Consider the following 54,165-nt stretch of genomic DNA (forward strand, 5'->3'; position numbering starts at 1 on the left):
GATTTCGACACCACAGATTTCGACGCCATCAAGATCTCCCTCGCCTCCGCCGACGACATTCGCAGCTGGTCGCACGGTGAGGTGAAGAAGCCGGAGACGATTAACTACCGCACGCTCAAGCCGGAGAAGGACGGCCTGTTCTGCGAGAAGATCTTCGGTCCGGTCAAGGACTGGGAGTGCTCCTGCGGCAAGTACAAGGGCATCCGCTTCAAGGGCATCGTCTGCGAGCGCTGCGGCGTTGAGGTCACGAGCGCCAAGGTGCGTCGTGGGCGCATGGGCCACATCGAGCTCGCCGCTCCCGTCTCGCACATCTGGTACTTCAAGAGCCCGACGAGCTTCCCGCTCTCGCGCCTCCTTGACATGAAGTCCAAGGACCTGGAGAAGGTCCTGTACTTCGCCAGCTACGTCATCACGAGCGTCGACACCGAAGCCCGCGAGGCCGACGCCGCCGACCTCAAGGAGGAGCTGGCCGCCGACATCGAGCAGCTCGACGCCGAGCGCGACGAGCAGATCGAGCGTATGCGTCAGGACCAGGCCGACGGCGTCGTCGACGAGTTCGACGGCACCGAGGTCCTCTCCGACGACGAGCTCGCCGCTGCCATCGTGGACCTGCGCGAGGAGTACGAGGAGGAGAAGCAGCTCCGCACCGAGGCGTATGAGAAGTTTATGCAGCTTCAGGAGCGCGAGCTCATCTCCGACGAGAGCCTCTTCCGTGAGATGAAGCGCTACTACTCCATCTACTTCAAGGGTGGCATGGGCGCCGAGGCCGTTCGCGAGCTTCTGCGTGCCATCGACCTCGAGAAGACCGCCGTGGAGCTCCGCGCGATCATCGCCGACGACAAGGGCCAAAAGCAGCGCCGCGAGAAGGCCGTCAAGCGCCTTGAGGTCGTCGACGCCTTCCTCGAGGGCCACAACGACCCGGCGAACATGATCCTTGACGTCATTCCCGTCATCCCGCCCGATCTGCGCCCGATGGTGCAGCTCGACGGTGGCCGCTTCGCCGCGTCCGACCTCAACGACCTCTATCGTCGCGTGGTCAACCGCAACAACCGACTCAAGCGCCTGCTTGACCTTGACGCGCCCGCGATCATCGTCAACAACGAGAAGCGCATGCTGCAGGAGTCCGTCGACGCCCTGTTTGACAACGGTCGTCGTGGGCGTCCGGTCACCGGTCGTGGCGGTCGTCCGCTGAAGTCCCTCGCCGAGGCTCTCAAGGGCAAGCAGGGCCGCTTCCGTCAGAACCTGCTTGGTAAGCGCGTCGACTACTCCGGCCGTTCCGTCATCGTCACGGACCCGCAGCTCAAGCTCCACCAGTGCGGCCTGCCCAAGGCCATGGCGCTCGAGCTCTTCAAGCCGTTCGTCATGCGTCGTTTCGTCGAGCTTGGCGGCAAGAACGAGAACATCAAGAGCGCCAAGCGCGCCATCGAGCGTTCCGAGCCGAAGGTCTGGGACGTGCTGGAGGAGGTCATTAAGGACCGCCTCGTCCTGCTGAACCGCGCCCCGACGCTGCACCGTCTGTCGATTCAGGCCTTTGAGCCGGTCCTCGTCGAAGGCAAGGCCATCCACCTGCACCCGCTCGTGTGCGCCCCCTTCAACGCAGACTTCGATGGCGACCAGATGTCCGTCCATGTGCCGCTGTCCACCAAGGCCCAGACCGAGGCCCGCGTGCTCATGCTCTCGAGCAACAACCTGCGCTCGCCGGCTTCCGGCAAGGTGCTCACGGTGCCGTCCCAGGACATGGTCTTTGGCGTCTACTTCCTCACGACGTCCAAGGACAACGCCGAGGGCGATGGTCGCGTGTTCGCGAGCTTCGAGGACGTGCTGACTGCCTACGACAACCGCATCAAGCTCGATATACAGGCCAAGATTCAGGTCCGCGTCAGCGTCAAGGATGCCAACGTCGAGGTTGAAGGCCGCAAGATCTTCCGCGTCCGCAACGCCGGCGGCGAGACGGTGGACTACGACGTCACCGACAAGCCCGCACGATTCGAGACCACGGCCGGTCGCATCATCTTCAACCGTCAGTGCCTGCCCGCCGACTATCCCTTCATCAACTACAAGATGGTGAAGAGCGACATGGGCAAGCTCGTGAACGACTGCACGGACCGATACCCGCTCGCGCAGGTGGAGCCGATCCTGGACGCCATCAAGTACGCCGGCTTCCACTTCGCCACCCGCGCCGGCCTGACGGTCTCCGTGTGGGACGCCGTGATCCCCGACTGCAAGAAGCACATGCTTGTCGAGGCTCAGGCCAACGTCAACGAGATCAACGAGTACTACGAGGACGGCTTCCTCTCCGAGGCGGAGCGTCACGCCGAGGTCATTAACGCCTGGACCGAGTGCACCGAGGCGCTCGGTAAGGCGATGCTCGAGGGCTTCGACGACGACAACCCCATTTACATGATGGCCGACTCGGGCGCCCGTGGTTCCAAGACGCAGCTGCGTCAGCTCGCTGGTATGCGAGGCCTCATGGCCGACATGTCCGGTGACACCATCGACCTCCCGATTAAGGCGAACTTCCGCGAGGGCCTGCTGCCGCTCGAGTACTTCATCTCCACGTACGGCGCCCGTAAGGGCCTCGTCGACACGGCCTCGCACACGTCCGACTCCGGTTACCTCACCCGTCGTCTCGTCGACGTCGCGCAGGACGTCATCGTCCGCGAGGAGGACTGCGGCACCACCGAGGGCGTTGCCTACAACCTGGTCAAGCCGGGCACCGATGACCTGAACGTCGACCTCATCGGCCGTTGTGTCCTCGATGACCTCATCGCCCCCGAGACGGGCGAGGTCCTTATCCCGAAGGACGGCTACATCGAGTCTGCCGCCGACATCCAGCGCCTCGTCGACTCCGGCCTCAAGAAGGTCGAGCTTCGCGCCCTGCTGACCTGCCGTTCCAAGAACGGCGTCTGCCAGAAGTGCTACGGCTGGGATCTCTCCACGCGTCGTCCGGTCAACGTGGGCACCGCGGTGGGCATCATTGCCGCCCAGTCCATCGGCGAGCCGGGCACGCAGCTGACGATGCGTACGATTCACTCCGGCGGCGTCGCTGGCGTCGACGACATTACGCAGGGCCTGCCGACTGTCGGCCGCATGTTCGACGTCGTCGGCAACGTCAACGAGAAGATCCTTGGCCGCGAGGCTGACCTGGCCCCGCTCTCGGGCAAGCTCTCCATCCAGCCCGAGCAGACCGAGTACCTCGTGCGCATCCTCGATTCCGAGGATCCGAGCCGCATTCTCGACGAGAAGCGCATCCCGGCGTCCGCCCGCTTCATGCCGGGCATCGAGGACGGCTGCGACGTTCGCGCCGGCGACCAGATCACCAAGGGCTTCGTTAACTTCCGCAACCTGCGCAGGCTCACGGACATCGAGAGCACGATGCACACGTTCGTCGAGAGCGTCAAGGACGTCTACACGTCCCAGGGCGTTGAGCTGAACGACAAGCACATCGAGGTCATCGCGCGCCAGATGCTGCGCCGCGTCCAGATCACCAACCCCGGTGACTCCAAGTACCTCATGGGCCAGTACATCGACCGCTACGAGTTTGCCGATACGGTTAACGAGATCACCCTCGCCGGTGGCACGCCGCCTGAGGCCGAGCCCTCGATCCTCGGTACGCTCAAGGTGGCCAGCTCCATCGACTCCTGGCTCTCCAGCGCGTCGTTCATCCGTACCGCCGGCGTCCTCACCGAGGCCGCCATCTCCGGCGAGGTGGACCACCTCATGGACCTCAAGTCCAACGTCATCGTGGGCAAGAAGATTCCGGCTGGTACGGGTCTTGCCGCCTACAACGACGTCGAGCTCACCTACCACGGCCAGCGCATCGACGGCCCCACGGCCCCGACTGCCAAGAGCCTGCCCGAGTGGGCGCCCAACGAGCTCAAGGAGGTTGAGGAGCAGCTGCCGCAGCAGTTCGAGTGGGTTGGTGACGACTATGGCTACCCCGGCGTCTACTCCAAGAACGGCCGCACGCTCTCGAGCGAGGACGCCAAGCTCTACCTCTTTGACGACCTTGGTGTCTCGCAGCGCTGGACCAACAAGTTTGGCGAGGTGGGCATCGAGACCGTGGGCGACCTCATCGGCAAGACCGAAGACGACCTGCTGCATATCGATGGCATCGGCGCCAAGGCTATCGAGGAGCTGCGTCATGGTCTGGAAGAGCGCAACCTCCTCTATATCCTCGAGCCTGACGATGACGCCGCGGACGACGAGGACCTGTCTCAGCTCCTGAACATGGTCTTCAGCCCGGATGCGGACTCCGACGTCATGCTCGGCGCCTCCTCGTCTGCGCCGCACCACTATGACGATGACGAGCTCATCGGCGGCGGCTCCTCCGACTCGGAGAAGAAGCCGGACGTGATCAATGAGGGGCTCGACTCCCTCGACGATCTGCTCTCCAACGTCGTCCGTCGAGACGGCCTGATCGGTGGCGACGAGGACTAGCTCTAGCAGCGGTTATCTCGTAGGAGATCAGTAAGGTACAAAGCGGGGCTGTGAGTATGTGTCACAGCCCCGCTTTTCATATGGCTCAGGCTTGGCCGTCACTTCGGCGCCAACCGTGAGCTTTTCCAAGAACGTTGGGCATCTCGTCCATTCCGCTCGCAGGTCGCTTCATGTGCAGCTTCTTGCGGGCGGTTATATGAATACGGCGTTGGTGAAATGTGGAGATGGATACGCCCGGCACCGTGGCGTTTTGACACCTCAAATTTCGAGGCGTATTGTTCCAGCTTGCGCCTATTCAGGGTGGCGTCGTGCTGCGTCGCCTTCACATGTTGAACAAGCGCAGGAAGCAGATAGGTAAGAAGGAGAGAAGCTTTGCCTACTATCAACCAGCTCGTCCGCCAGGGCCGCACCTCGATTAAGAGTAAGTCCAAGAACGCCGCCCTTAAGCACAACCCGCAGAAGCGCGGCGTGTGCACCCGCGTCTTCACGACCACCCCGAAGAAGCCGAACTCGGCCCTTCGTAAGGTCGCCCGTGTCCGTCTCGTCAACGGCATCGAGGTTACCGCCTACATCCCGGGCGAGGGTCACAACCTGCAGGAGCACTCCATCGTGCTCGTCCGCGGTGGCCGTGTCCGCGACCTCCCTGGTGTGCGCTACAAGATCATCCGTGGCGCCTACGACTGCGCGGCCGTCCAGGACCGCAAGCAGGCCCGTTCCCGCTACGGTGCCAAGCGCGGCTAAGCTCGCCCGCCTTCGTAATCGTTACCGCCTCGCAAGGGGCTGATCCTGTAAGGAGTTCTACATGCCGCGTCGTGCAGCAGCCAGCCGTCGTGAGATCACGCCGGATGCCGTCTACAACAATCGTCTCGTGACCCAGCTCATCAACAAGGTCCTTCTCGACGGTAAGAAGTCCGTCGCCGAGCGCATCGTCTACGGTGCCTTCGACCAGGTCAAGGAGAAGACCGAGTCTGATCCGCTGTCCGTCTTCAAGAAGGCCATGGACAACGTTCGCCCGACCCTCGAGTGCAAGCCGAAGCGTGTCGGCGGCGCCACCTACCAGGTGCCGATGGAGGTCAACTCCCGTCGTGCCACCACGCTGGCCATCCGCTGGATCGTCACCTTCTCTCGCGCCCGCAAGGAGAACACCATGGCCGAGCGTCTCGCCAACGAGATCATCGACGCCTCCAACGGCGTGGGTGCCTCCGTCAAGAAGCGCGAGGACATGTACAAGATGGCCGAGGCCAACCGCGCCTTCTCGCACTATCGCTGGTAAACAGAGATACGTAGAGGAGTAATCACTCATGGCAAAGAGCAAGTACACGCTCAAGGACATGCGTAACATCGGCATCATGGCCCACATCGATGCCGGTAAGACCACGACCACCGAGCGAATCCTGTACTACACGGGCAAGACCCACAAGATCGGCGAGGTCCACGACGGCGCCGCCACCATGGACTGGATGGTTCAGGAGCAGGAGCGTGGCGTGACCATTCAGTCCGCCGCCACCACGTGCTTCTGGAAGGACAGCGTCATCCAGATCATCGATACCCCGGGTCACGTGGACTTCACGGCCGAGGTCGAGCGCTCCCTGCGCGTCCTCGACGGTGCCGTGGCGGTCTTCGATGCCGTCGCCGGCGTCCAGCCGCAGTCCGAGACCGTGTGGCGTCAGGCTCACAACTACAACGTCCCGCGCATCGCCTTCATCAACAAGTATGACCGTGTGGGCTCCGACTTCGAGCACGCCATCGACACCATGAAGGAGCGCCTGCACGCCAACGCCGTTGCCGCGCAGCTCCCCATGGGCGCCGAGGACCAGTTCTGGGGTCTCATCGACCTCGTGACCATGACCGCTTGGGACTTCAAGGAAGACGCCAAGGGCATGATCTACCCCGAGGCCATGGATGCTATCCCCGAGGAGTTCGCCGACGCCGCTGCCGAGAAGCGCGAGGAGCTGCTCGACGCTGCCTCCAACTTCGATGACGAGCTGATGGAGCTTATCCTCGAGGAGGCCGAGATTCCCGTCGACAAGCTCAAGGCGGCTCTCCGCAAGGGTGTTATTGCCAACGAGCTCAACCTCGTCTTCGTGGGCTCCGCCTACAAGAACAAGGGCATCCAGGAGCTCCTCGACGCCGTCGTGGACTACCTTCCGAGCCCGCTCGACGTCCCGCCGGTGGAGGGCACCGACCCCAAGTCCAAGGAGACGATTACCCGCAAGGCCGACAACAAGGAGCCGTTCTCCGCTCTGGCCTTCAAGATCCAGACCGACCCGTTCGTCGGTAAGCTTACCTACTTCCGCGTGTACTCCGGTACCGCCGAGGCCGGTAGCTACGTCTACAACGCCACCAAGGGCGACCGCGAGCGTCTGGGCCGCATTCTCGAGATGAACGCCCACGACCGCACCGACCGTGAGGCGTGCGCCACGGGCGACATCGTCGCTGCCGTGGGTCTCAAGAAGACCACCACGGGCGACACCCTTTGCGACGAGGCTCACCAGATCATCCTCGAGTCCATCGAGTTCGCCGACCCTGTCATCGACGTCGCCGTCGAGCCGAAGACCAAGGCCGAGCAGGACAAGATGTCCGTTGGTCTGGCCAAGCTGGCCGAGGAGGACCCGACCTTCCAGGTCCACACCGACCAGGAGACCGGCCAGACGATCATTGCCGGCATGGGCGAGCTGCACCTCGAGATCATCGTCGACCGCCTGAAGCGCGAGTTCAACGTTGACTGCAACGTGGGCAAGCCGCAGGTTGCCTACCGCGAGACCGCTGGTCACGCTGTCAAGCACGCCGAGGGCAAGTTCGTCCGCCAGTCCGGCGGCCGTGGCCAGTACGGCCACGCCGTTATCGACATGGAGCCGCAGGAGTCCGGCAAGGGCTACGAGTTCGTCAACGCCATCGTTGGCGGCGTCGTGCCGAAGGAGTACATCCCCTCCATCGACAAGGGCATCCAGGAGGCGCTCGAGAACGGCGTCATCGCCGGTTACCCGGTCGTCGACATCAAGGTGACCCTCATCGACGGCTCCTACCACGAGGTCGACTCCTCCGAGGCCGCGTTCAAGATCGCCGGTTCCATGGCCATCAAGGACGCCCTCAAGAAGTCCGACCCCGTCCTTCTCGAGCCGATTGAGGACGTCGAGGTCGAGACGCCGCAGCAGTACCTTGGCGACGTCATGGGCAACCTGAACTCCCGTCGTGGCCAGATCCAGGGCATGGAAGACCGCAACGGCACCACGTCCATCAAGGCCAAGGTGCCCCTGGGCGAGATGTTCGGCTACGCCACGGACCTTCGTTCCCAGACCCAGGGTCGCGCGAGCTACACCATGCAGTTCAGCGATTACGAGCCGGTGCCGAAGTCGGTTGCCGAGGAGCTCGTCAGCAAGGCCGGCGGCAACGCCTAAGCAAAGCCCACACAGTAACGACCGGGTGCGCGCAGAAGCGAGGCACGCACCCGCCGATGGAGGTTCCAAGTGTCTAACCAGAAGATCCGCATTCGCCTGAAGGGCTTTGACCACGAGGTCGTCGACCAGTCCGCGAAGCTCATCGTTGACACCGCCCAGAAGACGGGCGCTAAGGTGTCCGGTCCCATCCCTCTGCCCACCGAGCGCAACCTGTACACGGTCATCCGCTCGCCTCACAAGGACAAGGACTCCCGCGAGCAGTTCGAGATGCGCACCCACAAGCGCCTCATCGACATCCTCGAGCCGACGAGCTCCACGGTTGACTCGCTGATGCGTCTCGACCTGCCTGCTGGCGTCGACATCGAGATCAAGCTCTAAGGTAGGCTTACTTACCTGACGGAGGCCCGTCCTCGTACTGCACGGAAACGCCCTCGCCGCATTAAGCGCGGCTGAGATTTGTTCCTTTGCATGCACGAGGGCGGGCCTCCTGCTGTTTGCTCACTTGAATTGTCGCGAGATGCTAGGCGGCAGGTCTGCCATCGCTCGTTGCTCTATTTGCCGGGTTGGGGCGAGCCTCTTGCCATTCCTTTTGGGATGCCAGGCGATAGGGTGGCATCGCTCGCTGCTTCTTTGTTGGGGGAGGGCATGCGCTCTCTATTATTTGGAGAGTGTATGGAGTGGGTTTTGGAGCCGTATACTTCAAAGGTAGCGCTTTTAGGGGCATGCTGTGCCGAGGCCAAACACACGGTCTCGGGCGTATCCCTCGAACGGGCTTGAGACGGTTCTCCCGTCCGCCGGCAACGCGAGGGAAGCCGCAGCTCACAGCCAACGCCCTCACCCGCGCGGTTCTTGTAGGTTGTGGTCCGCTGGGGCCGGGCGCAAGGGGCGCTCGCATCTACCCATGACCACCGAAGGTAAGGAACGTGTATGGTCAGCACCATCCTCGGCCGCAAGATCGGGATGACCCAGGTGTTTGACGAGGACGACAACGTCGTGCCCGTCACGGTCATCCAGGCCGGCCCCTGCGTTGTCTCGCAGGTCAAGAGCGTTGAGACCGACGGCTACAACGCCGTTCAGATCGGTTTCGGCGACATCAAGAAGAAGCGCGTGAACAAGCCGATGGCGGGTCACTTCGCCAAGGCCGGCGTTGAGCCGATGCGCTACCTCCGCGAGGTCCGCGTCGAGGACGCCTCCGCGCACAACGTTGGCGATGTCGTCACCGTTGCCGACTTCTCCGAGGTCAAGAGTGTCGACGTCACCGGCACCTCCAAGGGCAAGGGCTTCCAGGGCACCATCAAGCGCTGGAACTTCGCCTGCGGCCCCATCACCCACGGCTCCCGCAACCAGCGTCGTCCGGGTTCCATCGGTCAGTGCGCCTATCCGTCCCGCGTGCGCAAGGGCCTTCACATGGCCGGCCACATGGGCGACGAGCGCGTTACCGTCAAGAACCTCAAGCTGGTCCGCATCGACGCTGAGCAGAACCTCATGCTCGTCAAGGGTGCCGTCCCTGGTGCCAAGAACGCCCTCGTGTCGGTCCGCATGGCCTAAGGGCCTAGAGCAACGAACCTTTAGGCTACCAAGGAGAACATGATGTCCAACATCGAAATCAAGAACGTGGAGGGCCAGGCGGCGGGCACCGTCGAGCTCAGCTCCAGCGTTTACGGCATTGAGCCGCACATCCCCGTCGTCCACCAGGTTGTGACCGTTCAGCTCGGCAACCTCCGTCAGGGCACCCACGACACCAAGGGTCGCTCCGAGGTCTCCGGCGGCGGCGCCAAGCCTTGGCGTCAGAAGGGCACCGGTCGTGCCCGCCAGGGTTCCATCCGTGCCACCCAGTGGGTCGGCGGCGGCGTGCCCTTCGGCCCCACCCCGCGTACCCACAACCGTCGCCTGAACAACAAGGAGGTCAAGCTCGCCATGCGCAGCGTGCTCTCCGGCAAGCTCCGCGATGGCGAGCTCACGGTTGTCGACAACTATGGCTTCGACAAGCCCTGCACCAAGCAGGCGGTCGCCATGCTCAAGGCCCTGGGCCTCGAGGGCAAGCGCGTCACCCTCGTTGTCGCCGACGACGACATCTTCACCTACCTGTCCTTCCGCAACGTCGAGACCGTCCGTCTCGTCGCTTGCAGCGAGGCCACCACGCACGCCCTGATCGACAACGCCGCCCTCGTGCTCGACGCGGCTGGCGCCAAGTACTTCGAGGAGGTGCTTGCGTAAATGAACTCCGTCTACAACGTCATCATTCGCCCGATCGTCACCGAGCGTTCCTTTGACCTGATGAGCAACAACAAGTACACCTTCGAGGTTGCCGCCAATGCTCCCAAGGAGGAGATTGCCGACGCCATCGAGAAGATCTTCGACGTGAAGGTTGTCAAGGTGAACACCATGTGGGTCAAGCCCAAGACGAAGCGCGTCCGCTATGTTGCCGGCCAGACCCGTCGCTGGAAGAAGGCCATCGTCACCCTCGCCGAGGGCGACACCATCGAGGTCTTTGGTCAGCAGGCTGCCCAAGAGTAGCCCAGGCACCTCCGTCCCCGCGTAAGCGGGGGCGAGTCCTTGCCAAGCGTATGGATACGCTCGGCACCGTGGTAATCCGGCGTCATCCCGCCGAGGCCACTGGCCTCATCCCTTGAGCGGGATGGCCAACGGAAACAGAAAGGGAAAGTAAACATGGCAGTTAAGCACCTCAAGCCCACGAGCGCAGGCAGGCGCTTCCAGACGGTTTCGGACTTCGCCGAGATCACCTGCACCAAGCCTGAGAAGTCGCTGCTCGAGCCCCTGCCCAACAAGGCCGGCCGCAACAACAACGGTCGCGTCACAACCCGTCACCAGGGCGGCGGCCACAAGCGTCAGTACCGCATCATCGACTTCAAGCGTCGCAAGGATGGCGTGCCCGCCAAGGTCGCCACGATCGAGTATGACCCCAACCGCTCTGCTCGCATCGCCCTGCTTCACTACCTCGATGGCGCCAAGGCCTACATCCTCTGCCCGAAGGGCCTCTCTGTGGGCGACATGGTCGTTTCCGGCCCCGAGGCCGACATCAAGCCGGGCAACGCTCTGCCCCTGTCTGAGATTCCCGTCGGTACGCTCGTGCACGCCGTCGAGTTCCAGCCGGGCAAGGGCGCCGCTATCGCCCGTTCCGCTGGCAACTCCTGCCAGCTGATGGGCAAGGAGGGCGGCTACGCCATCCTCCGCATGCCGTCTTCCGAGATGCGCCGCGTCCTCGACACCTGCCGCGCTACCATCGGCGAGGTTGGCAATGCCGATCACGCCAACATCAAGATCGGCAAGGCCGGTCGTAACCGCTGGAAGGGCGTCCGTCCGACGGTCCGCGGTACGGTCATGAACCCGGTCGACCACCCGCACGGCGGCGGCGAGGGCAAGAACCACACCTCCGGTCGTCCGTCCGTTTCTCCGTGGGGCAAGCCGGCCAAGGGCAAGAAGACGCGCGATCCGAAGAAGTCGACGAACCGTCTGATCATCCGTCGTCGCAAGACGAAGTAGTCGGAACACGAGAAGTAGGAGAAAGCACTTATGAGCAGAAGTCTCAAGAAGGGCCCGTTCGTGGAGACTCGCCTCCTTTCGCGTGTTGCCGCGCAGAACGAGGCTGGTACCAAGGAGGTCATCAAGACCTGGTCGCGTGCCTCCACCATCTTCCCGGAGATGGTTGGTCACACCATCGCCGTCCACGATGGCCGCAAGCACGTGCCCGTGTACGTCACCGAGTCCATGGTTGGTCACAAGCTGGGCGAGTTCGCTCCGACCCGCACCTTCCGCGGTCACAAGGCCAACTAGGGGGTACTGAGTAATGGCTAAGAAGAAGATTGAGGGCCAGGTTTCCGCAACGGCCAAGTACGTGCGCGTTGCTCCGCGCAAGGCCCGTATGGTTGTCGACCTGATTCGCAACAAGTCCGTCGATCGCGCCCTCGAGATCCTCCAGTTCTCCGAGCGCGCCGTGTCCGTGGACGTCGAGAAGGTCCTGCGCTCCGCCGTGGCCAACGCCTACCAGAACAACGGCATGCGTCCGGACTCTCTCGTCGTCGCCGAGGCCTACGTTGACGAGGGCCCGACGCTCAAGCGCATCCGTCCGCGCGCCAAGGGCTCCGCGAGCCGCATCAACAAGCGCACGAGCCACATCACCGTTACCGTCGCTGCTCGAAAGGAGGCGTAAGACCACATGGGACAGAAGGTTTCCCCCACTGGTTTCCGTCTCGGCGTCACCGAGAACTGGCGCTCCCGTTGGTACGCCGACAAGGATTACGCCACCACGCTCGGCAATGACCTCGAGATCCGCAAGTTCCTGACCAAGCGCCTCGCCAAGGCCGCACTCTCCCGCGTTGAGATCGACCGTGCCGGCGACAAGGTCAAGGTCACCATCTTCTCCGGTCGTCCTGGTGTCGTTATCGGCAAGAAGGGCGCCGAGATCGACGCCCTGCGCGGCGAGCTCGAGAAGATCGCCAAGGTCGGTAAGGGCCAGATCAACGTCGACGTCATCGAGGTCAAGCGCCCCGAGCTCGACGCCTCCCTGGTTGCCCAGTCCATCGCCGAGCAGCTCGAGCAGCGCATCGCCTTCCGTCGCGCCATGCGCAAGGCCGTTCAGTCTGCCCGCAAGGCTGGCGCCAAGGGCATCCGTATTCAGTGCTCCGGTCGTCTCGGCGGCGCCGAGATGGGTCGTCGCGAGTGGTACCGCGAGGGTCGCGTGCCCCTGCACACGCTGCGTGCCTGCATCGACTTCGGCGAGGCCACCGCTCGCACCACCATGGGTGCCTGCGGCGTGAAGGTCTGGATCTACGTGGGCGAGAAGCTTCCCGGCCAGCCCAAGCCGCAGCCGTCCCTCGAGGGCTCTTCGCGCCCCCGTCGCCGCAATGAGAGGAGGGGCAACTAATGCTGGCTCCTAAGCGCATCCTTCACCGCAAGGTGCAGCGTGGCTCCATGAAGGGCCACGCCAAGGGTAACACCCAGGTCTACTTTGGTGAGTACGGCATCCAGGCCCTCGAGGCTCACTGGATCACCAACCGCCAGATCGAGGCCGCCCGTATTGCCATGACCCGTTACATGAAGCGTGGCGGTAAGGTCTGGATCACCATCTTCCCGGACAAGCCCGTCTCCAAGAAGCCCGCCGAGACCCGCATGGGTAAGGGTAAGGGCAACCCCGAGGAGTGGGTTGCCGTGGTCAAGCCCGGCCGCGTCATGTTCGAGGTTGGTGGCGTCGACGAGGCCGTCGCCAAGGAGGCCCTGCGCCTCGCGCAGCACAAGCTGCCCATCAAGACCAAGATCATCACCCGTGCCAAGCAGGCTGGGGAGGATAAGTAGCCATGAAGATGACCGATATCCGCGAGCTCTCTGACGAGCAGCTCTCCAAGAAGCTTGAGGACAGCCGCGCTGAACTCTTTAACCTTCGCTTCCAGATGGCTACGAGCCAGCTCGACAACACGGCTCGTCTGAAGACCGTCAAGCGTGACATTGCCCGTATCCTGACCGAGCAGCGCGCCCGTCAGATCGCAGCGGAGACCGCCGCTGCGGCCAAGTAGAGTCTAGGGAGTAGAACATGAGCGATACCGAGGCTCGCAATCACCGCAAGGTGCGCACTGGCGTCGTTACCTCGATTTCCGGCAATAAGTCCATTGTCGTGACGATTCAGAACCGCAAGGCGCACCCCAAGTACCGCAAGATGATGACCGTCACCAAGAAGCTTCACGCTCACGACGAGGAGTGCGTTGCCCACGTTGGCGACACCGTCGAGGTCATGGAGACCCGTCCTCTGTCTGCGACGAAGCGCTGGCGTCTCGTCAAGGTCGTCGAGGCCGCGAAGTAACTGCCAAGGCCACATCACCGGCTCACGTGCACCGCGCGTGTGGGCGCACCTCTGAGCCGGTTGTATTCGAAAGGGATTTGCAATGATTCAGATGCAAACCATGCTCACCGTTGCCGATAACTCCGGCGCCAAGCGCGTGAGGTGCATTAAGGTCCTGGGCGGCTCCAAGCGTCGTTACGCCGGTCTCGCCGACGTCTTCATCGCTGCCGTGCAGGAGGCCACCCCGGGTGGCTCCGTTAAGAAGGGCGATGTCGTTCGTTGCGTCGTCGTTCGTACGGCTAAGGAGACCCGTCGCAAGGACGGCAGCTACATCAAGTTCGATCAGAACGCCTGCGTCCTGATTGACAAGGATGGTTCGCCCAAGGGCACCCGTATCTTCGGGCCCGTCGCCCGCGAGCTCCGCGATCACAAGTACATGAAGATCGTCTCGCTCGCGCCCGAGACGCTGTAGGAGGATCCACCATGTCTATGGCTAAGATGAAGATCAAGAAGGGCGACACCGTCCAGGTGCTTTCCGGCAAGGACAAGGGCAAGCGCGGCACCGTCGTTCGCGCCATCCCCTCCGAGCACAAGGTTGTCGTCGAGGGCGTCGCCGTGGCCAAGAAGGCCCAGAAGCCCACGCAGGAGAACCAGCAGGGCGGCTTCGTCAACAAGGAGATGCCGATTGACGTCTCCAACGTTGCCCTGATTGACCCCAAGACCGACAAGCCCACGCGCGTCGGCTACCGCATCGAGGAGGACGGCACCAAGGTGCGCGTCGCCAAGAAGAGCGGCGAGGTTATCCCCGACCCCTACAAGAAGTAGCCACAAGCTATAACTTGTCTTTGAAGCCCCGGCCAAACTCTGGTCGGGGCTTTTTCGTACCGCTCCGGCGCCTAAATGCGCCGCTTATGGAATCGCCGAGCGCACCGTTTCTCCGCTGCGCGAGCCTAGTGACTGACGATTGGCAGATGCGCTCCTTAACGTGGGCGCATCTTGAAGAAAGGAGCGGGCATGGGCGTAATGGCAGAGGATACGGTAGAGATTAGTCCCGATGAACTCGACAACTACCTGCGCTCCAACACGCGCGTATTCGCTAAGGTGGGGGAGGGCACGTATTACGTCACCCACACCGATGGTTATTGGCGCGTGCAGGATTGCGGCAAGCTCAACGAGAAGGGTCACTTCACCGATTGCTCCGAGCTTGTTCCTACGGTCAACGAGGTGCTGCACCTTCGCTGCATCGATGGGAAGAGCCTGTATGACCTGGCCGAAGAGGCCGAGTTCTACGCGAGCCTCGACCAGTAGGGCTTTATGTGTTCTGACCTCATTGCATAGGCTTTCGATGGGCGACTCCTTCTGGGGTCGCCCATTTGTGCATGATGCGTGGATGAGTCCTCGTCCGCGCGCGGCAACGCAACTTTCTCCTAGCAAAATACCTAGCAAAGGCATATCCTTGTGAGCTGCACTGTGAAGGCTCCTGCCGGTTAGCCGCCGGCGGGAGGTACGAGGGCAACGGAGCACGCGGCATGCCAAGCGTGCCAGAGTCTTGGTCTCACGTCAGGACGAGGGCTTGCGCCAACCCCGTATGTCAATTCCCAAGAAGGAGTGAACATGGCTGAAGAGAAGTACATCCCCCGCTTCAAGACCTTGTACAAGGACGAGGTCCGCGCCAAGCTCATCGAGCAGTTTGGCTACACCAACCCGATGACCGTTCCGCAGATTGAGAAGATCGTCGTGAACATGGGCGTTGGCGAGGCCGCCACGGACTCCAAGGCCATCGACGGTGCCGTCGCCGACCTTCGTTCCATCACCGGCCAGCAGCCGACCATCCGTCGCGCCCGCAAGTCCATCGCTACCTTCCACCTCCGTGAGGGTCAGCCCATCGGCGCCAAGGTCACCCTCCGTGGCGACCGCATGTGGGACTTCCTCGATCGCCTGATCTGCATCGCTATCCCGCGAATCCGCGACTTCCGCGGCATCTCCCCGAAGAGCTTCGACGGCCGTGGCAACTTCTCCATGGGCGTCACCGAGCAGCTCATCTTCCCGGAGATTGACTTCGACAAGATCGATCACACCCGCGGCATGGACATCACCATCGTCACCACGGCCAAGACGAACGAGGAGGCCAAGGCCCTTCTCGATGGCTTCAAGTTCCCGTTCAAGCAGGCCTAAGTAGGTACCTTCGCCGCCGGGTTTCGGCCTGGCGGCGTCTTGCCGCCTCGGCGGCAGATACAGTAGCCGCGCAGAAAGCGTGGCCGAACACTCCGAAGGAGGATTTGTGGCTAAGACATCGATGATCGTCAAGGCTCAGCGAGAGCCGAAGTTCTCGACGCGCACCCAGAACCGTTGCCAGCGCTGTGGCCGTCCGCACAGCGTCTATCGCAAGTTCGGGCTGTGCCGCGTGTGCTTCCGCGAGCTCGCGAGCAAGGGCGAGCTTCCTGGCGTCCGCAAGGCGAGCTGGTAGGTCTTCCTATCTGCTCCAGGTCGTAGGAAGACTCCCGTCCAGGCACTCCGGCCAAGGGCCGGCGTGAACCGGATGAAGAGGTTCATCCCCAACGAAGGAGAATCCCAATGAACGTTACCGATCCGATTGCAGACATGCTGACGCGCATCCGCAACGGCAACACCGCCGGCAAGGATGTCGTTTCCATGCCGTCGAGCAAGGTGCTCGTCGAGATCGTCCGCGTTATCGCGGAGGAGGGCTACATCGAGGGCTATGCCGTCGAGGACACCAAGCCCCAGAAGACCCTGTCTGTCACCCTCAAGTACGGTGCGCGTCACGCCCGCGTCATTCGCGGCATTAAGCGCATCTCCAAGCCGGGCCTGCGCATTTACTCCAAGGCCGAGGATCTTCCTCGCGTCCTCGGTGGCCTCGGCACCGCCATCATCTCCACGTCCAAGGGCGTGATGTGCGACCGCGATGCCCGTAAGCTCGGCGTCGGCGGCGAAGTCATCGCCTACGTCTGGTAACCCACGGCAGGATAGGAAAGGAGACACCATGTCCCGCATTGGCAAGAAGCCTGTCCAGATTCCGGCCGGGGTCACCGTGACCATCACCGGCAACCACGTGCACGTCAAGGGCCCGAAGGGCGAGCTTGACCGTTCTTTCTCCGAGCTCGTTTCCATCTCTGAGGTCGAGAACGAGGTCATCGTCGCCACCGTCGACGAGTCTCGTGAGGCCAACGCCCAGCACGGCCTGACCCGCACCCTCATTCACAACATGGTTCTCGGCGTGTCCGAGGGCTTTGAGAAGAAGCTCGAGCTCACGGGCGTCGGCTATCGTGCTGCGCTCAAGGGCAAGGACCTCGATCTTTCCCTTGGTTACTCTCACCCCGTGATCTACAAGGCTCCGCACGACATCAGCTTCCTGGTGCCCGACAACACGCACATCACCGTGCAGGGCATCTCCAAGGAGCAGGTTGGCCAGGTTGCCGCTGAGATTCGCATGAAGCGTCCGCCCGAGCCGTACAAGGGCAAGGGCATCCACTACGAGGGCGAGCACATCCGTCGTAAGCTCGGCAAGGCCGCCAAGTAGCCTCAACCCAAGCTGTCATAGAAGTCCGTCACCCTGTCAGGTGGCGGCGTGACCAAGGAGATTGTTATGGATAAGCACCAGGCTAAGAGGGCTGGCCTCAAGCGCCGCGAGCGTCGCGTTCGCTCCAAGATCAACGGCACCCCTGAGCGTCCCCGTCTCAGCGTTCACCGCACCAATGCCAACATCTACGCTCAGTTGATTGATGACGTGGATGCCAAGACCATCTGCACCGCCTCTACGCTCGACCCTGAGTTCCGTGCCCTCGGCAAGATTGGCTCCAACAAGGAGGCCGCCGAGATCGTGGGCAAGATGGTCGGCAAGCGCGCCGTCGAGAGGGGCGTTACCACGGTCACGTTCGACCGCGGTGGCCGCATCTATCACGGCCGCGTTAAGGCTCTCGCAGACGGCGCCCGCTCCGCGGGCCTTCAGTTCTAGGAGGTATCTGTAATGGCTCGTAACCCGAAGCAGCGCGACGCCTCCGAGCTCCAGGAGCGCGTCGTCTACATCCACCGCGTTTCCAAGACGGTCAAGGGTGGCCGTCGTATGTCCCTCGTCGCTCTCGTTGTCGTTGGTGACGGCAAGGGCAACGTCGGCCTCGGCATGGGCAAGTCCGCCGAGGTGCCCCTGGCCATCCAGAAGGCCTCGGACAACGCCAAGAAGAACATGTTCAAGGTGCCCGTCACCGACAAGGGCTCCATTCCTCACGATGTCATCGGCGAGTTTGGTGCCGGTCGCGTTCTCGTGAAGCCGGCCATCGAGGGTACCGGTGTTATCGCCGGCGGCCCCGTGCGTCCGCTCTTCGAGCTCGCCGGCATCAAGAACGTCCTGTCCAAGTCCATGGGCAGCAGCAACGGCCTCAACATCATCAAGGCTGCCGCCGAGGCCCTGAAGCAGCTCTCCAGCCCTGAGGAGACCGCCGAGCGCCGCGGCATCACCGTTGCCGAGATGTTTGTCGGGAAGGAGAACTAGTCATGGCGAAGACCCTCACCGTCAAGCTCGTCAAGAGCGCCACGTGTGGCGTCAAGAAGGACCAGACGGCCACCGTCCGCGCCCTTGGCCTTCACAAGATCAACAGCACCAAGGTGCTGCCTGACAATGAGAGCGTCCGCGGGATGATCTTCAAGGTCAAGCACCTCGTTACCGTGGAAGAGAACTAGGAGTCACACCCATGCAGCTTAAAGATCTCCGCCCTGCCGAGGGCTCCAAGAAGAACCGTAAGCGCATCGGTCGCGGCAACTCCTCTGGTCACGGCACCACCGCCGGCCGCGGCACCAAGGGCCAGCTCTCCCGCTCCGGTGGCGGCAAGGGCGCCGGCTTCGAGGGTGGTCAGCAGCCGCTGGCTATGCGCCTCCCGAAGCTCCCTGGCTTCAAGAACCGCAACCGTGTCGAGTACGCTCCGGTGAACGTCGCTCGTCTTGACGGTCTCTTCAACGATGGCGATGCGGTCACCGTCGAGGCTCTCGTCGAGAAGGGCGTCATCAAGCACACCTACGAGCTTGTGAAGGTCCTCGGCGACGGCGAGCTCACCAAGAAGCTCACCGTGTCCGTGGACAAGGTTTCCGCGTCTGCCAAGGCCAAGATTGAGGCCGCCGGCGGAAAGGTCGAGGCTCCGTGCTAAAAGGCATCCTCAACGCTTTTCGCGTGAAGGAGCTTCGCAATAAGATTCTGCTCACTGCGGGTATTCTCGTACTGTACAGAATCGGGGCTTATATCCCCGTGCCGGGCATCCCCTTCCAGGGGATGCTCTCGGCATATCAGTCGAACTCCGCTGCGAATAGCGCCATCGCAGTGCTGAACCTGTTCAGCGGCGGTGCACTCTCCCGTGTGTCCGTGTTCTGCCTGGGCATCATGCCCTATATCACGGCTCAGATCATCATGCAGATGCTTCAGGCCGTTATCCCGAGCCTTGGCACGCTCGCTCGTGAGGGCGAGGCTGGCCAGCGCAAGGTCACGCAGTACACGCGTTACCTCACGGTGGGTCTCGCACTTTTGAACTCTGTCGGCTACCTCTTTCTGTTCAAGAGCTCCAGCTTCGGTATTGACTTCAGCGGGACGGGCATCCCCGAGCTCCTCATGGATGTCGTGGTCATCGCTAGCATGCTCGCTGGCGCCATCCTTATCATGTGGATGGGCGAAGTCATCACGCAGCGCGGCATCGGCAACGGCATGAGCCTCATCATCTTCGCCAACATCATGGCGGGCCTGCCGACGTCGATCATCTCCTCGCTGCAGACGTCCGAGAACGGCATCATCCTCACCGTTCTCGTCGTGCTTGTGATCCTTGCTGTCGTGCCGTTCATCGTCTACATCGAGCGCGGCCAGCGTCGCATACCGGTGCAGTACGCCAAGCGAGTTGTAGGCCGTCGCGTCATGGGCGGCCAGGCCACGTACCTTCCCATCAAGGTCAACACGGCCGGCGTCATCCCCATCATCTTCGCCAGCGCAATCCTGTACCTCCCGGCGCAGATTGCTGTGTTCTTCCCTGGCGTCGATTGGATGACCACGTTTGCCAATGCCGTCAGCACGGGTTGGCTTAACTGGGCCCTCTCCGTGCTCCTCATCGTTGCCTTCGCGTACTTCTACACGTCGATGGTCTTCAACCCCGAGGAGACGGCCGACACGCTTCGCAAGCAGGGTGGTTTCATTCCGGGCGTTCGTCCCGGCCCTGCTACCGCGGCGTACATCAAGAATGTGCTGAATCACATCACGCTTCCCGGCGCCCTGTTCCTCGCGATCATCGCCGTGGTTCCGTCGATTCTCTTCACGTTCACGAGCAACTCCCTGATCCAGGCGTTTGGCGGTACCTCCATCCTCATCATGGTTGGCGTTGCCCTCGATACGATTTCCCAGGTCGAGAGTCAGCTCAAGACCCACAACTACGACGGGCTCTTCATCAAGTAGCCCTCTCGTAGAGACCTTTTTCTGGGGTCGCCGCCTTTGGGCGGTGGCCCCGTTTGTTTTGGGGTAGGCTTTTTGCTAGCGAATGGCGGGTGGGCGTCCGCAGGGGATGCCCCCTCGATGACGAAGAGAGGAATCACATGAACATCGTGCTGCTCGGTGCGCCCGGCGCGGGCAAGGGCACCCAGGCCCAGAAGCTCGTCGAGGACTACGGCGTTGCTCACATCTCCACGGGCGACCTGCTCCGCGCTGCGGTGAAGGCCGGCACCAAGCTTGGCCTCAAGGCCAAGGGTTACATGGACGAGGGCAAGCTCGTTCCCGACCAGCTCCTCGTTGACCTTGTTAAGGAGCGCCTCGAGGCCGATGACACCCAGAAGGGCTTTATCCTCGATGGCTATCCCCGCAACACCGCTCAGGCCGTGACGCTCGATTCCATGTTGGCCGAGATTGGTCGCACGCTCGACGCCGCTCTTCTCGTTGACGTCAAGGCCGACGTCATCGTCAAGCGCCTCTCGAGCCGTCGTACCTGCCGCGAGTGCGGCTACACCGCCCCTGCCGGCGTTAACAAGTGCCCCTCCTGCGGCGGCGAGATGTACCAGCGTGACGATGACAAGCCCGAGACCATCCAGAAGCGTCTCGACGTGTACGAGAACCAGACCTCCCCGCTCGTGGAGTACTACCGCGGCAAGGGGCTGCTCAAGGTCGTTGACGGCGACAGGCCCGTCGATGACGTCTATGCCGATGTCAAGGAGCTCCTGGGACTATGATCCAGATCAAGACGCCCGCAGAGATCGAGTCGATGAAGGCGGCGGGTGCTATCTCCAAGCTCGCGCTTCGCCGTGTGGGCGCTATGATTCGGCCCGGCGTTGACACGCTCGATCTCGATCGTGTGGCCGAGAGCATCATTCGCATGCATCGGGGCACGCCTGCCTTCAAGGGCTACGGTGGGTTCCCGGCTTCCATCTGCTGCTCCATCAACGAGGAAATCGTGCACGGCATCCCTTCGCACAACCGTATTCTCAAGGATGGTGACATCGTTTCCATCGATACGGGCGCTGTCTACGGCGGCTGGGTTGGCGACAATGCCTGGACCTTCTTCTGCGGCACGCCCTCTGAGGCCAACAAGGCCCTCTGCGAGGTCACGCGTGACTGCCTGAAGGCCGGCATCGAGCAGGCGGTTCCCGGCAACCGCCTCGGTGACGTCGGGTTTGCGGTTCAGAGCCTCGCCGAGAGCAACGGGTATGGCGTGGTACGCGACTACGTGGGCCATGGCGTTGGCCATGTGATGCACGAGGAGCCCAACGTTCCCAACTACGGCAAGAAGGGGAGGGGTGTCAAGCTCCAGGCGGGCATGGTCATCGCCATCGAGCCGATGATCACCATGGGTTCCTACGAGAGCCATGTGAAGCCCAACCGCTGGACCGTGGTCACCAATGACGGTGGCTTCGCTGCTCACTATGAGAACACCATCGCCGTCACGGAAGACGGCCCCGTCATTCTCACGCAAGACGTCGAAGGCCCCTGGTGTCCCATGCAAGGCGGTACCGACGACAAGCAGTAGATTTCTCGCCGGGGCCAGAAATCAACCCGCCACATCAGCACGGGTTCCCGAGTGAGGCAGCAGAGGCCGGGCGGGGACATGCCGGAGGAAGGGGCTCAGGGACTTCGCGCAGTGAAGTAACCCCGCCTGTAGGTATGTCCCCGCTGCCGTTCAGGTCAGATTGTGAAGAACCCGCGCCACATAGACGTAGCGCGGGTTTTTCGATAAGATGTTTGGTCGCTGTCTGTACATCGAGGAAAAGGTAGCAGCTTTGAGCAAACAGGATGCAATCGAGCTCGAGGGCAAAATCGTCGAGGCCTTGCCCAACGCGATGTTCAAAGTCGAGCTTGAGAATGGCCACACCATTCTCTGCACGATTTCGGGCAAGATTCGGATGAATTACATCCGCATCCTTCCCGGCGACAAGGTTGTCGTCGAGATTTCCCCGTACGACCTCCAGCACGGACGCATCACCTACCGCTACAAGTAGGAAGAGCGTCGCGCTTTCGGCCCAGAGCGGGCCAGCCTTCGCGGGATTTCTCGCGGGGTCGTCAGCCTTGGATATTCACGCCAGCGGCTGGGCGTTCATATAGGTACCGCAAGCATTACCGAGAGGAAGAACGATGAAAGTACGTCCTTCGGTCAAGAAGATGTGCGACAAGTGCAAGATCATTCGTCGCCACGGCAAGGTCTACGTGATTTGCGAGAACCCGCGCCACAAGCAGCGTCAGGGCTAGGAGAGGAGCACCAAGTTGGCCCGTATTAACGGCGTCGACCTCCCGCGCGAGAAGCGCGTTGAGATCGGTCTTACCTATATCTACGGCATCGGCCGTACCGCCGCCACCAAGATCTGCGCCGAGACCGGCGTTGATCCGAGCACGCGTGTCCGCGACCTCACTGAGGAAGAGGTCACGAAGATGCGTGATTTCATTGACGCCAACTACGTCGTTGAGGGCGACCTCCGTCGTGACACGCGTCAGAACATCGCCCGACTGATGGAGATCGGCTGCTACCGCGGCCTCCGTCACCGTAAGGGCCTCCCCGTTCACGGCCAGCGCACCCACACCAACGCTCGCACCCGCAAGGGCAAGAAGCGTCAGGTCGGCGGCAAGAAGAAGAAGTAGGGGAGTTTGACTTATGGCTACTGCTAAGAAGGGCGCCCAGGCTCGCGGCCGCATCAAGCGCGCGGACCGCAAGAACATCTCCGTCGGCCAGGCGCACATCAAGAGCACGTTCAACAACACGATCATCTCGATCACGGACCCGCAGGGCAACGTCATCTCCTGGCGCTCTGCCGGCATGGTCGGCTTCAAGGGCTCTCGTAAGTCCACGCCGTTCGCGGCGCAGATGGCTGCCGAGGCTTGCGCCAAGGAGGCCATGGAGCACGGCGTCCACAAGGTGTCCGTCTTCGTCAAGGGCCCGGGTTCGGGTCGCGAGACGGCCATCCGCTCCCTCCAGGCCGCTGGCCTCGAGGTCTCGAGCATCCAGGACAAGACCCCCATCGCGCACAACGGTTGCCGTCCGTGCAAGCGTCGCCGCGTGTAGGTAAGGAAGGAATCTAACTATGGCAGTGGATAGGACTCCTGTCCTTAAGAGGTGCCGTGCGCTCGACATCGACCCGATCGTCATGGGCATCAACAAGAAGTCGAATCGCCAGCCCAAGCGTCAGCGTCGCCAGGAGAGCGAGTACGGCCGTCAGCTTCGTGAGAAGCAGAAGGCCAAGTTCATCTACGGCGTTCTCGAGAAGCAGTTCCGCAGCTACTACGACAAGGCTCTGAAGATCGAGGGCATCACCGGTGACAACCTGATGACCATTCTCGAGTCTCGCCTTGACAACGTGGTCTTCCGCCTCGGCTTCGCCCGCACCCGCAAGGAGGCCCGTCAGACCGTCCGTCACGGCCACATTACCGTGAACGGCCGTCGCGTGGACATTCCCTCCTACCGCGTCAAGTCCGGCGACGTCGTTGCCGTCGCCCCCAAGTACAAGGACCTGCTCCCCATCAAGCAGGCCATCGTCTCCTCCGAGCACATGGCTGTTCCCGCCTGGCTTGAGGTTGACATCGAGAAGCTGAAGGGCACCGTCCTGCAGCTCCCGAGCCGCGATCAGATTGACCTCGACATCGACGCACAGCTCATCGTCGAGCTCTACTCCAAGTAGTCGACTCGGTTGGAGGTTTGTATGTCCGATTTCATCCGTCCGAACGTGACGGTAGAAGAGGTCAGCGAGAACGTCGCCCGCGTTGTCGTCGAGCCGCTTGAGCACGGCTACGGTGACACGCTGGGCAACAGCCTCCGCCGCGTGCTGCTCTCCTCGCTTGAGGGCGCTGCGGTTGAGGCAATCCAGATCGACGGCGTGCAGCATGAGTTCACGACCGTTGAGGGCGTCTACGAGGATGTCACCGACATCGTGCTCAACGTCAAGGGCCTTGCGTTCAAGACCCTCGGCGTTGGCAAGGAGGCCACTGCCTCCATCTCCATCGACGGTCCTGCGACGGTGACTGGTGGAGACTTTGACGTCCCCACCGAGTTCTCCCTCGTGAACCCCGAGCACGTCATCTGCACCCTTGGTGACGGTGCGCACCTCACCATGCAGATGCGCATCGGCACCGGCCGCGGCTACGTCTCCGGTGAGGACAACGAGCGCGAGGACGATCCCATTGGGCTCATCCACGTTGACTCCCTCTTCTCGCCCGTGCGTCGCTGCGCCAAGGCCGTCGAGCCCTGCCGCGTTGGCCAGCACACCGACTACGACCGTCTCGTCCTCGAGGTCGAGACGAACGGTGGCGTTACGCCCCGTGAGGCCGTTGTCGAGGCTGCCAACATCATCGACCAGCACATGGGCGCCTTCATGTCCCTGGCCGACGAGGGCGAGCAGGTTGAGGAGCCGTCGATCTTCGCCGCTGGCCAGACCGACGACAACACCGAGCTCGACAAGCAGATCGAGGATCTGGACCTGTCCGTGCGCTCCTACAACTGCCTGAAGCGCGCCGGCATCCACTCCGTCCGTCAGCTTGTGGAGTTCTCTGAGAACGACCTGCTCAACATTCGCAACTTCGGCGTGAAGTCCATCGAGGAAGTCAAGGACAAGCTTGAGTCGATGGGCCTGAGCTTCAAGGCTTAACGTCGCTGCTGATTCGCATTAGGAGTAACACATGAGGCATCAGAAGAAGCGCGGTATGAAGCTGGGGACCGACGCCAGCCACACCAAGGCTATGAAGAAGAGCCTGGTTTCGGCGCTGCTCGCCAACGACCGCATTAAGACGACCCTGCCGCGCGCCAAGGCTATCCGCGGCGACGTGGATCGCGTTATCGCCTGGGCCAAGAAGGGCGACCTGCACTCTCGTCGCCTGGCCATCGCCAAGGTTGGCGACAAGGAGATCATTCGTGAGATCTTTGAGAAGGCCGCTCAGGGCATGTGGGCCGACCGCAACGGCGGCTTCACTCGCATCATGAAGCTTGGCCCCCGCAAGGGCGACAACGCTGAGGTCGCCATCATCGAGCTCGTGACCGAGCCGGTGAAGCCGAAGGCCAAGAAGGCTGCTAAGACCGAGGTCAAGAAGGTCGAGAAGGTCGAGGCTCCTGCCGAGCCTGAGGCCGAGGCCGAGGCCACCGAGGCTGCCGAGTAGCTTCAATCGAGCGCATTTGCTTGAATCTAAGGGTCGATCGTCATCCGACGGTTGGCCCTTTTTGCTTTGCTTCGCCATCCATGCCCGGGGAGGAGTCACGCCATGCTTGAGGCGCGAGGAGTTTCGATAGCGTTTCGTGACACCGGGGGCGCTCACCCCGTTTTGGATGCGGCAGACCTTCGCGTGGCACCCGGAGAGGTCGTGGCCCTTGTGGGCCGAAACGGTGCCGGCAAATCCACCCTCGCGCGCGTTATGGCGGGCTCCCTGGAGGCGGATGCCGCTGAAGTCCTCCTCGACGGTGAGGTCGTTCCCTCTCGGTCGCTTTGCCGCTCGGTTGGCTTTGTGCGCCAAGACCCTGAGAGCCAGCTTGTTGCTCCCGACGTGTTCAATGAGGTTGCGTTTGGTCCCTGCAACCTCGGCCTCGAGCCTTCTGAGGTGCGCGAGCGCACGCTATCCTCGCTCGCCTCGTGCGGTCTCGAGGGCTTTGACGCACGGCTCGTTTCGGAGCTCTCTGGCGGCGAGCTGCAACGCGTGGCCATCGCTGGTGTTTTGGCCATGAGGCCTCGTTACCTCGTGCTCGACGAGGTTACTTCCATGCTCGACGGCTCTGCGCGCCTCGACGTGCGGGATATCGTGCGGTCACTTGCGGACGAGGGCGTGGGCGTCTTGACCGTCACGCACGATCCCGAGGAGCTCGTGACGGCTGATAGAATCGCGCTGCTGGAGGAGGGCCGCATCGTTTGGGAGGGTGGGCCTGCGGAGCTCTTTGGAAGCGCCGAGCTGCTCGGCCGGCTGGGCTTGGGGCGGGAGCGTCTCGCCGCCCTGGCGCACCTGCTCGTTGCCTATGGCGTTGGCATCGAGCATTTGGGCAGCCCCGAGGTGCTCGCCGGACAGGTGCATGGGTCGTCCCTGTGCGGGCGAGTCTTGGAGACCCTGAGGCCGCCGGAGCAGAGGCATGTGGCGGGGCGGTTGCGGGCGGAGGGCTCGCAGGGCCAATACTCGGGGCTTGCGCTCAAGGATGTTTCGGTGAGCTACGGCGAGGGGCTTTCTCCCGCGCTTCGCAAGCTCTCGCTTGACTGCGCGCCTGGAACGGTGACGTTGCTGGCTGGGCGCTCCGGCTCCGGCAAGTCCACGCTCGCGCATGTGGCATCGGGCCTGCTCGCTCCTGATGCGGGCGAGGTTGGCCTTGATGGCGGTGACGTGGCTCCAGGCAAGGTGGGGCTCTGCCTTCAGCGCGCGGAAGACCAGCTCTTCTGTGACACGTTGCTCGACGACGTCTGCTTTGGCCCGCGCAACCTCGGCTGCTCGGCTGAGGAGGCCGGGGAACGTGCCGAGGACGCGCTCACGCACATGGGGCTTGCCGAGGAGCTCTGGGGCCGTTCGCCCTTTGCGCTCTCGGGAGGCCAGCGCCGCAGGGGTGCCCTCGCGGGCGTCATGGCGATGCGGCCGGCCGCGTACGTGCTCGACGAGCCCACCATCGGCCTCGACGCCCAGGGACGCGACTTTCTGCACGCGCGCATTCGCGCCCTTGCCGAGGCCGGGCATGCGGTGCTCGTCGTCAGCCATGACCTTGCCGAGTGGCTTGATGTGGCCGACGAGGTGGTGCTGCTTCGCGGGGGCGCCATCTCGTGGCAGGGCGCGGCTCGAGAGCTCGCGGAAGACCCTGGGCCGCTCGAAGGCGCCGGCATCGCGGCCCCTTTGTGGCTGAGGGTTCGTTGGGAGGTGGCGCGCCATGCGTAGTAGCGTCTTGCTCGGCTCTTACGTTGCGGCCGACACCCCACTCCATCGGCTTGATGCCCGCGTGAAGATCTGTCTACTCGTGGCAAGCACGGTGGCGCTCTTCGTGATGAGGACGCCTGTGATGCTCGTTGTTGCGACTGTGCTGGTGGTGGCCCTGGCGCGCCTGGGAGGTGTGGGCGTGCCGGCTCTGCTCAAGGGCCTCAAGCCCACGGCCGTCATTCTCGCATTCTCGCTTTTGGCCAATGCCTTCGTGATCGATGGGAGCGGGGACCTTGCGCTTGTCGGTCCTTGGGGCGTGAGCGTGGCGGGCCTTGTGCGCGGCGCGGTGGCGGTGGGGCGCATCATCGTGCTCGTGGCCGCCTCGCTCGTGGTGACGTCCACGACGTCCTCCACGGCCGTGGCCGATGCGCTCGCGAGCCTCATGGCGCCGCTGGGCCGTCTGGGCGTGCCGACGGGAGACATCGCGATGATCGTCTCGGTGGCCCTCCGGTTCATTCCGCTCACGGCCGAGGAGCTCGCGCGAATCCAGGACGCTCAGCGTGCGCGCGGCGAGGACTTTGCCTCCGGGACCGTGCCTGTCCGCGTGCGGAGGTGGCTCTCCGTGCTCACGCCGCTCGTGGTTGCGCTCTTCCGCAGGGCCGACGACCTTGCCTGCGCCATGCGTGAGCGCTGTTATCGTGGTGAGGGCCGCACGCGTCTGGGTCACCGGCTGCGCGCGAGCGACGTGACCGCGCTTGCCGGCGGTCTTGCGGCCTGTGTGCTCATGTGCCTGGTCTCATGAGCCACCCATGTCCTGGCTGCCATCCCGTTTGGCTCATCTGGTTAATGAGCCGTCCGCTAGGCCTGCCGCCCGACTCATTGGGTCGCTATCCGCTTTGGCTCATCGCCGGATGATGCAAAGTGGATGGCTGGCTTGGCGTGGAGACGGGAAAATGGATCAAACGGGATGGCAAGCTTAGTGGGACTGGCTTAGTGGGGCTAACTCATGCCGGGTCAGCCCGTTTGGCGATTGAGAAGGGAACACGATGACCGAGCCAATGACGCACACGCCGCCCGAGCGCCCGTCCATCGACGAGCGCGCCCAGGACCCCGCCACGCTTGCGGGGACGCTTGTGCTCGAGCTTGGCTACCGCGGGGCCGAGTTTGCCGGCTTTGCCGCGCAGCCCGGCCAGCGCACGGTGGCGGGAGAGACCACGAGGGCGCTCGAGACACTGCTGCGCAGACCTGTCGAGCTCACCTGTGCCGGCAGGACCGACGCGGGCGTCCATGCCCTCTCCCAGTACGTGAGCGTGCCCGTCTCAGACGAGGAGCTTGCACTGCCGGCTCGCAGGCTCAGTCGTGGCCTTGCCGCCCTCACGCCGGACGACATCTCGCCCCGGCGCCTGCTGCGTGCGCCCAAGGGCTTCTCCGCCCGCTTCGACGCGCGCTCTCGCAGCTATCGTTATCGCTTCGTGGCGGGGGGGCGCGGCCCGTGCTCGCCTGGGACCACGCGTGGTGGCTGAGGAACCCCCTGGACGTGGACGCCATGCGCGAGGGCGCCGCCTACCTGGTGGGCGAGCATGACTTCAAGAGCTTCTGCAAGGCCACCTCGGCCGTGGGCAGGCCCACGTGGCGCTGCATCATGGGCCTCGACGTCATGGAGGAGGCAGAGTGCGGTGAGCGCGTCATCTGCATTGACGTGGTGGGCAACGCCTTCCTGCATTCCATGGTGCGCACCATTGCGGGCACGCTTGCTGAGGTGGGACGCGGCCGGCGCAGCCCTGCCTGGGTGGGGGAGGCTCTTGCCGCCTGCGACCGCATGGCCGCCGGTCCCTGCGCGCCCGCGAAGGGCCTGACGTTTGTGGGGGTAGACTATCCCGAAGGTTTGCTGAGCGCCTGGGGGTAGGCGGCGAGCGGGTATGTGCCTGCGTGAGCGAGGAGGCCATCATGTACGAGCGTCCTGACGTGCCGAAGGGTGGCAAGTACACCAACGTCATCGCCGTGACGGTGCTCGTGGTGATAGCGATCGCCGTCTTCGTGCTCGTGGCCACCCTCTGGCGCCTCGCCAACGAGAACACGGCGTTGGGCGACAAGGACCTGGCCACGGCCGTCTCCGCCGCCACCCCAACCACCGAGACGCAGGTGCAGCTCGGCAGCGACATTGGCTACGTGCCCTCGGGCGACACGCTCACGACGGTGCTCTTCGTGGTGACGCCGGACAACAGCACCGGCAAGCTCTCCTCGCTCTACTTGGCCGTGCTCAACGAGACACAGGGCACCTCCACGCTCGTGCAGATTCCCGCGGACGCCCGCCTCAGGTCCGACTCGGCCACGAGCTCGCTGGCGGCCATCTACGCGAGCAATGGCAGCGCGACCCTTGCCTCCACGCTCGCGAGCGAGTGCGGCGTCCCGGTCTCTCACCTCGCGGTGATGGTCGAGAGCGGCTGGAACGCCTTCATGACGGTGGCCTCGCAGGGCACCTCCGCCCTGGCGAGCAAGGCCACCGAGCTGGCGGGCGGCATCACCAAGAGCGACATGGACACCGTCACCCTGCTAGACCTCGCCAAGCGCGCGGTGAGCGCTGGGCTCTCAAGTGACTCGATGGCTGTGGTGAACACCACCGACGAGACCGACCCGAATGGCGCCTCCTACAAGGAGATGCTCCCGAGCGACATCGCCATCCTCGCCGGTGCGCTGCGCCAGCGGTAGCCCCCCGCAAGGCGCCCCTTCCGCACAAGGCGCCCCTCCACATGGCCGCCACCCGCCTGCGCGCCCGATTGGCGCAAAGGCGAGTGGCGGTGTCTCATTTGCGCAGATTAACTGGACGCATGCGGGCAAGCGCGGCGCTCAGGGGCGCCGATGGTAGTCTCTCGAACGTGGGCACGCTGATCAGGGATGCCCTGTCCGTTCGAAGGGTGGCTCGATGAAGCGCAAGATGAAGAGGACGCCAAAGGTTTCGGTCATCATTCCGGCCTATAACGTTGATCGCTTCATCGGTCGCGCCATCGAGAGCCTGCAGAACCAGACCCTTGGGGACTTCGAGCTTCTCATCGTCGACGATGGCTCCACGGACCGCACCGGCCAGGTGGCCGACCGCATGGCCGAGCGAGACATTCGCATCGACGTCATCCACACCAAGAACCGGGGCGCCGCCGCGGCACGCAACACCGCGCTCGACCGCGCGCAGGGCGAGTACGTGCATTTCGTCGACGGCGACGACTGGGTTGAGCCGGCCATGCTGGCAGACCTCGTGTCCCTTGCGGACGAGCACGACCTAGACCTCGTCATCGCCGGCTTCTACATCGAGACCTACTACGGCAAGGGCGACCAGCACACCAGCGAGCTCAAGAACCAGCCCTCGCAGGTCTTTGCCACGCGCGAGGAGTTCCGCTCTGCCGCCTGGCGTCTGTTCGACACCAACCTGCTGTACACGCCGTGGAACAAGCTCATTCGCCGCTCCTACATCGAGAAGTGCCACGTGCGCTTCAAGCCCACGTTCTGGGACGACTTCCCCTTTGTGCTCGACCTCGTGCGCGATATCGAGCGCGTTGCCGTGACGGACCGGGCCTACTACCACTTCATCCGCCTGCGCGCGGAGAGCGAGACCAGCAAGTGGCGCCCCAACATGTACGAGAAGCGCGAGGAGGAGCACGGCTGGATGCTCGACCTCTATGAGCACTGGGGCCTGGCAGGGGATCCGCTCAGCGCCGAGATGATTCAGCGCCGCTACATCGAGCGCCTCGTGGGGTGCATCGAGAACCTGTGCGAGCCCAGCTGCACCCTTACGGGTGCCGAGAAGCGTGCGCTGGCCGAGCAGATGATCAATAGCGAGCGCACACAGCTGGCGCTCTCGGTGGCGAGGCCGAAGTCTCGGATGATGGAGCTCATGCTCATGCCCATCCGCGCCAAGAACGCGGCGCTCGCGCTTGCCGAGGGGCAGCTTATTTCGTTCGTGAAGCGCCACAACACGAAGCTCTTCGCCACGCTCAAGGCCAATCGCTAGGGTCGCGTCCGCGCCGGGCGGAAGTGCCTGCGCGTCGCGGCCGGATGCTCGAGGCCGGTTGCTTGGGCTATATTCACGACACGTTACTAGATTATGCATAAACGTGAATCAAACATGTTAAAATATACATAGTTACGGAAACATAATCGTGCGCTCAATCCCCAGAGGGCTATAATGGCGGTCTCAAACGTAGAGACTCGGACGTGCGGGGCCACTCGCGGCTTCTCGCGCGCCTGCAAGATGGGGAGAGGCGCATGTCTATCAAGGTTGGCGTAATTGGCGCTGCCGGCTATGCCGGAGCGGAGCTCGTACGGCTGCTCACGCAGCATCCGAAGTTCGACCTGGAGGTCATCACCTCCAATTCAGATGCGGGCACCGCGCTCTCCGAGGTCTATCCCGCCTTTGCCGGAGCGTCTGACCTCGTGTTCACCACGCACGACGACCCTGCGGTCAAGAGCTGCGAGCTCGTCTTTTTGGCGGTGCCGCATACCGCGGCCCTCGCCCAGGTGCCCGGTCTGTTCGATGCCGGCGTGACGGTGGTTGACCTCTCTGCCGACTACCGCCTCTCCGACCCGGCCGTCTACGAGCGCTGGTACGGCGCCACCCATACCTCGCCCGACCTGCTCAAGATCCGCGCCTTTGGCCTGCCGGAGCTCTTTGCCGAGGACCTCGAGCGAGCCTGTGAGCTCCACGCTGCCGGCAAGCCGGCCCTCGTTGCCTGTGCCGGCTGCTATCCCACGGCCACCTCGCTCGCGTCTGCCCCGGCGATTCGCGCTGGCTGGACGCACGGAATGGTTGTGGTGGACGCCAAGAGCGGTGTGACGGGTGCCGGCAAGGGCTGCAACGCCAAGACGCACTTCTGCAACGCCGATGAGGACGTGCAGGCCTACAAGGTGGGCTGCCACCGTCACACGCCCGAGATCGAGCAGATCCTGGGCAAGCAGGGCGAGCTCGTCTTCACGCCACACCTCATTCCCATGAAGCGCGGCCTGCTTTCCACCGTTTACCTGCAGCTGACCGACGAGGCTGCGGGCATGACCGTGGAGGACATGCTCATGTGCTACAAGGACCTGTACGCGGGTCGTCCCTTCGTTCAGGTGCTGCCTGCCGGCGAGCAGCCGCACACCTCGAGCGTGGTGGGCACCAACGTGTGCCAGGTGGGCCTCGCCAAGAACGAGCGCACCAACACCCTGATTGCCACCGGCGCCATCGACAACCTTTGCAAGGGTGCCGCCGGCCAGGGCATTCAGTGCGCGAACCTCGTCTTTGGCCTGGACGAGACCTGCGGCCTGCCGCGTGTGGGCATGCCGGTCTAGAGAATGCGTGGGGTCGGCCATGCCGTCGCGTCGGGGAGGGCCCAGGCGACGGGACGGCTGGACCCCTGGAATTGATGCAGGCGGTCCGCCGGGCCGCCTCCCTGCAAGGAGAGCGAATGAACGAAAACAACCCCAAGCTCACGGTGCTGCCCGAGGGCGGCGTTGCGAGCGCGGCCGGCGTGTATGCGGGTGGCATCCACGCCGGGTTCCGCAAGAACCCCCAGCGCCTCGATCTCGCGCTGGTTGAGTTCGACGAGCCGGTGAGCGCCGCGGGCGTCTTCACCACCAACAAGTTCTGCGCGGCTCCCGTGACCGTCTCGCGCGAGCACCTGGGCGAGGGCCGTTGCGCCAAGGTCCGCGCCGTCGTCATCAACTCCGGCAACGCCAATGCCGCCACGGGTGACGAGGGCCTCGAGAGCGCGGAGCAGTCCTGCAAGCTCGTCGCGAACGAGATCGGGTGCAGCCCCCGCGAGGTGCTTGTGGCCTCCACGGGCGTCATCGGCCAGCTGCTGGACGTGGCGCCGTTCGAGACCGGCGTGCCGGCGCTGCACGAGAAGATCGCCGCGGCCGCGGACGAGGCCGCGCGCCAGGCCGGCGGACACGACGCGGCGCGTGCCATCATGACCACCGACACGCATCCCAAGGAGCGCGCGGTCTCCTACGAGGCCACGGGCGCGCTGGCGGGCCACACCGTCACCGTGGGCGGCATGGTGAAGGGTTCCGGCATGATCATGCCGAACATGGCCACCATGATCTGCGTCATCACCACCGACGCCCCCGTGACGCCCGAGACCCTGCACGAGATTCTGCTGGGCACGGCACGGGTGACCTTCAACAAGGTGACGGTGGACTCCGACACCTCCACGAACGACACGTGCATCGCGCTGGCCACCGGCGCTGCCGCGCCAGGGGTGCCTGCCATCGAGGCCGGCACGCCCGAGGCCGCCGAGCTGGCCCGCGCCTTCCGTGAGGTCTGCCAGCACCTCGCCCGCGAGATCGCGGCCGACGGCGAGGGCGCGAGCCGCCTCGTGACCGTGACCGTTGCCGGCGCCGCCAGCGACGGGGACGCCGACACCGCGGCACGTGCCGTGGCGAACTCCCCGCTGGTCAAGACCGCGATTTACGGCCACGACTGCAACTGGGGCCGCATCGCCATGGCGCTTGGCAAGTGCGGCGTGCCGTTCGACCAGCGCGACGTGGACATCGACATCATGGGCATGCCCGTCTGCCGCGATGGCCTTACCGTGCCCTTCGACGAGGACGAGGCTCTGCGCCGGTTCGACGAGCCCGAGATCACCATCTGGGCAGACCTCGGCGCCGGCACCTGCGAGACCACGGTGTGGACGTGCGACCTGACGCACGAGTACGTGAAGATCAACGGCGAGTACCGCACGTAGGCTTCTGGGCCCCACGGGCTCTCGGGCCTTCCCAGGCCCTCGCTGAGGGTGGACCCAGCCCTGCGCTCGGTTCCGTCCCCTGGCATCCCATGTGGAGTGCGCCCCGCCGTGCGCGCTGGTGCGCGGTTTCCGACCCGTTGGCCCTGCACGGGGCGAGGGGTGGGCCGGGGTGTTGATCTGGCGGCTTGATTTGGCAGCTAATTTGAACGGATGAGGCATGAAATTCGCAACTGAAACGTACGGGCGCGCCAAGCTGCCCGATGAGCGGGCGGGCCAGGTACTGTTCGAGGCCCTTCCGTGGATCAAGAACATCACGGGCAAGACCGTCGTCATCAAGTACGGCGGCTCTGCCATGGAGAGCGCCCCGCTGCGCGCCGATGTCATGAGCGACATCGTGCTGCTCAAGATCCTCGGCGTGAACGTGGTCATCGTCCACGGCGGCGGCAAGGCCATCAACCGCGCCTTCGATCGTTTGAACTTCCCCGTGGAATTCAAGGACGGCCAGCGCGTCACTACGCCCGAGGCCATGGACGTCGTGCGCCAGGTGCTCGTGGGCGAGGTCAACCAAGACCTCGTGGCCAGCATCAACCGCCATGGCAACCTCGCCGTGGGCGTCTCTGGCGCCGACGCCGGCACGCTCATGTGCTCCACGCTTGACCCGGACCTGGGCCGCGTGGGCAAGATTGACCAGGTCAACACCGGCTACCTCGAGAATCTCATGCGCATGGACTACATTCCCGTGGTGGCCACGGTGGGCATCGACGAGGATGGCGGCTACTACAACGTCAACGCCGACGTCGCGGCCGGCCACGTGGCGGCGGCCATCGGCGCGCACAAGGTCATCTACCTCACGGACGTCGATGGCGTCTACCTCGACTTCTCCGACAAGGACACGCTCATCTCGAACATGAGCCTGCGCGAGATGGAGGACATGCTGGCCTCTGGCACCGTCGACAAGGGCATGATTCCCAAGCTCGAGAGCTGCTGCTATGCCCTGCGTGCCGGCGTGTTCCGCAGCCACGTCATCAATGGCAAGATTCCGCACTCGCTGCTGCTCGAGCTCCTCACCGACAAGGGCGTGGGCACCACGATGCACTCCACCGACGAGGCCCTCGAGTACGACGCGCACCCGCTCGGCACGCTCGCCAGCCGCCTCGCCGTCAACAACTAACCGCCCGCGACTGAGTCAAACGGGATGGCACCCCTTCGGGGTGGGTGACTCATCCGGATAGAAAGGAGCCTCAATGTCGTACGACGAGGCCAAGAAGCTTGACGACACCTACGTGATGCACACCTTTGGCCGCTCGCCGGTCGAGTTCATCGGCGGCAAGGGGATGTACCTCACGGACAGCACCGGCCGCGAGTACCTGGACTTCCTCGCCGGCATCGCCGTGAACTGCTTGGGCTACAACAACCCCAAGCTCAACGAGGCTGTCATTGGCCAGGCGGAACGCCTGCTGCACGTCTCCAACTACTTCCAGATCGAGCACCGCGGCGAGGTTGCGCGCAGGCTCTCGCAGCTCGCGAACGCCGGTGCGGGCGAGCCTGCCGCCGCCTCCCCGGACGAGCCCCAGGTCTGGCGCACATTCTTTGGCAACTCCGGCGCCGAGGCCAACGAGTGCGCCATCAAGCTCGCCCGCCTCTGGGCCAAGCGTGGCGGCAACGGCGGCTACGACGTCGTCTGCCTCAACAAGAGCTTCCACGGCCGCACGATGGAGACCATCGCTGCCACCATGCAGGGTTGGGCGCAGGACCCCTTCAAGCCGCTGCCTGGCGGCTTCGTGGCCATCGACGCCAACGATGTCGAGGCACTGCGCCAGGTCTTTGCCGACCGCGGCTCCAACATCTGCGCCGTGATGCTCGAGCCCATCCAGGGCGAGAGCGGCGTGCACCCCATGACGGCCGAGTTCATGGCCGAGGTGCGCAGGCTCACGAGCGAGCACGGCGCCCTCATGATCTGCGACGAGGTGCAGTGCGGCATATTCCGCACGGGCTACGCACTGGGCTTCCAGGCCTACAACGTGGTGCCGGACGTCTTCACCCTGGCCAAGTCCATCGCCGGCGGCATCCCCATGGGCGCCTGCGTTGCCAAGGCGGAGGTCTCCGAGGCCTTCAAGCCGGGCGACCACGGCTCCACCTTTGGTGGCGGCCCGCTTGCCTGCGCGGCGGCCGAGCGCGTGCTCGCCGAGCTCATGGAGGGCACTGCGCCCGAGGGCGAGGTGGGTGCCGGCTACCTGGCGCACGTGCGCGAGGTGGGGGCCTACCTGGCCGAGAAGCTTGAGGGGCTGCCGCAGGTCACCGAGGTGCGCGGTGCCGGCCTCATGCTGGGCGCGGAGCTTGCCGAGGGCCTGCCCGACGCTCACGACCTTGTGAGCAAGGCGCTCGAGGCGGGCTATGTCATCAACGCCACCGGCCCCACCACGCTGCGCTTCCTGCCGCCGCTGGTGTGCACCAAGGCCGACGTGGACAAGTTCGTCGCCGGCCTCGCCGAGGTGCTGGCGTAAGGATGTCGGCCCGCACGGATGGGCCTGCCCCTGCGGCCCGTCGCTTTGCCGGCTGCTACAGCCCGCGGCGGTATTCGCTCGGTAGCAGGCCCGTCTCGCGGCGGAACAGCTCGGAGAAGCGGCTCACGCAGGTATAGCCCACGGCATGCGAGATGAGTTCGATCGAGAGGCTCGGCTGGTGCAGCATCTGCTCGGCCTGGCTGATGCGCCGGCGCTGGATGTACTGGGTGAGGGTGCAGCCCGTGACGGCCTTGAAGCACTCCTTGAACTTCGTGGGGCTCATGCCGGCCACGCGCGCAAGGTCGGGGACCTTGAGGATGCGGGTGTAGTGGTCGTCGATGTACGCAGAGATGCCAAAGATGCGCTCGCGGTCCTCGGCGGTGACGGCACGTGTCTCGCGGGGCGGCAGCGCGCGGGTGCGGTTCACGATGAGGCGCAGGGCGTCAAAGACCTGCTTCTCGTAGTGGGCGGCGTCGTAGTCGGAGGAGTCGGGCCGGGGCCAGAGGCGGCGCAGGAGGTTTCGCATCTCGGGGAACTCACCGTCGTCGGAGAGCGAGGAGAAGGCGTCGCGCAGGTTCTTGAACTCGCCCGGGTACTCGCGGTCCAGGAAGGCGCGCGAGGCCTCGGGTGACATCTCGATGGAGATGGAACGAACGGGCACGCCCTCGTGCACCAGGCCACGCCAGCCGCCGGCGCCGCTGAAGATACCCCAGACGCTCTTGGCGCGGAGCTTGCGGTACGGCGTGAACTCCTCGCCCGAGACCGACTCGTACCAGGAGATGGAGAGGTGGTCCGGCTGGTCGAACTCGAGCAGGACGTCCTCGATGGGCGTGAAGTCGCGCACGGTGATGGACCAGTCACGCGTGGGGGCACAAAGGTGAATCGAACCCACCGTCTGGCCGCTGTCGGAGCGGTACGAGCGCCAGAGGCTGCCGTAGCCCATGGGGTTCTCGGCCGGCTCGTAATCGGTCTTGTCGAGCGTGGCGGCGTGGATGCCTACGCCAATGAAGTCCTCGTTGCCCATGGGTCCCCCTGTGCTTGCGCGATGGCGCTGCGCTGCTTTTCGTGCTCTCAGACAAATGTCGCATAGCCGATGCCTTACCTCGTGCGTCACGAGATTTGGTCGGAATCGCTATGCGAGATCGTCTGACATTCCTGTCTGGTTGTGACGCTGTGCAGCAATGTTAGCGTTTGATCGTCTTAGACTGCCATCATACACGCATCAGTTAACCATAGCTATCTTCTTTGCGAAATCAGGGATGTTCGCAACCGGTTCGATATGCCGATTCACCGCTGGTGCGACAAAAGCGACGCGGCACCTGCCGGGTGGCGGGCGCCGCGTGAGTCGTGTGGGATATGGTGCCGGGTTGCATGGGGTCGGGCTGGGCGGATCGGGGAGGATTGGTCCGTGGGAGACGTGAGGCCGGAGAATCGAGCGCCCCGTACCGGACTATGCCACGGGCGGCCTAGAAGTCGCAGCTGCCCACGGTGCGCGGGTGCGGCAGGACGTCGCGGATGTTGCCCACACCTGTGAGGTACATCACGAGGCGCTCGAAGCCAAGGCCAAAGCCCGCGTGCTTGCAGGAGCCGTAGCGGCGCAGGTCAAGGTAGTACTTGTACTGGCTCTCGTCCATGCCCAGTTCCTCGATGCGGCGCTTGAGCACGTCCAGGCGCTCCTCGCGCTGGGAGCCACCGATGATCTCGCCGATGCCCGGCACGAGGCAGTCGGCTGCGGCCACGGTCTTGCCGTCGTCGTTCAGGCGCATGTAGAAGGCCTTGATTTCGGTGGGGTAGTCCGTCACGAAGGTGGGCAGCTTGAAGTGCTGCTCGGTGAGGAAACGCTCGTGCTCGGTCTGCAGGTCGATGCCCCAGCTCACGGGGTAGTCGAACTCGTGGCCGGCGGCAACCGCGTCCTCCAAGATCTCCACGGCCTCGGTGTAGGTTACGCGGGCAAAGTCGCTCGATGCCACGTGCTCGAGGCGTGCGAGCAGGCCCTTGTCCACAAACTTGTTGAGCATGGCGAGCTCGTCGGGGCAGCGCTCCATAACGTCGCGGATAACCGAGCGCAGCATGGCCTCGGCAAGCTCCATGTCGTCCTCGAGGTCTGCGAAGGCAATCTCGGGCTCGACCATCCAGAACTCTGCGGCGTGACGCGTGGTGTTGGAGTTCTCGGCGCGGAAGGTGGGGCCAAAGGTGTAGACGTCGCCAAAGGCCATGGCAAAGTTCTCGGCGTTGAGCTGGCCGGACACGGTGAGCGACGCGGGCTTGCCAAAGAAGTCCTGCGTGTAGTCAACGGCGCCGTCGTCGTTCAGGGGCACGTGGGCGAGGTCGAGCGAGGTGACGCGGAACATCTCGCCGGCGCCCTCGCAGTCGCTCGCGGTGATGATGGGCGTGTTCACGTAGCAGAAGCCACGGTCCTGGAAGAAGCGGTGGATGGCCGCGGCAGCCTCCGAGCGCACGCGGAACACGGCGCGGAACAGGTTCGTGCGCGGGCGCAGGTGCTGCTGGGTGCGGAGGAACTCCACCGTGGTGCGCTTCTTCTGGAGCGGGTAGTCCGGGGCGCTCGTGCCTTCCACCTCGATGGACTCGGCGGTGAGCTCGAAGGGCTGCTTGGCCTCGGGGGTGAGCTTGAGGGTGCCCGTGCAGACGAGGGCCGCCGAGACGTTCTGGTGCGCGATCTCGTCGTAGTTGGCGAGGCCCTCGCGGTTCATGACCACCTGGAGGTCCTTGAAGCAGCTGCCGTCGTTGAGGGTGACGAAGCCAAATATCTTCATGTCGCGCACGGAGCGAACCCAGCCGGCAACGGTGATGTGCTGGCCGGCGAGCTCCTCGGCGTCTGCGTAGAGCTGTGCGATCTTGGTTCGGTCCATGGGCATCTCCTCGCTTATGGTGTTTGTCCCGCGGTAGATGATAGCAGCGCGCCGAGCGCCCGCCCCGGCCGGGCTATGCTGCCGTGACGAACGAGACGAGAGGGGGCGCATGGCGAATGGACGGCTCGAGGGTGGTGTCGTGACGGGTGACGCGCTTGCAAGGCTTGAGCCGACGGGGGAGCTCGCTGGTGGCATCAGGCTGGTGGCCACGGACCTGGACGGCACCCTGCTCGCGGGCTACCGCAAGGACGTGCCGCCCGAGGCGTGGCCCGCCATCGAGCGCGTCTGCGACCGTGGGCACTCTTCCTTGCGGCGAGTGGCCGGCAGTACGCGGGCCTCCGCCACCAGTTCGTTCCGCTGACAGACCGCAACGGCTACGTGTGCGAGAACGGCGCGCTGGTGATGGTGGACGGCGAGCCGGTGGTGCGCCACTCCATCGACCGAGGGCTCGCACAAGGGCTCGGCCCTACGCCGGAGGCTCGTCCCCAAAGACGGGCAGGATGGCGCGCAGGTAGTCCTTCGCAAGGTCGTGCGGGGCGGCGGCAAAGCCCGTCCACGCCCACCAGCGCACCATTCCCACGAAGCTCGCGGCGATGTGGTGCAAAAGGAACGTGCGGTTCATCTGTGCCGCCGGCCCCGTGGGATGCTCCGGCACGGCCTCGTCGGCCCGCTTCACGATCTCGTGGCGCAGACAGTCCGCGAACTTCTCGGACCCCTCACCCGCCACGAGCGCGCGCACGCCGTTCTCGCGCTCCCGTAGGTGGCAGAGCACGTGCTCCGTCATGGAGATCGGGTCGCTCTTGCCCACGAAGTCATGGTGGTGCTCGGGGTTCGTGGGGTTGAGGGCATGGTTGCAGATGCTGCGGATCTGGTGGGCAAGCAGGTCCTCCTTGCCGTGGAAGTGGGCGTAGAAGGTGGCCCGACCCACGCCCGTGCGGTCCAGGATGTCCTGGACGGTCACGTCGGAGAAGCCTCGCTCTGCGATGAGCTCGACGAAGGCCTGCTGGATTGCGCGTCTGGTCCGCTCCTTGCGCTTGTCCATGGGGCTCCTAGCTCGGGTTGTCGGCCGAGGCGCTGGCCGGATCCGTTGCGTCCACGCCTGTCGCGTCGGCCGCGGCCGCAGCGACCGTGCCGTTCGCGCGTTTCGTATCCGCCGCGCTCGCTGCATCCGTGCCATCTGTAGGGGCCCCATCCGCGGCTGCCTGCGTGGCGCGGAAGACGTCCTGGAACGAGGCGCCCGTGCGTTCGTGGGCCGCCACCACGCTGTCGTACTCGGGATAGGCGCGCTCGGAGCCGTCCGGCATGGTAACCACCTTGGTGGTCACGACACCAAAGCGGGTCTCGGCCACGCCCGCGTGGCGCGGCAGGCCATCGCGGCGCATCGCGAGGCTGCGGATGCCGATGGTCGTGGTGTTCTCAAAGATGAGGCGCTCGAGTTCGGCCACCTTATCCGCGTCGCAGACCACCTCAAGCTGAAAACCCGGGCGACCCTTCTTCATGATGACGGGCACGGCATGGGCCTCGCGTGCGCCAGCGGCCATGAGCAGGGCGATGGTGTGGCCCAGCGCCTCGCCGGTGCAGTCGTCGAGATCGGTCTCGAGCTTGGTGACGGTGCGGGCGGCCTCGGTGGGGAAGGGGAGGGCGTAGCTCGCTGCGCCGGGCTCGCTGGCGGTCGCGCGCGTCTCGGCCGAGGCGGCGGGCCCGTCCGGCGCCTCGGCCCGCGGCGCGCTCCCCCCGCCGCCCGCGGCGGTTACCTCAACGAGCTGTGCGCGCAAGAGGCCCGAACACCCCACGTACGGGCGCTTGCCCGCTCCGTAGCCGCAGGCGACGATGCGGTAGCGCGCTGGCAGCTCCGTGGCCGTGCGTAGCGCCGCCACGGTAGCCGCCCCCGTGGGGGTCACGAGTTCGCCGTGGACTGGGGCCGGCACGAGCTCGATGTCCGCCGCCTGGCAGAGGTTCACCACGGCCGGAACCGGTACGGGCATGATGCCGTGGGCGCAGCGGATGGTGCCGTGGCCCTCGGCCAGGCTGGGCACGATGACGTCCGTGATGCCGAGGTCGTCCAGGCAGATGGCGATGGAGCAGATGTCCACGATGGAGTCCGTGGCGCCCACCTCGTGGAAGTGGACGGTCTCGGGCGTGGCGGCGTGCGCCTTGGCCTCGGCCTCAGCCAGCTTGCCAAAGATGGCGAGGGCGAGCTGCTTGGCGCGCTCCGTAAGCCGGGAGGCGCCGATGATGGCCGTGACGTCTGCGAGCGAGCGGTGGGCGTGGTGATGGTGGTGGCCATGCGAGTGGTCGTGCCCATGGCAATGCTCGTGCGGTCCGTGAGCGTGAGCCTCGTCATCGTGGTGTTCCGCGTGGTCGTGGCTGTGCACGTGCTCGCCTGCCTCGTCCACCCCATAGAGCCAGGCCATGTCGTGGTCGTGGTTCTCATGCGCGGCGTCCAGGCGCACGTCGAAGTCACAGGCGGCGAGCCCGCTCTTCATGACGCGACTCACGGCAACCTTGAACTCGCCTGCCACCGGCAGCGTGGCTAGCGCGGCGCGCAGTCGCTCCTCGCTGGCGCCCAGGTCCAGAAGCGCGGCAACCGTCATGTCGCCGCTGATGCCAGACGAGCAATCAAGAAACAGGGTCTTACCCATGGCGTTTGCTCCTTATGGGTTTGGGGACAGCCTCCTTTTCGACTTTGCTGAAAACGGCAGTATTCAGCAAAGTCGAAAAGGAAGCTGTCGCCACCTACACATGGTTGATGAGGCTGGCCTGGTAGCCGGCGCCAAAGCCGTTGTCGATGTTGACGACGCTTACGCCGCTTGCGCACGAGTTGAGCATCGAGAGCAGCGCGGCCACGCCGCCCAGGTTCGCGCCGTAGCCAACGCTCGTGGGAACGGCGATGACCGGGCAGCTCACCAGGCCGCCGATGACGCTCGCGAGCGCGCCCTCCATGCCCGCCACCGCGATGACGACGCGTGCCGCCGCGAGTTGCTCGGCGTGCGCGAGCAGACGGTGCAGCCCCGCCACGCCCACGTCCACCACGCGTTCCACGCGGTTGCCGAGGAACTCGGCCGTGAGCGCGGCCTCCTCGGCCACGGGCAGGTCGCTCGTGCCGGCGCAGGCCACCACGATGGTGCCCGCACCGGTGGGCTCGGGCATGCCGCCTGCCACGAGCAGGCACGCGTCCTCGTGATACTCGAGCCCAATTCCCGAGGTCACGAGCTCGGCCGCGCACCGCGCCTTCTCTGCCGAGACGCGCGTGGCCAGCACGTGCGCCTGGCCCGCACCCTCGAGCGCGTCGATGATGCCGGCAATCTGCTCGGCCGTCTTGCCCTCGCCGTAGATGACCTCGCCTGCGCCCTGGCGCACGCCGCGCGCGAGGTCAAGCTCCGCGAAGCCCACGTTGGCGACGGGCGCGGCCTGAATGCGCGCGAGCGCCGAGGTTGGCGCGACCTCGCCCGCGGCAACGCGCGCAAGCAGCTCCTCGAGCTCTCGCTTGTCCATCTAGCGGCCCTCGTGTGCGGCGGTACCGTCGGATGCCGCGGGGGCGCCGGCCATCGCGGTGCCGCTTGCCACTGCAGCCTCCTCGGCTCGCGCACGCTCCGCGGCGGCCTTCTCGCGCGCGAGCGCCGCTGCCTCTGCCGGCCTCGGCTCGATGTTGCCGTCCGTGCGCACGCGCTCCGCGGCGTCCGGGTGGCTCTCCATGAACTTTGCCACGGTCTTGCGCAGCGACTCGGGCGTGATGTGCTCGTTCTTCTCAAAGTAGGCGCCATAGCACGCGTAGCTGGGCTTATTTGCGGTGGGCAGGCCTAGCTTGGCGGAGTTCTCGCGCACCATGTCCTTGGTGAGGCCCGCGGCGCGCAGGGGGCTCACCACACCCAGCTCGTGGATGGCGCGAAATCCCGGGCGGCGGTCCTCGCGGTCGGACGCGTTGGTGCCGTCGAGCAGCACGGTGCGCCCGTCTTTGCGCATGTGCTCGAGGATGGTGCCAAACACCATGGACTTGCAGTGGTAGCAGCGGTTCCATGGGTTGGCACGCAGGTCGTCGTGGCCGTCCCAGATGTTGATGGGGATGATCTGCTGCTCGGCGCCAAGCATCTTGGCCACGCTCACGGAGTCGTCCGTGTCGCGCGTGATCTGCAGGTCGTCGAGGATGGTGTAGGCCTTGACGTCGTAGCCCTCGCGCAGCAGCTCCGCGAGCAGGTAGCACGAGTCGACGCCGCCGGAGTAGGCGAGCCCGTAGCGGACGTTTTTGTCGAGGTCAAAGTGCATGTGAGCCTCCTGGTCACGGCGGGGTGCGCGCCCCCTCGCTGGCGACGGCGGCCGTCGTCTGGCCGCGTGTCGCCCGGGCGTGCCCGAGGGGCCCGATGTCCCCGCCTCGGTTTTCGGCGGTCATTCTAACAAGTGCCGGATGCGATTTCAGAACAGTATGTATTATTTGTTCGAGAATCACGAATCCGGGGCCTCGTTCGTGACACAATACCGACCCGTTGTGGGGAGGACGGACATGCGGGCAACGATGACGGTCGCACGCGAGGTCGAGCTGGGCACGGGGGCCCGACCCGGGACATGCGGGGGCGGGGAGGTCTTCGGCCCCGTCTATGGCGAGCGGGCCCCCGGTCTCGGCGCGGACGTCGCTCCGGCGGAGGCCGGCGGCGAGTCGCGCGAATCCACCCGCGAGGTCAAGGGCGAGGTCGTGTCCTACTGGACGGGCCGCGTGGAGGGCTTCTCCCGGCTGCGGGTCAGGGAGTTCGAGGGCGAGCTGCACCTGCGCTGGCTCGCCGAGCTCGAGCGCCGCCTGCCCGCGTGCCGGGTCCTGCGCATCCTCGACGTGGGGTGCGGCACCGGGTTCTTCTCCCTCCTGCTCTCCTCCCGCGGCCATGTCCTCACGGGCATCGACCTGACGCCTGGCATGGTCGCGGAGGCGCGCCGCCTGTCCGAGCGTCTCTCGATCCCCGCCTCCTTCGAGGTCATGGATGCCGAGGCGCCCGACTTTCCCGCGGCGTCGTTCGACGCGATTGTGACGCGCAACCTCACCTGGAGCCTCCCGCACCTCGGTGCGGCCTACGCCGCCTGGCACGCCCTGCTCGTCCCTGGCGGCGTCCTCGTCAACTTCGACGCGGACTACTGCCGCGAGAACGGTGGCGGGCCGCTGCCGGCCGTGGGCGCGCACCGCGACCTCTCCGTGGAGACGATGCGGGCCTACGAGCGCATCAAGGACGAGCTACGCCCCTCCCAGCGCCCGCGCCCGGCGTGGGACCTCGAGCTCCTGAGCCAGGCGGGCTTCACGGATGTCGGCGTCGACGGGGGCGTGTGGCGTCGCGTCTATCGTGAGCGCGACGAGTTCTTCAATCCGACGCCGATCTTTGCGATTACGGCGCGGGCCTAGGGGGGTGGCCATGGCCGAACAGACCGTCTCGACCTCCTCGTTCGCGAGGAGGAACGCCGCCTACTGGACCGGACGGGCCGAGGGCTACTCGGACGTCAACCGCGAGGAGCTCGACGGGTCGCAGCGGCGCGTGTGGGCCTCCTGGATCGACGGGCGCATCCGCGAGCGCCTCGGCCCCAGGGCGAGGGGGTCGCTGCGCGTGCTCGATGCCGGCACGGGCCCGGGGTTCTTCGCCATCATCCTCGCCGAGCTCGGCTACCGGGTCTGGGCGGTGGACTACACCGACGCGATGCTCGATCAGGCCCGCGCGAACGAGGCCCGCGCGAACGGGGCGCTCGAGCCGGGACGCATCGTCTTTCGCCGCGCCGACGTCGCCCGCACGGGCCTCGCCTCCGGCGGCTTTGACGTCATCGTGTCGCGCAACGTGACCTGGGACCTCCCCGACCCGGCCGCCGCCTACGCCGAGTGGGAGCGTCTGCTCGCCCCCGGCGGCCTGCTGCTCAACTTCGACGCCGCCTGGTACCGCTACCTCTACGACGGCGGCGCCGCCGCGCGCAGGCGGCGCGACCGCGACAACGTGCGGCGCACGGGCGTCGCCGACGACACGGCCGGCACCGACGTCGACGAGATGGAGGCCATCGCCCGACTCACCCCGCTCTCCCGCCTCGAGCGCCCCGCGTGGGACCTCGACGAGCTTGCCCGCCTCGGCCTCGACGCCGTCGCCGACGAGCGAGCGTGGGAGACGCTGTGGACCGAGTGCGAGCGCGTCAACAACGCCTCCACACCCCTGTTCATGATCGAGGCCAGGAAGGGAGGCCGTCCGTGAGGCGCTACGTCATCCGCAGGCTCGCCCAGCTCGTCCCCATCCTGCTCGTGATCACGTTCCTGTCCTTCGCGATGATGAGGCTCGCGGGTAGCGACGCGGTGCTCCAGAAGATGGAGAACACGGGCATGGCGCTCAGCCCCGACGCGATTGAGAGGGCCCGCGCCGAGCTCGGCCTCGACCGGCCGTTCGTGGTCCAGTACGTCATGTGGCTCGCGAACCTCCTGCACGGCGACATGGGGGTGAGCTACGTCACGGGCAAGGAGGTGTTCTCGTCCTTCGTCTCGAAGCTGCCCGCGACCCTGCTGCTCGCGGTGGTCTCGATTGCCCTCACGGTGCTCATCTCGATACCGCTCGGCGTGCTGGCGGCCGTGCGCCAGAACCGCCTCACGGACTACCTTGTCCGCGCGGCGAGCTTCGTCGGCAACAGCATGCCGAACTTCTTCGTGGCGCTGCTGCTCATGTACGCCTTCGCGATTAGGCTCAAGGCGCTCCCCGTGATGTCGACGAGCGTGAGCCTCGCGGGCGTCGTCCTGCCGAGCCTCACGCTCGCGATCGCGATGTCGGCGAAGTACCTCAGGCAGGTGCGGGCGACGGTGCTCGACGAGCTCTCGCGCGACTACGTGGTGGGCGCCCGGGCGCGCGGGGTGAGGTTCGGGGTGACGCTCACCCGAAGCGTCCTGCGGGCCTGCCTCGTGACGATCGTCACCCTGCTCGTGCTCTCGGTGGGAAGCCTGCTTGGCGGCACGGCGATCGTGGAGTCGATCTTCATGTGGGACGGCGTCGGCAAGCTCGCGGTCGACGCGATCCAGATGCGCGACTACCCGATGATCCAGGCCTACGTGATGTGGATGGCGATCATCTACGTCGTGGCGAACCTGCTGTGCGACCTCTCGTATCGGCTCCTGGACCCGCGGATCCGCCTGGGAGGGGAGGAATCATGACGCTGAGGGAGCGCGGGGCGCGAGAGACGCGCATGGCGCAGGAGGCGCGCGCCCGGCCCGCCGGGCCGGGACGGGAGACGGGAGGGCGCCCCGTGACCGTGCGCGTCCAGCGCGTGCGCAGAGACCACGCGCGCCGGCGGCTCGTCGCGTTCGCACTGCTCGCGCTCGCCCTCGTGCTCGTGGCCGTCCTTGCGCGCCGGCTCTGCCCCTACGACCCCGATGCCCAGTCCTTCGATGGCCTGCTCCCGCCTGGCCCCGCGCACCTCGCCGGCACCGACCGCTACGGCCGCGACCTGCTCTCGCGCATCCTCGTGGGCCTGCAGACCAGCGTGCTCGCGACGCTCGCACTCGTGGCCATCATCACCGTCGTCGGTACGGCGGTGGGCGTGGTCTGCGGCTATGCGGGAGGGCTCGCGGACTCGGTCATGATGCGCGTGTCCGACGTCTGTCTGGCGTTCCCGGGGCTCGTGTTCGCCCTGGCCATCGCCGCCGTGCTCAATGGCGGCCTGCACAACGCCGTGCTCGCGCTCGCGGTCATCAGCTGGCCCAAGTACGCGCGCATCGCCCGCAGCCAGACGCTTGCGGTGGCGGGCGCGACCTACGTCGACGCGGCCCGGCTCGCCGGCGACACGCCCGTGCAGGTCATCGTCCGCCACGTTCTCCCCAACATCATGGGGCCGATCCTGGTCACGGCCATGCTCGACATCGGCACGATGATGATGGAGCTCGCGGGGCTGTCGTTCCTCGGCCTGGGCGCCCAGCCGCCGACGGCCGAGCTCGGCAACATGATGAGCTCGGGGCGCAGCATGCTGCAGACCTATCCCTGGGTCGTCATGGCCCCGGGCGTCGCGATCTTCGTTGCGGTCGCGATCTTCAACTTGCTCGGCGACGCGGTCCGCGACTACCTCGACCCCAGAAACGCGCTCGGGCGCTAGGGCCTGAGCCGGTGGCGTCAGCGCCGTGGGCGAGCGTCCCCGCCCCGCATTCCCGCGGGCGCATTCCGCACCTCGAACCCCCTAGACCATGCGGCCCCGGCCGCGAAAGGAGACCTGCACCATGACCACGACCCACACCGACTCCATCCTCTCGAGGCCCGTCACGCGCCGCGGCGCCCTTGCGGCGACGCTCGGCGTCGCCTCGTTCTTGCTCGCCGGGTGTGGCTCGAGCCAGGGCGGCTCGGCCGCCCAGACGGGCGGCGCATCGTCGTTCACGTTCGGTGACACGACGTTCAACTCGGAGAACGAGGAGCCTAACGTGAACCCGCACCAGACCTACGCTGGTTGGGCCTGCATGCGTTACGGCGTCGGCGAGACCCTCTTCAAGTACTCTGACTCGATGGAGATCGAGCCGTGGCTGGCCACCTCCTTCGAGAACGTCGACGAGCTCACATGGAAGGTGACGCTGCGCAACGGCGTGAAGTTCTCCTCCGGTCGCGCGATGGACGCCCAGGCCGTCAAGGACTGCCTCGACGGCCTCGTCGCTACCCACGATCGCGCGAAGGGCGACCTCGCCATCGCGGACATCGCGGTAGATGGCCAGACCCTCACGATCACGACGAGCGAGCCCAAGCCGACGCTGCTCAACTACCTGAGCGACCCCTACGGCTGCATCATAGACATGCAGGCCGGCGTCTCCGACGACGGCATCGTCGCCGGCACCGGTCCCTACGTCGTCGAGAGCCTCGAGACCGACAAGGAGCTCGACCTCAGGCGCAACGAAGACTACTGGGGAGGGGTGCCGGGCTTCGACAAGATCAAGGTCATCACGATCTCCGACGGCGACACCCTGACGATGTCGCTGCAGTCCGGCGAGATCGACGCGGCCTACGGCGTGCCCTACGCGAGCTACAACCTGTTCCAGGGCGACGGCTACACGTTCTCGAGCTGCGCCACGAGCCGCGCGTTCTTCTGCGAGATGAACTTCGACAGCCCGATCACGAGAGACCCGGCCGTCCGCAAGGCCATCGCCATGGGCATCGACAAGGAGGGGTTTGTGAACAAGCTGCTCGACGGCAACGGCTACGTCGCGAGCGGCGCCTACCCGGACAGCCTCCCGTTCGGCGGCAAGATCGAGGGCGCGAAGGACTACGACTCCGATGGCGCCTGCAAGGTGCTCGAGGACGCGGGCTGGGTCGTCGGCGATGACGGCATCCGTGCCAAGGACGGCACGAGGCTCCAGGTGCGCTGGCTCACCTACCCGAGCCGCCAGGAGCAGCCGCTGCTCGCCGAGTCGGCCCAGGCCACGCTCAAGGACATCGGCATCGACCTGCAGGTAAACAGCACCGCCGACCACAACACGATCCGCAAGGACCGCTCGGCCTGGGACGTGTACCAGAGCGCCATGGTGACGGCGCCCACCGGCGACCCCGAGTACTTCTTCACGACGCACTTCCTCGATAGCTCGTCGAACAACAACGGCCACTACCACAGCGACGAGATGGAGCGGCTCGCCGCGCAGCTCGCCGACGAGTTCGACACGAGCAAGCGTGCGGAGCTCGCGATCAAGATGCAGGAGGTCCTGCTCGCCGACGACGGCGCGATTTTCTGCTCCCACCTCAAGATGAGCATGATCTCTAAGGCCTCCGTCACGGGCCTCACGGCGCACCCGTGCGACTTCTACGAGGTCACCGCCGGCCTCAGGCCGAGCGCCTAGGGTCGGCCATGGAAGAGGTGCTGAGATACGACTCGGTCGAGGTCAGCTTCAACGGCGAGGCCGTCGTGCACGACGTGAGCTTCGGTGTCGCCGCCGGCGAGATTCTCGGCATCGTGGGGGAGTCCGGCAGTGGCAAGAGCACCCTGCTTAGGGCCGCGCTCGGCCTGCTCGGCGATACGGGGCTCGTGACGCGCGGTGACATCTGGTTTCGCGGGCGCGACTTGCCCGACCTGCCCGAGCGCGAGCTCTGCCGCATCAGGGGCGCGCAGATCGGCATGGTCTTCCAGGACGCGGGCGCCTCGCTGTGCCCGATCCGCACGATCGGCGACCAGATTGTCGAGGCCGTCCGGGCCCACGAGGGCGCGCGTGCGGGCGACGTCCGCACGCGGGCGCTCGACCTGTTCGCCAAGCTCGGCTTCAAGGACGGCGAGCGCGTCTGGGAGAGCTATCCCTTCGAGCTCTCGGGCGGCATGAACCAGCGGGCCGGCATTGCGATCGCGATGATGCCGTGCCCGGCGGTGCTGCTCGCCGACGAGCCCACGAGCGCGCTCGACGTCGCAGTCCAGCGGCAGGCGCTCGACGAGCTCGCTCGCCTGCGCGAGCTCTTCGGCACGGCGATCGTGCTCGTCACGCACGACATCGGGGTCGTCTCGGCCATGGCGGACACGGTCCTCGTCATGCGCGACGGCCGCGTCGTCGAGCGCGGGCCCGTGGAGCGGACCCTGCGCGAGCCTGCCGATCCCTACACGAGGGAGCTGCTCGCCGCCGTGCCGCGGCTGCGGCACCCGGAGGGGGAGGCGGCATGAGGGACGAGACGGCTGTGGGAACGGGCTTCGAGGGGGCGCTGACCGTGCGAGGACAGGCGTCGGCGGCCGCGCCGGCGGCCCCGCGCGCGCAGGCGACGGGCGCGCCGGACCCCGCGGAGGCACCCGACCCCCGCGCGGATGCGGGCGAGGACGCCGTTCTCGAGGCGAGGGAGCTCACGCGCGTCTTCAGGACGCCCGGCAAGCCGGACCTCGTGGCCGTCGACCGGGTGAGCCTCTCGCTCAGCGCGGGCGAGGCACTCGGAATCGTGGGCGAGTCCGGCAGCGGCAAGAGCACGCTCGCGCGCATGGTCACGGGGCTGCTCGAGCCCACGTCGGGGACGGTCCGCCTGTGCGGGCGCGACGTCACGCACACGCGCGGTCGCGAGCTGCGCGAGGCCTCGGCGACCATCCAGATGGTCTTCCAGAACCCCCAAGGCTCGTTCGACCCGCGCCAGACGCTCGGTGCGGGCATCGGCGAGAGCCTGCGGAACCGGGGCGTCACCGTCGGGGAGGTCCGTGCACGCGTGCGCGCCCTCCTCGAGCGCTGCGGCCTCGACGCCGGGTTTGCCGACCGGTACCCGCACGAGGTGAGCGGCGGCCAGTGCCAGCGGGCCGCCCTCGCCCGCGCCCTCGCGCCGTCCCCGCGCGTGCTCGTCCTCGACGAGGCGACGAGCGCGCTCGACGTGACCGTGCAGGCCCAGATCATGGACCTGCTCAGGGACCTCCGCGCCGGGGCGGACGGCCCGTCGTATCTGTTCATCTGCCACAACCTCGCGCTCGTGCAGTCGCTCTGCGACCACGTGCTCGTGATGCGGGCCGGTCGCGTGGTGGAGCGCGGGACGCCCGACGAGGTCATCTTCCATCCCTCGTCGGACTACGCGCGGAGGCTCGTCGACTCCGTGCTCCAGCCGTAGGCGCGCGGGGCGGGGCGCCCGCAGGCTCAGCGCCGCCCGCCCCTCCTGCGCAGGCCCCGCAGGATGAGCGCGTGGCACGCCGTCATGCAGACGGCCGTGCTGGCCCAGGCGAGCGGATACATGAGAGCCACGCCGTCGAGCGTGGGGCCGTGGGCCGTGAGCAGGGCGAGCAGCGCTGTGCGCAGCACAAACACGTTGACCATGATGATGGCCATGGGGGCGAGGGCGTGTCCGCGCCCGCGCAGCGAGGCGGCGTTTACCTCGAGGAAGGCATAGAGCCAGTAGAGCGGAAACGTGACGCGCGTGATCGCGCGCCCGGCCGCGATGGGGCCGCTCGTGAGGTCGCGTGGCATGGCCTTGCCTGAACTCATGAACATTCGTCTCATATCGTTCGATTACATCGCCCGCCTTGGTGGCCCAGGGGCAAACGGACGCCGCGCGGGATGTATCTGCCAAATCAGAACACTATCTACTATTTGTTCCATAAGTACCAAGAACCCCTCAGTTCTTCAGTAAGTGCCTCTCTATGAAGAAATCGAACGCTGCCCCTCCCGTGTCGCGCCGCGCGTTCATCGCGGGTGCCGGCGTCTTGGCCGCCCTGTCTGCAGCCGGCCTCGCGGGCTGCGGTGGATCGGGCTCGAACGCAGCTGCGACGGTCTCTTCGGTCGCTCCCAAGAAGCAGGTCACCATTGCCATGAGCACCGACAACGAGCCGGCCGCTGGCTTCGACCCGTGCATCAACTGGGGCTGCGGCGAGCACGTGCACGAGCCGCTCGTCCCCACGGGCTCCACGAAGAAGGACGGAGAGAACGAGTGCCCGGCCGGCAACGACGTGACCTGCAACCTTGAGGTGCGCCAGGCTATCAGCTACGGCATCGACCGCAAGGCGCTCATCGACAACGTGCTCAACGGCTATGGCTCCGAGGCCTACGGCGTGGGCGACGGCATGCCGTGGGCGAACCCCGACATGCGGTGCGAGACCGACCTCGGCAAGGCCGCCGGCCTGCTCGAGGCCGCCGGATGGGCGAAGGGCGCGGACGGTGTCTATGCCAAGGACGGCCGTGCCTGCGCCTTCGATCCCTACTATCCCTCGACCGACTCGGTGCGCCAGGCCATGGCCAACGAGTTCGCCAACCAGATGGGCAAGCTCGGCATCAAGGTCACCACGAAGGGCGGCAGCTGGGACGACCTGTACCCGCACGAGTTCTCCGACCCGATCATGTGGGGCTGGGGCTCCAACTCTCTCATCGATGATGACGCGGTGACTCATGCGGTCGAGGCGTTCAAGGACGCCGACGGCCTCGTACTGGGCACGCCGGTCTACTGGGCCAGCCCGACGGGCGAGATGGAGCTGTTCATGGACCACCTGTGGGGCAAGGCTAACCGCGAGCTGCTCGCGGGCAAGCCGTGTGCCGTGCTTGCCACGGCGCGCCGTGCGGGCACCACGTCGGTCATCGATGGCCTCGCCAAGTACCCCACGTTTGCCGAGATGCCGATCGTGAGCTTGTTCTACTGGCCCATGGTGCACGGCAACACGCCCGACGAGGTGCTACGCGACGAGGAAGGCGTGCAGATCATGCAGCAGATGGGCGCCAACATGGCGTGGATGCTCAAGTGCTTCGAGGCCGGTCGTGCGGCGGGCATCGAGGTGCCGGCCGCTCCTGCCAAGCGCAAGCGCACCAACTTCGTGCGTAAGGGTGCTGCACGTTGGCGATGCGCTTGGCCATTCGTGCGGTATGCGGTGCTGATTGCAGCGTGGAGCCTGCCAGGTTCAGCTGTGCCCGGCAGGCCCCGATCCCTGTGCTTATCTGCTCTTTTGTGCTTGGCAGCTATGGTGATTTGGGCCTGGCAAGCATGATGACAAGAACGCATGGGTGCATGTGCCATGGGCGCATGGCCTCGTCTTCTGGGTTCGGTAGCCTTGGTGGCCGGGATGCATGAATGCGTTCGTAGACTGTGACGGCTGGGGTATGCGGGCGTAAAGCTGGGGCAAATCGGGAGCAGCTTTTCATCTGATAACACTTTTGGGCGTGTTTGCGAAGTGACTCGCTCCTTGGCTCAGCAAAACCGCAGGTCATTGGAGTCCGAAGGTGCTATCGACTTCCTGCGAAGGCCCAAAAGCGTTGTCAGACGTCTATTTTACATATGGTTTTATGAACGAGGTCCAGGAACACTCTGTGACATGCTCCGTGGTAGGTTGTTTGCGGCAGGGTCTTTGGGGGGTACGTCGTGGACTTGTGGACCGTGGTGGCGTTTGGCTCGGCACTGTTCGCCGGCCTTACGGCGATACTGGCAAAGTGCGGCGTGCGCCATACCGACTCCGACGTAGCTACAGCGGTGCGTACCCTCGTGGTACTGGTGTTTTCGTGGGTGATGGTCGCCGTGGAGGGCACCGACGTTCCCGCGGCACTCGCCTCGATTTCGGGGCGTTCCTACGTGTTTCTCGCACTCTCCGGTCTCGCCACGGGTGCCTCGTGGATCTGCTACTTCAAGGCGCTGGCCACGGGAGACGTCAACAAGGTCGTGCCCATCGACAAGTCGAGTACGGTGCTCTCGGTGCTACTGGCCATTGTCTTGTTTGGCGAGACCGGCCATCTTGCAGTCAAGCTCGGGTCCACTGTCGCGATTCTCGTGGGCACACTCATGATGGTCGAACGACGTGGCGGCAGAGGTGCGCGTGGCGGCGCGGGCCTGCACGGTAGCGCGGGCTCACGCGCATGGCTCGCCTACGCCGTGGCATCGGCCGTCTTTGCGGCTCTCACCTCAATCTTGGCGAAGGTTGGCGTCGAGGGCATGGACTCCAACCTGGCGATGGCGTTGCGTACCTGCGTAGTGCTCGTGATGGCGTGGGCCGTCGTCGCAGTCAAGGGCAAGCTTGCCCAGGTACGCCGCATCAATAGCCGTGAGCTGGCATTTTTAGTGCTCTCGGGGTTGGCTACCGGTGCGTCATGGCTGTGCTACTACTATGCGATCCAGATGGGTCAGGTGAGCATAGTGGTGCAGATTGACAAGCTGTCCATTCTCGTGTCGGTCGCCTTCTCGTGGCTCGTGTTTGGCGAGCGCCTCTCGCGTGCGGCCGCTGCCGGGCTTGTGCTCATCGTCTGTGGAACCCTCTTCATGACCATCTGGACCTAATGCGTTGTCTGGATCTTATGGGGCGTCTGGACTTAATGAGGCAAAGCGAAGCGAAGCATATTAACGTGTGGCGGATACCTAGAACTCGAACGGGATACGAACCCAATGCGCTATCTAAGCGAGTGGGGGAAGGAGCCCACTACGCTATCTACCGGAAATCGTGAGATCTTGGCGAGACGTTTTCCCGAATAGGGCACTGCTATTTGTCTCGCGCGAGCGGCCTCGAGAGTACAAACGCCAGATAACCTTTTTTGTATAGAGGTCTTTGCGCCTTAAAATCTGTGCACAGTTCGGGAAAGCGTCGCGTTCGGGCGCCGTTTCGTTAGCACGTTGGTTGCGTAGGTGTGTTGTGACGTCCGGGGGAAGTATCTGAGATGCTCGGAAGAGCGTTTGGTATCCGGGTGAGCACGTGGCAACCCCCCCCAGCATCCGGGCGAACGCGTGGTGGTACCGTCAATGATCTTTCGC

The 54,165-nt window shown here is 65.1% G+C and carries 61 protein-coding genes and 1 pseudogene (1 of these 62 running past the window's edge); 55 read left to right on the forward strand and 7 right to left on the reverse strand.

Annotated features, from left to right (window positions below):
* The 45 genes and pseudogenes from EFAMC2_RS09860 to EFAMC2_RS10080 form a co-directional block, all read left to right on the forward strand.
* Positions 1-4,440, forward strand: partial view of a DNA-directed RNA polymerase subunit beta' gene (locus EFAMC2_RS09860; RefSeq protein ID WP_154029005.1) — the 3' portion only. 6 nt of this gene lie to the left of the window's left edge; 4,440 of the gene's 4,446 nt are visible here — the last part of the coding sequence; the start codon falls outside the window, past its left edge; its stop codon occupies positions 4,438-4,440.
* Between the two features lie 372 nt (positions 4,441-4,812).
* Positions 4,813-5,181, forward strand: a complete 369-nt coding sequence (rpsL, locus tag EFAMC2_RS09865) for a 30S ribosomal protein S12 (protein WP_154029006.1) — start codon at positions 4,813-4,815, stop codon at positions 5,179-5,181.
* A gap of 61 nt (positions 5,182-5,242) precedes the next feature.
* A complete protein-coding gene (gene rpsG, locus EFAMC2_RS09870; protein WP_154029007.1) occupies positions 5,243-5,713 on the forward strand; it encodes a 30S ribosomal protein S7 in 471 nt (156 codons plus the stop codon).
* A 28-nt stretch (positions 5,714-5,741) separates the two neighbouring features.
* Positions 5,742-7,838 carry an elongation factor G gene (gene fusA, locus EFAMC2_RS09875; RefSeq protein ID WP_154029008.1) on the forward strand — a complete coding sequence of 699 codons (2,097 nt, stop codon included), beginning with the start codon at positions 5,742-5,744 and terminating at the stop codon, positions 7,836-7,838.
* Between the two features lie 69 nt (positions 7,839-7,907).
* Positions 7,908-8,216: a 30S ribosomal protein S10 gene (rpsJ, locus tag EFAMC2_RS09880; protein ID WP_073296301.1), complete on the forward strand. Its 309-nt coding sequence runs from the start codon at positions 7,908-7,910 to the stop codon at positions 8,214-8,216.
* A gap of 549 nt (positions 8,217-8,765) precedes the next feature.
* Positions 8,766-9,386: a 50S ribosomal protein L3 gene (gene rplC, locus EFAMC2_RS09885; RefSeq protein WP_154029009.1), complete on the forward strand. Its 621-nt coding sequence runs from the start codon at positions 8,766-8,768 to the stop codon at positions 9,384-9,386.
* Positions 9,387-9,428: 42 nt separating this feature from the next.
* Positions 9,429-10,055, forward strand: a complete 627-nt coding sequence (rplD, locus tag EFAMC2_RS09890; RefSeq protein WP_154029010.1) for a 50S ribosomal protein L4 — start codon at positions 9,429-9,431, stop codon at positions 10,053-10,055.
* Complete coding sequence (gene rplW, locus EFAMC2_RS09895; protein ID WP_154029011.1) at positions 10,056-10,355, forward strand: 50S ribosomal protein L23; 300 nt, start codon at positions 10,056-10,058, stop codon at positions 10,353-10,355. It begins immediately after the preceding gene.
* A 153-nt stretch (positions 10,356-10,508) separates the two neighbouring features.
* Positions 10,509-11,342 (forward strand): 50S ribosomal protein L2, encoded by an 834-nt coding sequence (gene rplB / locus EFAMC2_RS09900; protein WP_154029012.1) that lies wholly within the window; start codon positions 10,509-10,511, stop codon positions 11,340-11,342.
* A 30-nt stretch (positions 11,343-11,372) separates the two neighbouring features.
* On the forward strand, positions 11,373-11,633 hold the full coding sequence (gene rpsS / locus EFAMC2_RS09905; protein ID WP_154029013.1) for a 30S ribosomal protein S19: 261 nt from the start codon (positions 11,373-11,375) through the stop codon (positions 11,631-11,633).
* Positions 11,634-11,646: 13 nt separating this feature from the next.
* Complete coding sequence (rplV, locus tag EFAMC2_RS09910; protein WP_154029014.1) at positions 11,647-12,009, forward strand: 50S ribosomal protein L22; 363 nt, start codon at positions 11,647-11,649, stop codon at positions 12,007-12,009.
* 6 nt (positions 12,010-12,015) lie between these two features.
* Positions 12,016-12,723 carry a 30S ribosomal protein S3 gene (gene rpsC, locus EFAMC2_RS09915; protein ID WP_154029015.1) on the forward strand — a complete coding sequence of 236 codons (708 nt, stop codon included), beginning with the start codon at positions 12,016-12,018 and terminating at the stop codon, positions 12,721-12,723.
* Positions 12,723-13,151: a 50S ribosomal protein L16 gene (rplP, locus tag EFAMC2_RS09920; protein WP_154029016.1), complete on the forward strand. Its 429-nt coding sequence runs from the start codon at positions 12,723-12,725 to the stop codon at positions 13,149-13,151. Before rpsC ends, rplP begins: the two co-directional genes overlap by 1 nt.
* A 2-nt stretch (positions 13,152-13,153) precedes the next feature.
* Positions 13,154-13,369: a 50S ribosomal protein L29 gene (gene rpmC, locus EFAMC2_RS09925; RefSeq protein WP_154029017.1), complete on the forward strand. Its 216-nt coding sequence runs from the start codon at positions 13,154-13,156 to the stop codon at positions 13,367-13,369.
* 17 nt (positions 13,370-13,386) lie between these two features.
* Positions 13,387-13,653: a 30S ribosomal protein S17 gene (gene rpsQ / locus EFAMC2_RS09930; protein WP_154029018.1), complete on the forward strand. Its 267-nt coding sequence runs from the start codon at positions 13,387-13,389 to the stop codon at positions 13,651-13,653.
* An 82-nt stretch (positions 13,654-13,735) separates the two neighbouring features.
* Complete coding sequence (gene rplN, locus EFAMC2_RS09935) at positions 13,736-14,104, forward strand: 50S ribosomal protein L14 (RefSeq protein WP_154029019.1); 369 nt, start codon at positions 13,736-13,738, stop codon at positions 14,102-14,104.
* Positions 14,105-14,130: 26 nt separating this feature from the next.
* Positions 14,131-14,457 (forward strand): 50S ribosomal protein L24, encoded by a 327-nt coding sequence (gene rplX, locus EFAMC2_RS09940; protein ID WP_187325282.1) that lies wholly within the window; start codon positions 14,131-14,133, stop codon positions 14,455-14,457.
* A 189-nt stretch (positions 14,458-14,646) separates the two neighbouring features.
* Entirely contained in the window at positions 14,647-14,940 is a 294-nt protein-coding gene (locus tag EFAMC2_RS09945; RefSeq protein ID WP_154029020.1) for a CDP-alcohol phosphatidyltransferase, read from the forward strand.
* Between the two features lie 306 nt (positions 14,941-15,246).
* Positions 15,247-15,807: a 50S ribosomal protein L5 gene (gene rplE / locus EFAMC2_RS09950; RefSeq protein WP_154029021.1), complete on the forward strand. Its 561-nt coding sequence runs from the start codon at positions 15,247-15,249 to the stop codon at positions 15,805-15,807.
* Positions 15,808-15,913: 106 nt separating this feature from the next.
* Positions 15,914-16,099 (forward strand): type Z 30S ribosomal protein S14, encoded by a 186-nt coding sequence (locus tag EFAMC2_RS09955; RefSeq protein ID WP_087227323.1) that lies wholly within the window; start codon positions 15,914-15,916, stop codon positions 16,097-16,099.
* A gap of 107 nt (positions 16,100-16,206) precedes the next feature.
* Positions 16,207-16,605 carry a 30S ribosomal protein S8 gene (gene rpsH / locus EFAMC2_RS09960; protein ID WP_154029022.1) on the forward strand — a complete coding sequence of 133 codons (399 nt, stop codon included), beginning with the start codon at positions 16,207-16,209 and terminating at the stop codon, positions 16,603-16,605.
* A gap of 28 nt (positions 16,606-16,633) precedes the next feature.
* On the forward strand, positions 16,634-17,170 hold the full coding sequence (rplF, locus tag EFAMC2_RS09965) for a 50S ribosomal protein L6 (protein WP_154029023.1): 537 nt from the start codon (positions 16,634-16,636) through the stop codon (positions 17,168-17,170).
* Positions 17,171-17,236: 66 nt separating this feature from the next.
* On the forward strand, positions 17,237-17,605 hold the full coding sequence (gene rplR / locus EFAMC2_RS09970; protein ID WP_154029024.1) for a 50S ribosomal protein L18: 369 nt from the start codon (positions 17,237-17,239) through the stop codon (positions 17,603-17,605).
* A gap of 12 nt (positions 17,606-17,617) precedes the next feature.
* Complete coding sequence (gene rpsE, locus EFAMC2_RS09975; protein WP_154029025.1) at positions 17,618-18,139, forward strand: 30S ribosomal protein S5; 522 nt, start codon at positions 17,618-17,620, stop codon at positions 18,137-18,139.
* 2 nt (positions 18,140-18,141) lie between these two features.
* Complete coding sequence (gene rpmD, locus EFAMC2_RS09980; protein ID WP_154029026.1) at positions 18,142-18,327, forward strand: 50S ribosomal protein L30; 186 nt, start codon at positions 18,142-18,144, stop codon at positions 18,325-18,327.
* Between the two features lie 11 nt (positions 18,328-18,338).
* On the forward strand, positions 18,339-18,788 hold the full coding sequence (gene rplO, locus EFAMC2_RS09985) for a 50S ribosomal protein L15 (protein WP_154029027.1): 450 nt from the start codon (positions 18,339-18,341) through the stop codon (positions 18,786-18,788).
* Entirely contained in the window at positions 18,782-20,071 is a 1,290-nt protein-coding gene (secY, locus tag EFAMC2_RS09990; RefSeq protein WP_154029028.1) for a preprotein translocase subunit SecY, read from the forward strand. Before rplO ends, secY begins: the two co-directional genes overlap by 7 nt.
* 137 nt (positions 20,072-20,208) lie before the next feature.
* The gene (locus EFAMC2_RS09995; RefSeq protein WP_154029029.1) at positions 20,209-20,835 is read left to right on the forward strand and encodes an adenylate kinase; all 627 of its coding nucleotides are present in this window, start codon (positions 20,209-20,211) and stop codon (positions 20,833-20,835) included.
* Positions 20,832-21,629: a type I methionyl aminopeptidase gene (gene map / locus EFAMC2_RS10000; RefSeq protein WP_154029030.1), complete on the forward strand. Its 798-nt coding sequence runs from the start codon at positions 20,832-20,834 to the stop codon at positions 21,627-21,629. Before EFAMC2_RS09995 ends, map begins: the two co-directional genes overlap by 4 nt.
* Before the next feature lie 250 nt (positions 21,630-21,879).
* Positions 21,880-22,098 carry a translation initiation factor IF-1 gene (infA, locus tag EFAMC2_RS10005; RefSeq protein ID WP_154029031.1) on the forward strand — a complete coding sequence of 73 codons (219 nt, stop codon included), beginning with the start codon at positions 21,880-21,882 and terminating at the stop codon, positions 22,096-22,098.
* A gap of 133 nt (positions 22,099-22,231) precedes the next feature.
* On the forward strand, positions 22,232-22,345 hold the full coding sequence (rpmJ, locus tag EFAMC2_RS10010) for a 50S ribosomal protein L36 (protein ID WP_013252436.1): 114 nt from the start codon (positions 22,232-22,234) through the stop codon (positions 22,343-22,345).
* Between the two features lie 15 nt (positions 22,346-22,360).
* Positions 22,361-22,732 (forward strand): 30S ribosomal protein S13, encoded by a 372-nt coding sequence (gene rpsM / locus EFAMC2_RS10015; protein WP_154029032.1) that lies wholly within the window; start codon positions 22,361-22,363, stop codon positions 22,730-22,732.
* 13 nt (positions 22,733-22,745) lie between these two features.
* Positions 22,746-23,153, forward strand: a complete 408-nt coding sequence (gene rpsK, locus EFAMC2_RS10020; RefSeq protein WP_073296226.1) for a 30S ribosomal protein S11 — start codon at positions 22,746-22,748, stop codon at positions 23,151-23,153.
* Positions 23,154-23,172: 19 nt separating this feature from the next.
* Entirely contained in the window at positions 23,173-23,766 is a 594-nt protein-coding gene (gene rpsD / locus EFAMC2_RS10025; protein WP_154029033.1) for a 30S ribosomal protein S4, read from the forward strand.
* A gap of 21 nt (positions 23,767-23,787) precedes the next feature.
* Positions 23,788-24,729, forward strand: a complete 942-nt coding sequence (locus EFAMC2_RS10030) for a DNA-directed RNA polymerase subunit alpha (RefSeq protein WP_154029034.1) — start codon at positions 23,788-23,790, stop codon at positions 24,727-24,729.
* Between the two features lie 31 nt (positions 24,730-24,760).
* Positions 24,761-25,234: a 50S ribosomal protein L17 gene (rplQ, locus tag EFAMC2_RS10035; protein ID WP_154029035.1), complete on the forward strand. Its 474-nt coding sequence runs from the start codon at positions 24,761-24,763 to the stop codon at positions 25,232-25,234.
* 102 nt (positions 25,235-25,336) lie between these two features.
* A complete protein-coding gene (locus EFAMC2_RS10040) occupies positions 25,337-26,974 on the forward strand; it encodes an ABC transporter ATP-binding protein (protein WP_154029036.1) in 1,638 nt (545 codons plus the stop codon).
* The gene (locus tag EFAMC2_RS10045; protein WP_154029037.1) at positions 26,967-27,755 is read left to right on the forward strand and encodes an energy-coupling factor transporter transmembrane component T family protein; all 789 of its coding nucleotides are present in this window, start codon (positions 26,967-26,969) and stop codon (positions 27,753-27,755) included. Before EFAMC2_RS10040 ends, EFAMC2_RS10045 begins: the two co-directional genes overlap by 8 nt.
* Before the next feature lie 256 nt (positions 27,756-28,011).
* Positions 28,012-28,859, forward strand: a pseudogene (truA, locus tag EFAMC2_RS10585) (tRNA pseudouridine(38-40) synthase TruA).
* Positions 28,860-28,900: 41 nt separating this feature from the next.
* Positions 28,901-29,662, forward strand: coding sequence for a hypothetical protein (locus EFAMC2_RS10055; RefSeq protein WP_154029038.1), 762 nt, complete (start codon positions 28,901-28,903; stop codon positions 29,660-29,662).
* Positions 29,663-29,876: 214 nt separating this feature from the next.
* Positions 29,877-30,956: a glycosyltransferase family 2 protein gene (locus EFAMC2_RS10060; RefSeq protein WP_261980259.1), complete on the forward strand. Its 1,080-nt coding sequence runs from the start codon at positions 29,877-29,879 to the stop codon at positions 30,954-30,956.
* A 254-nt stretch (positions 30,957-31,210) separates the two neighbouring features.
* On the forward strand, positions 31,211-32,272 hold the full coding sequence (argC, locus tag EFAMC2_RS10065) for an N-acetyl-gamma-glutamyl-phosphate reductase (protein WP_154029039.1): 1,062 nt from the start codon (positions 31,211-31,213) through the stop codon (positions 32,270-32,272).
* A gap of 116 nt (positions 32,273-32,388) precedes the next feature.
* A complete protein-coding gene (gene argJ, locus EFAMC2_RS10070) occupies positions 32,389-33,669 on the forward strand; it encodes a bifunctional glutamate N-acetyltransferase/amino-acid acetyltransferase ArgJ (protein ID WP_154029040.1) in 1,281 nt (426 codons plus the stop codon).
* A gap of 217 nt (positions 33,670-33,886) precedes the next feature.
* A complete protein-coding gene (gene argB, locus EFAMC2_RS10075) occupies positions 33,887-34,840 on the forward strand; it encodes an acetylglutamate kinase (protein ID WP_154029041.1) in 954 nt (317 codons plus the stop codon).
* 73 nt (positions 34,841-34,913) lie between these two features.
* Positions 34,914-36,173 carry an aspartate aminotransferase family protein gene (locus EFAMC2_RS10080; protein WP_154029042.1) on the forward strand — a complete coding sequence of 420 codons (1,260 nt, stop codon included), beginning with the start codon at positions 34,914-34,916 and terminating at the stop codon, positions 36,171-36,173.
* 55 nt (positions 36,174-36,228) lie between these two features.
* Here EFAMC2_RS10080 and EFAMC2_RS10085 read toward each other — a convergent pair whose 3' ends face one another.
* Together EFAMC2_RS10085 and asnS are read right to left on the reverse strand one after the other, a co-directional pair.
* Positions 36,229-37,197: a helix-turn-helix domain-containing protein gene (locus tag EFAMC2_RS10085; protein WP_154029043.1), complete on the reverse strand. Its 969-nt coding sequence runs from the start codon at positions 37,195-37,197 to the stop codon at positions 36,229-36,231.
* A 442-nt stretch (positions 37,198-37,639) separates the two neighbouring features.
* Entirely contained in the window at positions 37,640-39,043 is a 1,404-nt protein-coding gene (gene asnS, locus EFAMC2_RS10090) for an asparagine--tRNA ligase (protein WP_154029044.1), read from the reverse strand.
* A gap of 109 nt (positions 39,044-39,152) precedes the next feature.
* On the opposite strand from asnS, the gene EFAMC2_RS10095 reads away from it, so the two are divergent.
* Positions 39,153-39,404, forward strand: coding sequence for a hypothetical protein (locus EFAMC2_RS10095; RefSeq protein ID WP_154029045.1), 252 nt, complete (start codon positions 39,153-39,155; stop codon positions 39,402-39,404).
* A gap of 105 nt (positions 39,405-39,509) precedes the next feature.
* On the opposite strand, the gene EFAMC2_RS10100 is transcribed toward EFAMC2_RS10095, so the two are convergent.
* The 4 genes from EFAMC2_RS10100 to EFAMC2_RS10115 form a co-directional block, all read right to left on the reverse strand.
* Positions 39,510-40,085 (reverse strand): TetR/AcrR family transcriptional regulator, encoded by a 576-nt coding sequence (locus EFAMC2_RS10100; RefSeq protein ID WP_187325280.1) that lies wholly within the window; start codon positions 40,083-40,085, stop codon positions 39,510-39,512.
* A gap of 7 nt (positions 40,086-40,092) precedes the next feature.
* Entirely contained in the window at positions 40,093-41,685 is a 1,593-nt protein-coding gene (gene larC / locus EFAMC2_RS10105; protein WP_154029047.1) for a LarC family nickel insertion protein, read from the reverse strand.
* Positions 41,686-41,779: 94 nt separating this feature from the next.
* A complete protein-coding gene (gene larB, locus EFAMC2_RS10110) occupies positions 41,780-42,538 on the reverse strand; it encodes a nickel pincer cofactor biosynthesis protein LarB (RefSeq protein ID WP_154029048.1) in 759 nt (252 codons plus the stop codon).
* Positions 42,539-43,306: a TIGR00268 family protein gene (locus EFAMC2_RS10115; protein ID WP_154029049.1), complete on the reverse strand. Its 768-nt coding sequence runs from the start codon at positions 43,304-43,306 to the stop codon at positions 42,539-42,541.
* A 235-nt stretch (positions 43,307-43,541) separates the two neighbouring features.
* On the opposite strand from EFAMC2_RS10115, the gene EFAMC2_RS10120 reads away from it, so the two are divergent.
* The 7 genes from EFAMC2_RS10120 to EFAMC2_RS10150 all read left to right on the forward strand — a co-directional run bounded on the left by EFAMC2_RS10120 (position 43,542) and on the right by EFAMC2_RS10150 (position 50,562).
* Positions 43,542-44,423 (forward strand): class I SAM-dependent methyltransferase, encoded by an 882-nt coding sequence (locus EFAMC2_RS10120; protein WP_222838595.1) that lies wholly within the window; start codon positions 43,542-43,544, stop codon positions 44,421-44,423.
* A gap of 10 nt (positions 44,424-44,433) precedes the next feature.
* On the forward strand, positions 44,434-45,249 hold the full coding sequence (locus EFAMC2_RS10125) for a class I SAM-dependent methyltransferase (RefSeq protein ID WP_154029050.1): 816 nt from the start codon (positions 44,434-44,436) through the stop codon (positions 45,247-45,249).
* Positions 45,246-46,190, forward strand: a complete 945-nt coding sequence (locus EFAMC2_RS10130; protein ID WP_154029051.1) for an ABC transporter permease — start codon at positions 45,246-45,248, stop codon at positions 46,188-46,190. Before EFAMC2_RS10125 ends, EFAMC2_RS10130 begins: the two co-directional genes overlap by 4 nt.
* Entirely contained in the window at positions 46,187-47,125 is a 939-nt protein-coding gene (locus tag EFAMC2_RS10135; RefSeq protein ID WP_222838596.1) for an ABC transporter permease, read from the forward strand. The genes EFAMC2_RS10130 and EFAMC2_RS10135 overlap by 4 nt, the downstream gene beginning before the upstream one ends.
* Positions 47,126-47,246: 121 nt before the next feature.
* Positions 47,247-48,842, forward strand: a complete 1,596-nt coding sequence (locus tag EFAMC2_RS10140) for an ABC transporter substrate-binding protein (RefSeq protein ID WP_154029052.1) — start codon at positions 47,247-47,249, stop codon at positions 48,840-48,842.
* Between the two features lie 8 nt (positions 48,843-48,850).
* A complete protein-coding gene (locus tag EFAMC2_RS10145; RefSeq protein ID WP_154029053.1) occupies positions 48,851-49,648 on the forward strand; it encodes an ABC transporter ATP-binding protein in 798 nt (265 codons plus the stop codon).
* Positions 49,645-50,562, forward strand: coding sequence for an ABC transporter ATP-binding protein (locus tag EFAMC2_RS10150; protein ID WP_154029054.1), 918 nt, complete (start codon positions 49,645-49,647; stop codon positions 50,560-50,562). Before EFAMC2_RS10145 ends, EFAMC2_RS10150 begins: the two co-directional genes overlap by 4 nt.
* A gap of 26 nt (positions 50,563-50,588) precedes the next feature.
* Here the strand turns inward: EFAMC2_RS10150 and EFAMC2_RS10155 are convergent, their stop codons facing one another.
* Positions 50,589-50,933 (reverse strand): hypothetical protein, encoded by a 345-nt coding sequence (locus EFAMC2_RS10155; RefSeq protein WP_154029055.1) that lies wholly within the window; start codon positions 50,931-50,933, stop codon positions 50,589-50,591.
* 155 nt (positions 50,934-51,088) lie between these two features.
* Here EFAMC2_RS10155 and EFAMC2_RS10160 point away from each other — a divergent pair, with 155 nt between their 5' ends.
* Together EFAMC2_RS10160 and EFAMC2_RS10165 are read left to right on the forward strand one after the other, a co-directional pair.
* Entirely contained in the window at positions 51,089-52,420 is a 1,332-nt protein-coding gene (locus EFAMC2_RS10160) for an ABC transporter substrate-binding protein (protein WP_187325281.1), read from the forward strand.
* A gap of 371 nt (positions 52,421-52,791) precedes the next feature.
* The gene (locus EFAMC2_RS10165; protein WP_261980260.1) at positions 52,792-53,697 is read left to right on the forward strand and encodes an EamA family transporter; all 906 of its coding nucleotides are present in this window, start codon (positions 52,792-52,794) and stop codon (positions 53,695-53,697) included.
* Positions 53,698-54,165 lie beyond the last annotated feature (468 nt).

It is taken from the genome of Olsenella uli (assembly GCF_901212655.1).
GTDB lineage: Bacteria > Actinomycetota > Coriobacteriia > Coriobacteriales > Atopobiaceae > Parolsenella > Parolsenella uli_A.

What these genes read in the sequence shown, in the direction of transcription:
- EFAMC2_RS10060 (WP_261980259.1), top strand. Translation starts at nt 29,877, where the DNA reads ATGAAGCGCAAGATGAAGAGGACGCCAAAGGTTTCGGTCATCATTCCG.
- EFAMC2_RS10115 (WP_154029049.1), bottom strand. Translation starts at nt 43,306, where the DNA reads ATGCACTTTGACCTCGACAAAAACGTCCGCTACGGGCTCGCCTACTCC.
- rpmC (WP_154029017.1), top strand. Translation starts at nt 13,154, where the DNA reads ATGAAGATGACCGATATCCGCGAGCTCTCTGACGAGCAGCTCTCCAAG.
- rpmJ (WP_013252436.1), top strand. Translation starts at nt 22,232, where the DNA reads ATGAAAGTACGTCCTTCGGTCAAGAAGATGTGCGACAAGTGCAAGATC.
- rpsK (WP_073296226.1), top strand. Translation starts at nt 22,746, where the DNA reads ATGGCTACTGCTAAGAAGGGCGCCCAGGCTCGCGGCCGCATCAAGCGC.
- EFAMC2_RS10150 (WP_154029054.1), top strand. Translation starts at nt 49,645, where the DNA reads ATGAGGGACGAGACGGCTGTGGGAACGGGCTTCGAGGGGGCGCTGACC.
- rpmD (WP_154029026.1), top strand. Translation starts at nt 18,142, where the DNA reads ATGGCGAAGACCCTCACCGTCAAGCTCGTCAAGAGCGCCACGTGTGGC.
- rplN (WP_154029019.1), top strand. Translation starts at nt 13,736, where the DNA reads ATGATTCAGATGCAAACCATGCTCACCGTTGCCGATAACTCCGGCGCC.
- map (WP_154029030.1), top strand. Translation starts at nt 20,832, where the DNA reads ATGATCCAGATCAAGACGCCCGCAGAGATCGAGTCGATGAAGGCGGCG.
- rplO (WP_154029027.1), top strand. Translation starts at nt 18,339, where the DNA reads ATGCAGCTTAAAGATCTCCGCCCTGCCGAGGGCTCCAAGAAGAACCGT.
- rplF (WP_154029023.1), top strand. Translation starts at nt 16,634, where the DNA reads ATGTCCCGCATTGGCAAGAAGCCTGTCCAGATTCCGGCCGGGGTCACC.
- rplP (WP_154029016.1), top strand. Translation starts at nt 12,723, where the DNA reads ATGCTGGCTCCTAAGCGCATCCTTCACCGCAAGGTGCAGCGTGGCTCC.
- rplE (WP_154029021.1), top strand. Translation starts at nt 15,247, where the DNA reads ATGGCTGAAGAGAAGTACATCCCCCGCTTCAAGACCTTGTACAAGGAC.
- rpsH (WP_154029022.1), top strand. Translation starts at nt 16,207, where the DNA reads ATGAACGTTACCGATCCGATTGCAGACATGCTGACGCGCATCCGCAAC.
- larB (WP_154029048.1), bottom strand. Translation starts at nt 42,538, where the DNA reads ATGGACAAGCGAGAGCTCGAGGAGCTGCTTGCGCGCGTTGCCGCGGGC.
- rpsQ (WP_154029018.1), top strand. Translation starts at nt 13,387, where the DNA reads ATGAGCGATACCGAGGCTCGCAATCACCGCAAGGTGCGCACTGGCGTC.
- rplW (WP_154029011.1), top strand. Translation starts at nt 10,056, where the DNA reads ATGAACTCCGTCTACAACGTCATCATTCGCCCGATCGTCACCGAGCGT.
- rplB (WP_154029012.1), top strand. Translation starts at nt 10,509, where the DNA reads ATGGCAGTTAAGCACCTCAAGCCCACGAGCGCAGGCAGGCGCTTCCAG.
- EFAMC2_RS10085 (WP_154029043.1), bottom strand. Translation starts at nt 37,197, where the DNA reads ATGGGCAACGAGGACTTCATTGGCGTAGGCATCCACGCCGCCACGCTC.
- rpsG (WP_154029007.1), top strand. Translation starts at nt 5,243, where the DNA reads ATGCCGCGTCGTGCAGCAGCCAGCCGTCGTGAGATCACGCCGGATGCC.
- EFAMC2_RS09945 (WP_154029020.1), top strand. Translation starts at nt 14,647, where the DNA reads ATGGGCGTAATGGCAGAGGATACGGTAGAGATTAGTCCCGATGAACTC.
- EFAMC2_RS10120 (WP_222838595.1), top strand. Translation starts at nt 43,542, where the DNA reads ATGCGGGCAACGATGACGGTCGCACGCGAGGTCGAGCTGGGCACGGGG.
- rplQ (WP_154029035.1), top strand. Translation starts at nt 24,761, where the DNA reads ATGAGGCATCAGAAGAAGCGCGGTATGAAGCTGGGGACCGACGCCAGC.
- EFAMC2_RS10095 (WP_154029045.1), top strand. Translation starts at nt 39,153, where the DNA reads ATGGCGAATGGACGGCTCGAGGGTGGTGTCGTGACGGGTGACGCGCTT.
- EFAMC2_RS10125 (WP_154029050.1), top strand. Translation starts at nt 44,434, where the DNA reads ATGGCCGAACAGACCGTCTCGACCTCCTCGTTCGCGAGGAGGAACGCC.
- EFAMC2_RS10155 (WP_154029055.1), bottom strand. Translation starts at nt 50,933, where the DNA reads ATGAGTTCAGGCAAGGCCATGCCACGCGACCTCACGAGCGGCCCCATC.
- rplD (WP_154029010.1), top strand. Translation starts at nt 9,429, where the DNA reads ATGTCCAACATCGAAATCAAGAACGTGGAGGGCCAGGCGGCGGGCACC.
- rpsS (WP_154029013.1), top strand. Translation starts at nt 11,373, where the DNA reads ATGAGCAGAAGTCTCAAGAAGGGCCCGTTCGTGGAGACTCGCCTCCTT.
- rplX (WP_187325282.1), top strand. Translation starts at nt 14,131, where the DNA reads ATGAAGATCAAGAAGGGCGACACCGTCCAGGTGCTTTCCGGCAAGGAC.
- larC (WP_154029047.1), bottom strand. Translation starts at nt 41,685, where the DNA reads ATGGGTAAGACCCTGTTTCTTGATTGCTCGTCTGGCATCAGCGGCGAC.
- EFAMC2_RS10080 (WP_154029042.1), top strand. Translation starts at nt 34,914, where the DNA reads ATGTCGTACGACGAGGCCAAGAAGCTTGACGACACCTACGTGATGCAC.
- rplR (WP_154029024.1), top strand. Translation starts at nt 17,237, where the DNA reads ATGGATAAGCACCAGGCTAAGAGGGCTGGCCTCAAGCGCCGCGAGCGT.
- rpsD (WP_154029033.1), top strand. Translation starts at nt 23,173, where the DNA reads ATGGCAGTGGATAGGACTCCTGTCCTTAAGAGGTGCCGTGCGCTCGAC.
- rplV (WP_154029014.1), top strand. Translation starts at nt 11,647, where the DNA reads ATGGCTAAGAAGAAGATTGAGGGCCAGGTTTCCGCAACGGCCAAGTAC.
- EFAMC2_RS10045 (WP_154029037.1), top strand. Translation starts at nt 26,967, where the DNA reads ATGCGTAGTAGCGTCTTGCTCGGCTCTTACGTTGCGGCCGACACCCCA.
- EFAMC2_RS10055 (WP_154029038.1), top strand. Translation starts at nt 28,901, where the DNA reads ATGTACGAGCGTCCTGACGTGCCGAAGGGTGGCAAGTACACCAACGTC.
- EFAMC2_RS10140 (WP_154029052.1), top strand. Translation starts at nt 47,247, where the DNA reads ATGACCACGACCCACACCGACTCCATCCTCTCGAGGCCCGTCACGCGC.
- EFAMC2_RS09995 (WP_154029029.1), top strand. Translation starts at nt 20,209, where the DNA reads ATGAACATCGTGCTGCTCGGTGCGCCCGGCGCGGGCAAGGGCACCCAG.
- rplC (WP_154029009.1), top strand. Translation starts at nt 8,766, where the DNA reads ATGGTCAGCACCATCCTCGGCCGCAAGATCGGGATGACCCAGGTGTTT.
- EFAMC2_RS10030 (WP_154029034.1), top strand. Translation starts at nt 23,788, where the DNA reads ATGTCCGATTTCATCCGTCCGAACGTGACGGTAGAAGAGGTCAGCGAG.
- EFAMC2_RS10135 (WP_222838596.1), top strand. Translation starts at nt 46,187, where the DNA reads ATGACGCTGAGGGAGCGCGGGGCGCGAGAGACGCGCATGGCGCAGGAG.
- EFAMC2_RS10160 (WP_187325281.1), top strand. Translation starts at nt 51,089, where the DNA reads ATGAAGAAATCGAACGCTGCCCCTCCCGTGTCGCGCCGCGCGTTCATC.
- EFAMC2_RS10040 (WP_154029036.1), top strand. Translation starts at nt 25,337, where the DNA reads ATGCTTGAGGCGCGAGGAGTTTCGATAGCGTTTCGTGACACCGGGGGC.
- argJ (WP_154029040.1), top strand. Translation starts at nt 32,389, where the DNA reads ATGAACGAAAACAACCCCAAGCTCACGGTGCTGCCCGAGGGCGGCGTT.
- asnS (WP_154029044.1), bottom strand. Translation starts at nt 39,043, where the DNA reads ATGGACCGAACCAAGATCGCACAGCTCTACGCAGACGCCGAGGAGCTC.
- EFAMC2_RS10145 (WP_154029053.1), top strand. Translation starts at nt 48,851, where the DNA reads ATGGAAGAGGTGCTGAGATACGACTCGGTCGAGGTCAGCTTCAACGGC.
- rpsC (WP_154029015.1), top strand. Translation starts at nt 12,016, where the DNA reads ATGGGACAGAAGGTTTCCCCCACTGGTTTCCGTCTCGGCGTCACCGAG.
- rpsE (WP_154029025.1), top strand. Translation starts at nt 17,618, where the DNA reads ATGGCTCGTAACCCGAAGCAGCGCGACGCCTCCGAGCTCCAGGAGCGC.
- argB (WP_154029041.1), top strand. Translation starts at nt 33,887, where the DNA reads ATGAAATTCGCAACTGAAACGTACGGGCGCGCCAAGCTGCCCGATGAG.
- argC (WP_154029039.1), top strand. Translation starts at nt 31,211, where the DNA reads ATGTCTATCAAGGTTGGCGTAATTGGCGCTGCCGGCTATGCCGGAGCG.
- EFAMC2_RS10100 (WP_187325280.1), bottom strand. Translation starts at nt 40,085, where the DNA reads ATGGACAAGCGCAAGGAGCGGACCAGACGCGCAATCCAGCAGGCCTTC.
- fusA (WP_154029008.1), top strand. Translation starts at nt 5,742, where the DNA reads ATGGCAAAGAGCAAGTACACGCTCAAGGACATGCGTAACATCGGCATC.